Source organism: Pseudomonas sp. YH-1 (assembly GCF_051990045.1).
In the GTDB taxonomy this organism is placed as follows: domain Bacteria; phylum Pseudomonadota; class Gammaproteobacteria; order Pseudomonadales; family Pseudomonadaceae; genus Pseudomonas; species Pseudomonas nicosulfuronedens.
The window spans coordinates 2,652,912-2,705,757 of the sequence record NZ_CP178184.1; the positions used below are offsets into that span (position 1 = coordinate 2,652,912).

Genomic DNA, 52,846 nt, shown 5'->3' on the forward strand with positions numbered 1-52,846 from the left:
TCCCAGTCGGCGGCGGCAGGGCCGAACAACAGGTCCATGCCGGCCAGCAGGGTGCCATGGCCGAGCAGTTCGCGCAGGGTGCCTATGGTCAGCAGGACCAGGGCGAAGCCCAGCCCCATCATCAGTCCGTCGAAGGCCGAGCGCGCCACGTTGTTGGTCGAGGCGAAGGACTGGGCACGGCCGAGGATCACGCAGTTGATGGTGATCAGTGGCACGAAGATGCCCAGCACCTCGTACAGCTCATAGCGCCACGCCTGCATCAGCAGCTCGGCGCAGGTGGTCAGGGTGGCAATGACCAGCAGGAAGGCCGGCAGGCGCACGGCCTCGCTGAGTGTGCCGCGGATCAGCGACACGATGACGCTGGAGCAGACCAGCACGAAGACCGTCGCCAGCCCCAGGCCGAGGGCATTGACCATGGAGCTGCTGGTGCCCAGCAGCGGACAGAGGCCGAGCAACTGCACCAGGCCGGGGTTGTTCTTCCAAAGGCCTTGCAGGGCGATTTCGCGGTAGCCGGGATTATTCATGCTGGACTCCCGAAGCAGCAGGGGCGAGCAGCTCGGCCTTGTGTGCATCGAAGTACTGCAGTGCCAGATGCGTGGCCTTGACCACCGCGCGCGGGGTGACGGTGGCGCCGGCAAACTGGTCGAACTGGCCGCCGTCCTTCTTCACCTTCCAGCCGGCGTCGGCCGGGTTGTTCAGCGAGCGGCCGTCGAAGCCGTGCAGCCAGTCGCTCTTGCCCAGTTCGATACGGTCGCCCTGGCCGGGTGTCTCGTGGTGTGCCACGACTCGCACACCGAGCAGCCGGCCTTGCGCGGTCACGCCCACCAGCAGCTGGATCGAGCCGCCGTAACCATCCCGCGCGATGGGCTGGAGGATCACTGCCGTGGTCTGGCCCTGCAGTCGGGCAATGTAGGCAGGTGCTGGCTCGTCGCGGCCCAGCAGTTTGGGATCGAAAGCGCCGACTTCGGTTTCCAGCGGATGATTGTCATAGCTGGCCTTGGGCAGCAGCTCCAGCACTGAACGGCCTCGAAACTCGCGCTGTGCGGTGTCGATGCGCTGGGCGGTGAATTGGTGAACGGTCGCCACCACGCCAGTGGCGATCAGCGCGACCAGGCCTAGCGCCAGGATGCTCTTGAGCAGCTCGCGGTTCATCGATCACCCGCCTTGAAGCCTCGTTCTGGCTTCTTGTGCCCATAGGTTCGCGGTCGAGTGAAGTAGTCGAGGGTCGGCGCGGCGAGGTTCATCAGCAGCACGGCGAAGGCCACGCCGTCCGGGTAGCCGCCCCAGGCGCGGATCACATAGGTGAGCACGCCGACGCCGATGCCGAACAGTAGCCGGCCGCGGTTGCTGGTGGCGCCGGAAACCGGGTCGGTGACGATGAAGAAGGCGCCGAGCATGGTCGCCCCGCTGAACAGGTGCAGCAGGGGCGAGCCGTGGGAATCGGAGCCACTACCGTTCCAGAACAGCAGGCTCATGACGAACAGCCCGCCGAGCATGCCTACCGGCGCGTGCCAGGTGAACAGCTTGCGCCAGAGCAGGAACAGCCCGCCGGCGAGGAAGGCCAGGTTGACCAGCTCCACGCCGCGCCCGCCGACGCTGCCGAAGGCAGGCGACTGCGCCAGCAGTTCTTCCATGGTCAGGCTGTGGTTGTTGCGCACCACGTCCAGTGCCGTGGCGCCAACCCAGGCGTCCGGGCCCTGGCTGGCGAAACCGGCTATCTGCCGCAGGCCTTCGCCGAACCCCAGCGCACTGTCCGGTGCCGGCCACTGACTCATCAGCTGCGGGAAGGACACCAGCACCACCGCGTAGCCGACCATCGCCGGGTTGAACGGGTTCTGCCCGAGGCCGCCATACAGGTGCTTGCCGAAGATCAGCGCGAACACCGTGGCGACTGCGCTCAACCACCAGGGCGAGTAGGGCGGCAGGGCGAGGGCGAGCAGAACGGCGGTGACCAGTGCGCTTCCGTCCTTAAGGAAAAACGTCACCGGGCGGTCGCGCAGCTTGAGCATCAGCGCTTCGGTGGAGAGAGCGAGCAGGCTGCACCAGAACAGATTGAACAGCGTGCCGACGCCATACAGGCCGATCAGCACCAACGCGCCTGGAGCGCAAGCGGCCAGCAGGGTCAGCATGACTCTCTGCGTGCGGTTCGTGCCGGTGGCGTGGGGCGAGCTGATGCGTGGCAGCTTCATCAAGGGGCCTCCCCACTGGCATCGGCAACGGCACGTTCCGCCGCGTGCAGGCGCTCGCGGGCCGTGGCCAGGGCCTGATCGTCGGCGTCTTCGCGTTCGAGCTTCTTCAGGTCGGCTCGGGCGTAGGCCAGTTCGGTCTTGGCGGCGCGCAGGGCATCGGTGATCGGGCGCTTGTCGGTTCGCACGAGGTCTGGCGGCGCTTTGCCGCTGGCGTCCTCGGCAGCGTGCAGGGCAGCTTCTGCGGCGCTGAGCGTCTGGCGGATCGCTTCCAGCGCTTCGGCGGAGGCACCTTCGCGCTCAGCGGCGCGCAGGGCATCGCGCTGGGTGATGTAGGCCAGCTTGGCCTGGCGCAGGGCTAGAACACCGTCGACAGGCTGCTCGGTTTTCGGGTCGGTCGGCATGGCGTTCCCCTGCAACGGGTTGAGTTGGCGCTCGATGCGTTCGACGTCTGCGCGCAAGGAGGCAAGGGTCGCGCGCTGCTCGTCGTTGGGTGATTCGCCGAAGGCTTTCTCGGACTTCTTCAGCTGCGCCCGGGCCATCGCAGCCTCGATCCTGGCTTTTTTCAGCGCCGCTTCGCCCGTGGCGGAAGCGGCAGTGGGGGCCGGCTCCGTGCTGGCACTTTGCATTTCGGCAGTCGCCAGCGCGGCTTTTGCCTCTTCGGCGGCGATGCGCAGTTCGGCGACCTGGGTGCGCAGCTGTTCGGTGTCGTGGGCGGTCAGTTGCTTTTCGGCTTTCTTCAGCGCGACCTGGGCCATGCTCGCCTCGATCTTCAGGCGCTTGAGCTGGTCGGGCGCATTGCCCACGGATTTCTCGGCCTTGACCCGCTCGATCACCGACTGCGCGGCTGGCGCGGAGGGCGTTTCGGCTTCGGGCTGGTCTTCCTGCACGCGTGCCGCACGCTCCTGGCGGGCCAGGCGGTCTGCGGAGCGTTGTTCTTCTTCCCGGCGCAGACGCTCCTGGCGGTGCTCGAAGCGCAGGCGCCATTGTTCGGCTTTCAGCTGGCGTTGTTCCAGCTCCCGGATATCGGCCTTGGACGCACGGTAATACTGCACCAGCGAAATGCTCGACGGACAGACGTAGGCGCAGGCGCCGCACTCGATGCAGTCGAACAGGTTGTGCGCAATCAGCTGGTCGTGGTCTTCGGCAAAGAAGTACAGCTGCTGGGGCAACAGGCTGGCAGGGCAGACCCTCGCGCAATCGCCGCAGCGGATGCAGGGCAACGCCTGCTCTGGCGCCGGCAGCTCTTCGCTCGTGGCGGCCAGCAGGCAGTTGGCGGTCTTGATCAGCGGCACGTCCAGCGACGGCAGGCTGTCGCCCATCAGCGGGCCGCCGAGGAGCAGGCGGTCCAGCTTGGCACGGTCAAGGCCGGCGAAGTCCAGCAGCTCGCCGACGGGCGTACCGATCAGCGCTTCGACGTTGCACGGGCGCGCCAGTGCGGCGCCGGTCAGGGTGGTGATGCGGGAGATCAGCGGCCGCCCGCGCAGCACGGCGTCGGCCACGGCGACGGCGGTGCCGACGTTCACGCAAAGCATGCCGATGTCCGCCGGCAGCCCGCCGGAGGGTACTTCGCGGCCGGTGAGAACCTGGATCAGCTGGCGCTCGCCGCCGGACGGATAGCGGGTCGGGATCGGTTGCAGGCGGATCGCTCGTTCGCCGATGGCGGCCTGCACGGCAGCGATGGCCTCGGGCTTGTCGTCCTCGATGCCTAGCAGTACCTGCTGTGGCTGGAGGATGTGCATCAGCACCTCGATGCCTTCCACCAGTTCGGCGGCGCGCTCGCGCATCAGCAGATCGTCGGCGCTGATGTACGGCTCGCACTCGGCACCGTTGATGATCAGCGTGTGCAGATCGTCCTGCGCGCGGGAGGCCAGCTTGGCGGCAGTGGGGAAGCCGGCGCCGCCGAGGCCGGCAATACCCGCCCGGCGAATGCGCTCCAGCAGGTCGACTGCGGAGAGGGACGCATACTCGGGCTCAGCCAGGAGCTCGCCCCATTCCTCCGCGCCGTCGCTGTCGATGACAATCGCGGGCGCCGACAGGCCGGAGCTGTGCGGATAGGGTTGCTCACTCAGCTCGACCACGGTGCCGGAAGTCGGTGCGTGCAGCGTGCTGCCGATGGCGCCGCCGGTCTCGGCGATCAGTTGGCCCTTGAGAACGCGCTGGCCGACAACGACGCAGGGCACGGCAGGCGCGCCGATGTGCTGTTGCAACGGCAGCACCAGGCGGCGTGGCAGTGTCGGCTGCTGGATTGGCAGGGCAGTGGATTGCTGCTTGTTGGCCGGCAGGCTCAGGCCACCGGGAAAGCTCCCGACCTGCGCGTTCATGCCGCCTGCTCCCGGTCGGTCCGGATCAGACGATCCTGCGGCAGCGGCCATTTCCAATCGGTGACGCGCACCGGGAGGTCGCGCATCTCGATGCAGTCCACCGGGCAGGGTTCCAGGCACAGGTCGCAGCCGGTGCATTCGTCGACTATCACTGTGTGCATCAGCTTGGCCGCGCCGACGATGGCGTCCACCGGGCAGGCGCGGATGCACTTGGTGCAGCCGATGCACTCGGCCTCGCGGATGTAGGCCACGCGTAGCGGTGTCGCTTCGGCGGCGTCCAGCGGTAGGGGGTCGACGTCCAGCAGCTCGGCGAGGGCGGCGATGGTCGCGGTACCGCCGGGCGGGCATTTGTTGATCGCGTCGCCTTCGGCGATGGCCTGGGCGTAGGGCTTGCAGCCGGCGTAGCCGCACTGGCCGCATTGAGTCTGCGGCAGCAGGTCGTTGATCTGCCTGGCGATGGGTTCACCCGCGACTTTCACTCGCGCCGAAACCTGGCGTAGAGCCACGGTGCCGGCGAGGCAAACAAAAAGGATCAGCAGCGCCGCGATCATGGCTTGAGCAGTCCGCTGAAGCCCATGAACGCCAGGGACATCAGCCCGGCGGTGATCATGCCGATGGCCGCGCCGCGGAACGGCTTGGGCACGTCGGCGATGGCGATGCGTTCGCGCAGGGCGGCGAAAAGCACCAGCACCAGGGTGAAGCCCAGCCCGGCGCCGAAGCCCTGGAAGGTGGATTGCAGGAAGCCGAATTCGGCCTTGCGGGCGTTGAGCAGCGCCACGCCCAGCACGATGCAGTTGGTGGTGATCAGCGGCAGGAAGATGCCCAGTGTGCGGGCCAGTAGCGGGCTGGTCTGCCTTACCAGCAGTTCGGTGAATTGCACCACCAGGGCGATCACCAGGATGAAGCCGATGGTGCGCAGGAACTCCACGTCCAGTGGTTGCAGCACGTAGCGCTGCAGGATGTAGCTCAACGCCGAGGCGAGGGTGAGCACGAAGGTGGTCGCCAGGGCCAGCGCCAGCGCGGTCTCGATCTTGCGCGACACGGCCATGAACGGACAGATGCCGAGGAACTGCACCAGCACGAAGTTATTGACCAGGATGGCGCTGACCAGGATCACGGCGAGTTCGGTCATGGCCGGGTACTCGCAGCCGGGCGCGAGGAGCGGTGGATCATGCTCGGAGGCCGATGGTCAGCGGGGTGATGGCGGCGAAGGGGCATAGGTCTGATACAGGAGGCGAAGTAGGTAATTGTACCTCCCCGAAATCAGTTGCGGTGCCAGGGGCGGAGGGAGGAATATCGGCGGCTGCCGAACCTGATCGGTTCCCCTCACGGAAGTCGCGATGCGCAAAACCCTGCCCGGACGCTTCACTGCCCTTTGCCTGCTGTTCACCAGTGGCCTGGCTTCGGCCGCACCCATCACCACGGATGACCTGGTCAGTTGGCCGCGCATGAATGTCGCCGACTTTGCCTGCCTGCTGGAGCAACGCACGGGGCACGCCGATGCGCAGTTCAGCTGCGCCGCCAGCAGGAAGCTGAGCAACTGGGGTGACGCCTGCCATAACACCGACCTCAGCTATGCCGGCCCGCAGTTGCCCGAAGCATTGGTGCGCCAGCTTGATCCGCGCATCGCGGCGGTTGACCTGGACTGGGAGTACGGCCGTCTGCAATCGGTCAACGTCACCTTCAGCGGGATCATGACCGCGGAGGAGGTGGCCGACATCTTTCCCCAGGTGAGCCTGGAAGACCCCACCTCGCGGGATAACCTGAGCAACGCCTCGCTGCAGGATTGTGCGTCGGATGCTTCGTGTCTCTACCTGGAAGGCTTCGAGCACCTGGGCGGTGGCGACGTCGATTGCGAGGACGCTCAGTAGGTCATGCAGGCGGCGTTGAGCAGCCCCACGCACAGCGAGGCCCCGCCCAGGAAAACGCCGTGGGCCAGGGTGTTGCTTTCGATGCCGCCCTTGAGCTCCGGCACCAGGCGCGACAGGCCGAGGAACACCAGTACCTGCACCAGCATGGCGATCACGCCCCAGATCAGCATGTCGCCCAGGCTGACGCTGTGGGCGATGGCACTGGCCAGCGGCAGGGCGAAGCCCAGCAGGGTGCCGACCAGCGCCACGGCGGCGCTGAGGTTGCCCTGGCGGATCAGCTGGATTTCCGCGTAAGGCGTCAGGCGGATGTAGAGGCTGGTGAACAGGCCGAACAGGCCGATGGCCGAAGCGAAGTAGGCGAGGAAGTTGGGCAGGGTCTGCAGCAGGTTCATGGCGGATCCTTCAGACGAAATAGTGGGGGACGAAGCGGCTGCTGTCGCGGGTGATGGCGCTGGCGTCCTCGCGGATGCCCAGGCCGGCGGCCTGGCCGTCGATCACCCAGCAGCCGAGCACTGCGTAGTTGCCTTCGTGGTTGGCCAGCGGTGCGTAGCCCTGGTAGATGCAGGGGGCGTTGGCATGGGGGCCGTCGCTTTCCAGCCGCAGGTCGCCGGCGACGATGCGGATGTTCTCGCCCTCGCGGGAATACAGCGGCTTGCGCACGTACGCGCCGGGGATGTCCTGGTGGTAGCTGGCCGGCAACAGGTTGGGGTGGTCCGGGTTGAGCTTCCAGAGGATCGGCAGCATGGCTTTGCTCGACATCAGCAGCTTCCAGGCCGGCTCCAGGAAGCGGATGGCGCTGCGCTCCAGGTGCTCGGCGAAGCTGTCCTGCAACAGCCATTCCCAGGGGTAGAGCTTGAAGCAGTGGCGGATGTCCTGCTCGTACTGGTCGATGAAGGTGCCGCGCCCGGCGTGGTGGCCAATGAATTCCAGCGGCAGGTAGCGCGTGGGCAGCCCGGCCTGGTGCGCGGTATCGAGCAGGTAGAGGGCGTTACCGGTGTCTTCCTCATGGCCTTCGATGGCGGTGAAATGCAGCAGTCCGTCCGGGGCGATGGCTCTCCAGCGCGCGATCAGCTTCTCGTGCAGCGAGTTGAACTGGTCGGCAGCCGGGTTCACGTCGTTCAGCCACTGCCACTGCACCACGCTGGCCTCCAGCAGGCCGGTGGGGGTGTCGGCGTTGTACTCGAGCATCTTTGGCTGGCCCTCGCCGGTCCAGGCGAAGTCGAAGCGGCCGTAGAGACTCGGGTCCTCGCGGTTCCAGGAACGGATGATTTCTTCGCGGGCACCCGCTGGCAGCTGGAAGGGCTCGAAGTGGCCGGTGCGGATCACCCATTCCACGCAATCCAGGTAGCGCTGGTGCAGGTCTTCGCTGGCGGCCTCCAGCGTCTCGATCTGTTCGAGGCTGAATTCGTAGGCCACCGATTCGTCCCAGTACAGGCCGTCGATGCTGTGGAAGGTGAAACCGACCGCCTCGCAGCGTTCGCGCCAGTCGGCGCGCGGCGTCATGGCCAGGCGACGCATCAGCCGCCTCCGGAGAAACGCGCGCCGGAGTGGCCGAATCCGCCACGGGTGACCAGCTGGCGCGATTGCACCTGGTAGGTCTGCGCGGTCTTCGGTCGCGAACCGTCTTCGTAGCTCGGCCCGCGATAGCGCCCGGAGCTGCTGCCGATGTAGCTGCCGCCGCTGCTGCTGGTGGACTCCGGCTCGCAGGCATTGGGCGTGTTGCCCCAGTCCTTCAGGCAGTCTTCGCGGTTGGCGTAGAGGTCGCGGTACACCGGGTTGTGGTGCAGCACGCTGTAGAGCACCCCGCCGGTGAGCAGGGTGGTGAAGACGATATTGGATTTCTTCATGCGGGTTTCGCGGAGCGCCGGGTTCCGAGTTTGCGCCACAGCCAGCGCAGGATCAGGCCGGTGATGAGCAGCACGACCAGCAGCGGCAAGCCGAAGGCGGCCACCTGGATGGCGTTGACGGTGCCGTCGGTGAGTTCGTCGAGCGAGTTGCCAAAGGCCTTGCCGATGCGCGACCAGCGGCCGGTGGGCTGGTATTCGCTGGAGAAGTCCAGGGTCAGCAGGTTGGTGGAGATGCGCCGCTGTTGCTGGGCGGAATCCTGGCGAGCGGCCTGCAGTTGCTGCTCGACCTCGGCGGTGGCCTTGGCCAGGGCCAGCAGGTCGCTGACGCTCATGTCCTTGCGGCCCTGGAAACTCTGCAGGGTCTGGTACTCGCGCTCCAGCCGGTCGCGCAGCTGCTGGTTGTCGCTGACGGCCTGGGCGAGGTCTTCGGCCTGGGTGCGGCGGCTTTGCAGCTGCCCGCCAACGGCTGCGAGGGTGACGAGTTTCTCCACGCCTTCGGGGACGATGCGCACGACGAGGTGCGCATTGCGCATCTGACTGTCGCCGCTCTGCTCGATGGCGATCAGCTCGCAGGAGCCGAAGCGGTCCTGAGTGCAGGCATCGCGCGAGGCGGCCAGTTGAGCGTCGATGCGCTCGCTGGCCAGGCGGATGCCGACCTGGTGTTCATAGGCGAGGAAGGAACCGGCTTTCGCCGCCTCCCCCTGGAACGCGGCGCCGGAGCCGGCGACGTGCTCCGAGGGAGCGCCGCAGCCGGCGAGGGCGGCGCTCAGGACGAGCGCTGCCCAGTACTTCAGTTTCATCGATGGCCTCCTTGCCGTGACGGGGCGTCTTACTTGACGCGCTGACCCGGCTTGGCACCGCTGTCGGGGCTCAGCAGGTAGATTTCTTCACCGCCGGGGCCGGCAGCCAGGACCATGCCTTCGGAGACGCCGAACTTCATCTTGCGCGGGGCGAGGTTGGCCACGTAGAGGGTCAGGCGGCCTTCGAGCTTGCTCGGGTCCGGGTAGGCGCTCTTGATGCCGGAGAACACGTTGCGCTTCTCGTCGCCGATGTCCAGGGACAGGCGCAGCAGCTTGTCGGCACCCTCGACGAACTCGCACTTCTCGATCAGCGCGATGCGCAGGTCGACGGCGGCGAAGGCGTCGAAGTTGATTTCCGCGGCCAGCGGGTCCTTGGTCAGCTCACCGTTGCCAGTGGGTTTCGGGGCGCTGGCGAGGAGGTCTTCCTTGGAGGCTTCGATCATGGCTTCGATTTTCGCAGGCTCGATTCGGGTCATCAGCGGGTTGAACGGGTTCAGCTGGTGGTTGGCCAGCAGTTGCTCGTGGTCGGCCCACTTCAGCGGGGCGACGTTGAGGAAGGCTTCGGCGGCAACGGCCAGTTTGGGCAGCACGGGCTTGAGGAAGATCACCAGCTGGCGGAACAGGTTGACGCCCAGGGCGCAGATGGCCTGGACCTCGTCCTGCTTGCCTTCCTGCTTGTTCAGGGCCCACGGCGCCTTGTCGGCGATCCAGGCGTTGGCCTGGTCGGCCAGGGCCATGATCTCGCGCATGGCGCGGCCGAAGTCACGGGCTTCGTAGGCAGCGGCGATGCTCGGTGCGGCGGCCTGGAAGGCCTGAGCCAGTTCCGGCGCCGGGTTGGCGTCCACCAGCAGGCCGCTGTTGCCCTTGTGGATGAAGCCGGCGCAACGGCTGGCGATGTTGACCACCTTGCCGACCAGGTCGGAGTTGACCTTCTGTACGAAGTCCTCGAGGTTCAGGTCGAGGTCGTCCACGCCGCGGCCCAGTTTGGAGGCGTAGTAGTAGCGCAGGTATTCCGGGTCCAGGTGGTCCAGGTAGGTGCGCGCCTTGACGAAGGTCCCGCGCGACTTGGACATCTTCTGGCCGTTGACGGTCAGGTAGCCGTGCACGTTCAGCGCGGTCGGCTTGCGGTAGCCGGCGCCTTCGAGCATGGCCGGCCAGAACAGTGCGTGGAAGTTGACGATGTCCTTGCCGATGAAGTGGTACAGCTCGGCGTCGGAACCCTGCTTCCAGTAGGCGTCGAAGTCCAGCTCCGGACGGCGCGCGCAGAGGTTCTTGAAGCTGGCCATGTAGCCGATCGGCGCGTCCAGCCAGACGTAGAAGTACTTGCCCGGCGCGTCGGGAATCTCGAAGCCGAAGTAGGGGGCGTCGCGGGAGATGTCCCACTCCTGCAGGCCGGAATCCAGCCACTCGGCGAGCTTGTTGGCCACCGACTCCTGAAGGGCGCCGCTGCGGGTCCACTGCTGCAGCATGGCCTGGAAGTCAGGCAGCTTGAAGAAGTAGTGCAGCGACTCCTTGAGCACCGGGGTGGCGCCGGAGATCGCCGATTTCGGGTCCTTCAGCTCGGTCGGTGCGTAGGTCGCGCCGCAGGCTTCGCAGTTGTCGCCGTACTGGTCGGCGGTGCCGCACTTGGGGCAGGTACCCTTGATGAAGCGGTCGGCCAGGAACATCTGCTTTTCCGGGTCGAAGTACTGGGTCACCGGACGGGTGGCGATGTGGCCGGCGTCGCGCAGCTTCAGGTAGATGGCCGAGGACAGCTCGCGGTTCTCTTCCGAGTGGGTCGAATGATAGTTGTCGAACTCCACCAGGAAGTCGGCGAAATCGCCCATGTGTTCGGCGCGAACACCGTCGATCAGTTGCTCGGAGGTGATGCCTTCGCGTTCGGCGCGCAGCATGATGGCCGAGCCGTGGGCATCGTCCGCGCACACGTACACCGCCTGGTTGCCACGCATCTTCTGGAAGCGAACCCAGATGTCGGTCTGGATGTACTCCAGCATGTGACCGAGGTGGATCGAACCATTGGCGTAGGGCAGGGCGCTGGTGACGAGGATCTTGCGGGCTTCGGACATGATGATCGGCCGTTCCGGTTAAAACGAGGGAATCGGCAACTATATAGGGGCGGGGCGAAATTTTCATCCGTGGTCCGCTTGGCTGTAAGGGCTGATTCACCTTTGAGCATCAGGCGCTCGGGCTGTTCGCGAGCAAGCTCGCTCCTACGAAAAGCTGCCTCGCACGAGCCTGGGCTGTAGGAGCGAGCGTGCTCGCGAACCCCGCCTACCCCTGATGATCCCGAGCAAGGCGGCGGCGAGAGGCGTAAGATGCCCGCCTATTCTGCTCAGTCTTTCATCGGGAGTACCCATGAGCGCCGTTACCCGTGCCACGGTGGAGGCCGTCCTCCGCCAGATCAACGACCCCCACACCGGCCAGAACCTGCTGGAAGCCGGCTACCTGCGCGAGCTGGACATCCAGGGCGGGCGCATCTCGCTGACTCTGGAGCTGGGCTACGCCGCTGGCCTGTTCAAGAACGGCTTGGCGCAGACCGTGCAGATGGCCCTGGAAGCGCTGGACGGCGTCGACTCGGCCCAGGTCAAGGTGGAAACCCACATCGCCGCGCACAAGGCCCAGGCCCAGGTGCCGGGTATGAGCAACGTCAAGAACATCATCGCCGTAGCGTCCGGCAAGGGCGGCGTGGGCAAGTCCACTACCGCCGCCAACCTCGCGCTGGCGCTGGCCCGCGAGGGTGCCAAGGCCGGCATCCTGGACGCCGATATCTATGGCCCGAGCCAGGGCATCATGTTCGGTATCCCCGAAGGCACCCGGCCGAAGATCCGCGAGCAGAAGTGGTTCATCCCGCTGGAGGCCCACGGCGTGGAAGTCATGTCGATGGCCTTCCTCACCGACGACAACACCCCGGTGGTCTGGCGCGGCCCGATGGTTTCCGGCGCGCTGCTGCAGCTGATCACCCAGACCGCCTGGAACGACCTGGATTACCTGGTCATCGACATGCCGCCGGGCACCGGCGATATCCAGCTGACTCTGGCGCAGAAAGTCCCGGTGGCGGGCTCGGTGATCGTCACCACGCCGCAGGACCTGGCCCTGCTCGACGCCAAGAAAGGCGTGGAGATGTTCCGCAAGGTCAACATCCCGGTGCTGGGCGTGGTCGAGAACATGGCCGTGCACATCTGCTCCAACTGCGGCCACGCCGAACACCTGTTCGGTGAAGGCGGTGGCGAGAAGCTCGCCGCGCAGTACGGCGTCGAACTGCTGGCCTCGATGCCGCTGTCCATGGCCATCCGCATGCAGGCCGACGGGGGCAAGCCCACCGTGATCGCCGACCCGGAAAGCCAGCTGGCGATGATCTACCAGGAAATGGCCCGCTGCGTCGGCGCCCGCATCGCCCTGAGCGAGAAGGCCGCGCCGGACATGCCGAACATCTCCATCAGCGACGACTGATCCGCAGGGACTGCCATGCGCAAGGATGCGAAACGCGCCGTCGGCTGGCTGCTGGCGGCGTGCCTGGGCCTCACCGGCTCGGTGGCCTGGGGCGCCGACGAGGATTCCGCCAACTGGCAGGCGCAGTGCGTGATAGACGGACAGCCGGTGACCCTGGACTTCCGTTCTGCCTCGGGCGATGCCTTCGACGATGACATGGTTGTGCAGGCGCGCCGGGCCGACGGCTCCCGCCTGACCCTGCCACTGCCGCCAGCCCTCTACCACGCCACCGGCCTGCTCGGTCGTCCGATCAGTGCCTGCGACCCAGTGCCGCTACTGGACATGGGCAACGGCCTCGGCCTGCTGCTTGTGGTGCGCGACAACCGCCCCGGCCTGCCGGTGGTGGATGTACTGCTGCTGGACCTCGTCACCCTGCAGGTGGTGGACAAGCGCCTGGGCGACCCCGGTGCAGTGGAAGGCCTGCTGAAAACCGCCAGCCTGGTGCTGCGCCAGTCGCCGCAAGGCGTCGACCTGCGCCTGGTGCGCGAGGCCGTGCCGGGTGCCGAGTGCGATTGTGCCGACGGCTACGCCGAAGACTGGCTGCGTTTCTCGGTGGACCGGCGCAAGCTGCGCACGGACTGGTTGCCCTGAAGGTTCATGGAAACCATTCCGTCCCGGCACCGACAGGGAACTGACCGCTGCGTAATTCGTCCAGGGTGAGCTCGCGTCCTGTCCAGAGTCGGACCTTGCGCGCCCCGGCCCCGCGGCAGAGCTCGTACAGCCCCCGGACTTCCACTTGCGTCAGGCCACCTTCAAGTAGCTCCTGAGGGTGCAGGATCAACACCGGCGCGGCCTTGAGCAGAGACTTGGGCGCGAGTCGGCCGACCAGCAACTTCAGGGTCATCTCGGCGAAAGAGAAATTGGCCAGCAGGGAGCGGGGATGATCGAAGCCGTTGACGATCTCGATGCCCTCCTGGCCTCGCAGTTGCTGGGCGGCCTCGCCGGCCGCCAGGACTCTTGGCTTGCCATCCTCGTAGCGCAGGGCCAGCAGGGGTGGTTCGCCGAAGGCTTCGCCGGACGGCAGCGCCACGCCGCTGATCCACTGGCGGGAGAGTTTCAGGTACAGGGTGGACGAAAAATGATCAAGCATGTGCGGGCTCTTCCATGAGTCGATGCGCCGCAGGGTACGCAAATCCACGCTCGAGCGTCGACCATCCGGCCGCACCCTTTGCCGGAAATTGTGACGCCCGGTAAGATTCGCCTTCTTTTTTCAACCGCCGCACAGGACACCCGCCATGAGCATCAAATCGGACAAGTGGATTCGCCGCATGGCTCAGGAACACGGCATGATCGAGCCGTTCGTCGAGCGTCAGATTCGTGGTGCCGATGACAGCCGGGTGATTTCCTACGGTGTTTCCAGCTACGGCTACGACGTACGCTGCGCCGCCGAATTCAAGGTATTCACCAACATCCACTCGGCGGTGGTCGATCCGAAGAACTTCGACGAGAAGAGCTTCGTGGATATCAACAGCGACGTCTGCATCATCCCGCCGAACTCCTTCGCCCTGGCCCGCACCGTCGAGTACTTCCGCATCCCGCGCGACGTGCTGACCATCTGCCTGGGCAAGAGCACCTACGCGCGCTGCGGCATCATCGTCAACGTCACCCCGCTGGAACCGGAGTGGGAAGGCCACGTGACCCTGGAGTTCTCCAACACCACCAACCTGCCGGCGAAAATCTACGCCCACGAAGGCGTGGCGCAGATGCTGTTCCTGCAGTCGGACGAAGCCTGCGAAGTGTCCTACCGCGATCGCGGCGGCAAGTACCAGGGCCAGACCGGCGTTACCCTGCCCAAGGCCTGATCGAGCCTTAATCAAGAGAAAACGGACATGACCTCGCAAGGACTGCGGGGCCTGCTTTGCGCCCTGTGGCTGGGCGCCAGCGGCCAACTGGCGGCAGCCGAACTCAACGTCACCCCGGGTGGCGAAGTGCTTGGCCTGCCGTCGAACGCTCCCCTGAACCAATTCGTCGAACGTCTCGGCGAGCCCACGGCGCGCCTGCCGATGCGCGGTGGCGAGCAGGGCCTGCTCTACGGTAACTCCACCCTGCTGGTGTTCAAGGGCCAGCGTCTCACGCAGGTTCGCTGCTGGTTGCACAGCCAGTTCACACCCTCGCTGTTCCTTGGCTGGCTGGATCAGGTCGAGCCTGGCAAGGACCCGCTGACTTTCGCCGTCGACGGCCAACTGCATCTGGGCCAGGAGCGTGGTGCCACGGGGGAGTGGTTCAACACCCTGGATGGCGACGGTGACGAGCTTTCCGATGTCCGGGTGCGTAACGGCAGCGATATCTGGGTCGGCTATGGAAACTCCGACGACTACGGCATTCGCGGCGAGAGCCGTCAGGTCGTGGTGTCACTCAGCGTGAGCATTCCCGAGCCACAGGCCGCCGCGGCTTCAATGGGCGTGATGGGCCGTCCCTAGGACTTCCAGCACGAAGGCCGCTCGCTCCTCCAGACCTGCGAGCGGTAATTGCACGATGTGATACCCCAACCCCTCGTACACCTCGGCCATGGCTGCCGCCGTTAGCTGCGCTTCGCTGAAGTCCTGCCGGCGTTCGGCGTCGTTGCGGTAGATGGCCTCCCACGCCGGTGCCAGGAACACGGTCCGCCTGTAGCGCAGATCCTGGACAGCGGTTTCCAGGGGTTCGGGAATCGACAGGCCACAGAGCCGCGCGTAGCCCAGCACGTCCGGTAGGCCGCGATCGAACAGCCACAGCCCTCCTGCTTCGAGCGCTCGCTCGCGGGTCGTCCGCGCGTGGTCGAACATCGCCTGGCAGAAGGCCTCCCGGTTTGCCCAGGGCAGTGCATCGCCGGCACAGGCCAGTTGCTCGCGGATGATGGCGCGGCCGCCTTCCTCGACGACGTTCAGGCCGTGATGCCGGTGCAGATGGTCGAGCAAAGTGCTCTTGCCGGCGCCTGGGCCGCCAGTGATGACGATGAGGGATTCGGACATGGCGATGACTCCTGTAGGAAAGGATGCGAGGGAGTACCGGCCGGGGAAGGGGTGCGAAGGGAGGTGCGGCGGAATCGGAGCGGGGAAAAAAGAAAGGCACCCAGAGGGTGCCTGAATATGATCATGGAGTAAGTCGACAATTCTGATCCCGGGGCGGAAGTGAAGTTCCCGTCCCCCGGAAATATTTTTCAGATCATCACTTCTCCGGCACCAGCGTCAGGCGTTTCACGCCGTAGACCTTCTCCAGGTTCTGCGACTGGAAGGGGAAGCTCATGTAGTTGCCCTTCAGCCAGGCGTCGATGCCGTCGGCGTAGTGCGGGCTGGCCGGGTTGCCGGATTGGCCGCTGCTGTTGAGGCCGATCATCGGCTCGCTCTGGCCGAAGTCGACGACGATGCGCATGGCCGGGATCAGCCAGGTATTGAAGTCCTGGCCCCAATGGTAGGCCGAGACGTTCAGGGTGCTGTGGTCGCCGCCGGCCGGGTAGGGGCCGCGATCCAGGTAGCCCTTGATCGCTCCGAGGCTGGCTCGCTCGCTGGCGCTCAGGTTGGGCGCCATCTTGGTGCTGTCGCTGACCCACTCGTACGTGTGCAGCTTGCCCCACTGCCAGGCACGGCGGTCGCTGCCCAGCTTCTGCTCGCAGAAGGCAGTGGCGGCGGCCAGGCTGCGGGCGAGGATCGCCGGCTTGTCTTCCTTCTGCGGTGTGCGGGTGTCGTCCCAGAACGGGCTGTCGTCGCGCCCCAGCAGATGGTCGGCCTGGGCCGAGTAGGAGAGGTTGGCGGTCTCGACGAAGGCCTTCCAGGACGGGCTGTCCTCCGGGCCCAGTTCGTCGAGGAAGATCTGCTTGGTGCTTTCCTGCAGGAAAGCTTCGTACAGCGCAGCGTCGCCGGAGGTAGCCGAGAGCTTGCCGTCGAACGCCATGATCCGGTCCAGCGCTTCGCGGGCGCGGGCGCGTTGGTCGGCGGGCAGGGCGTCGATGGCTTTCTTCAGCGGCTGAGCCATGCCCGGCGCGTCCAGCATCGACTGCAGCTTGCCGGCGAAGGGCGTGGTCTGGTCGTACTGCATGGCGATCATGCTGCGGTAGTCGTGGCTCTTGCTGCCGCCAGCCAGCTGGGCGATGCGTTCGTAGCGCTCCGGGTAGTACCAGGAACTGGACAGCTGCGCGCCATAGCCCGGCTGTACGCTGCGGTGGTTGGCGGTGCCCAGCCAGCCTTGCTGCGGGTCCTGGTCGGACGGATGGAGGATCGGGTCGGCATAGCCGTCCCAGTCGTAGCGGCTGTCCCAGCCGGGAGAGGGCAGCAGGCCGCGGCCTTCCTTGCGGTTGGGGAAGCGCCCAGTGACCTGCCAGCCGATGTGCTTCTCGTCGGCGAACACGATGTTCAGCGCCATGGCGCGCACATCGCGGGTGGCGTCGAAGGCCTGCTCGACGTTCTTCGCTCGGGACAGGTCGAAGAAGGCGTCGAGGGTGCGGTCGGTCTCGTTCTGGATGCTCTGGTAGGCGATGCCGTAGCCGCTGGACAGCGGCAGCGGCTGCAGGTCGTGCTTGCGCTCGCCCAACGCGCTGTTGAGTAGCGGACCGTGGCGGGTTTCGTAGATGACCTCGCGGACCGGACTCTGGCCCTTGATGAAGAAGGTCTCGTTACGCTCGATGGCCGGCTTCCACTGGCCGTCGGCGAGGTAGTAGAGCTTGCTGCCCTGGCGCTTCACCTGTTCGAGGAAGAGGTCCTGGTTGTCGCCCATGACCATGGTCATGCCCCACGCCAGCTTGCCGTTGAAGCCGGCGACCACGCCCGGCACACCGGCGATGGAAACACCTGCGGCGTTGTACTTGGGCGAGCGGATCTGCACGTAGTTCCACACCGAGGGCATGGATAGCGGCAGGTGGGTGTCGTTGGCCAGGATGCTCTTGCCGCTGCGTGTACGCTGCGGGGCGATGGCCCAGTTGTTGGAAGCGGCGACGCCCATCATCTGCAGCGCGGCGATCTGGCCCGCGGCCTTGTCCAGTTGTTCCAGACCGGCAATCCTGCCGTCCAGGCGCAGGCCCTTGAGTTTCTCGGCTTCCTCGAAGGGCAGCGCTTCGTCCGGGTAGATCGGCGTCAGCCAGGGCAGCATGTCGGCGCCGACTTTCTGCGCCAGTACCAGGGAGGCGATCTCCTCCTGCAGGTTCACCGCCAGACCGAAGTTCAACAGGCTGAAGACCAGTGCGGAGTCTTCCGCTTTCCAGTACTCGGGACGGTAGCCGGATTCGGCCAGGTCCATCGGCAGGTTGTCGCGGTAGCGGTACAGGTAGGCGTTGACGCCGCGCGCGTAAGTCTCGAAGAAGCGCTTCAGGCGTGGCGAGGAGCCGGCATAGAGCGCATCGGCGGCTTTCTTCAGGTTCACCGTGCGCATGAAACGGTCGGTCTCCAGGGCGCCGGGGCCGACCATCTCGGACAGGCGACCCTGAGCCATCAGGCGCAGGCCGACCATCTGGCTGATGCGGTCGCTGGCATGCACGTAGCCCAGGGTGAACAGCGCGTCGTGGAAGGTGCTGGTCTCGATCAGCGGCATCCCCAGGCTGTTGCGGCGGATCGACACATTGTCCGCCAGGCCCTTGATCGGCTGCACGCCGTAGCTCGGCGGCAGGCTGCCCGAGTAGCGGTCGTTGAGCCAGCCCTGGCAGCCGGTGAGGCTGACAGCGGCAGTGACGGTGGCGGCAAGGCCGAAGCTGGGAAGCCGGCGGAAGGCTCGCGGGGCCATGGGGTGTGCTCCTGCACAAAAGAGGTCGCTTGAAATGGGATGCTTGAAGCGCGCTACGTTAGTGAGCCGAGGATAGCTGTGCAAGCCGCGCAGGGCGGGATTTTCAGCAGCCGACGAATAGTTGGGCCAGACAGCAGAAGGCCCGCGCTGGGCGGGCCTTCTTCGCAGTGCTCGGTACCTGGTTCAGGCGCCGTGGCACTTCTTGTACTTGCTGCCGCTGCCGCAGGGGCAAGGATCGTTGCGGCCCACGTCCTTGAGCGGGTTACGGACCGGCTCGTGGCTGTGGTTGCAGTGCGGGCCGTGCACGTGGCCGTGATCATGGTGGTGGTCATGATCGTGGTCATGGTTGCAGTTCGGACCGTGTACGTGGGGTTCCTGGCTCATGGTGACGCTCACTCGGGGATGAAATCGCCGGGAATTATCTCGCCATTGCGGGCGATGTGCACGCTCTGTCCGAAGAGCAGGCCGGTCTTCACTTCACCGTCGAGGCGATAGCGGATCGGCTTGTCCGGGTCTTCCAGCAGCTTGACGATGTACTTCATGTGCCGCCACAGGTTGGTGGTTACCGGTACTTCGAAGGTTTCGTGACCGTTGGCCGGCACTGTGAACCAGTTATTCGACTCGCCTTCGGCCAGGTCGATATCGTTCAGCTTGACCTTGTAGGCCAGGCCGCGGACCGGAAGGCTGAAGTCGTTCGGGTTGTCGATGCGGAAATGCAGGACGAATTCCTGCTCCAGCAAACGAGCTTTCACGACGTCGACTTTCTGCAGCTTCACGTCGGGTTGCTCGAAATCACCTGCCATCCAGCCGCAGCCCGAAACAAGGCCGAACAGCCAGCACAGGCTGAGAATTCTTATCATTTGCGCCTGATAATTCATGTCTACCCCTCAAGACGCCCCAGTGTACCAAGCACCTGCTCGGCCGCAAGTTGTTGTTACGTTAAAAGAAGCTGCACCATACTGGCCGAATGTAACCGGCGGGTTAACACAGGAGAGTGAAGATGAGCCGCTATGAAATTGCCTTCTCGGGACAGACCGTTCCCGGTGCTCAGCTCGACACGGTGAAAGCCAACCTGGCCAGGTTGTTCCAGGCCGATGCCCAGCGCATCGAACTGCTGTTCTCCGGTCGCCGCATGGTGATCAAGAACAACCTCGACGCGGAGGCCGCGGAAAAGTACCGCAGTGTGATCGAGCGTGCTGGCGCTGTCGTCGAAGTGGTCGACATGGACGCGCAGATTGAGGAGATCGAGCTGGCTCCGCCGCCGCCCGCCGAGCCTGTCAGTGCACCGGTACAGCCGGCAGCGTCTGCCGCTGGAGCGCAGGGGCGTATGAAGGTCGCGCCGCGTGACGAGTACATGGCCGCTTTCGCCGAGGTGGATGCACCGGATTTCGGCCTGGCTCCGGTGGGCACCGACCTGCAGGACGAGAAGCCCGAGGCCCAGGCGCCGCGCGTGGACCTCAGCCAGTTCAGCGTCGCCCCGGTGGGCAGCGACATGGGCCAGGCCAAGCCCGAACCTGCGGGGCCTGCGCCGGACACCAGCCACCTCAGGCTGCAGGACTGATCAGTCGCCCTGGTGCGGGTCGTCCTTGTAGACGAACTTGGGCATTTCCCAGCGGAAGCGGATCGCCAGCATGCGGAACAGGAAGCCGGCGAACAGGGTGATCAGCATGGCCTGCTCCTTGGGCAGGTCGATCTGCAGGCAGATCAGGTAGCACCAGGCGCTGGCGAAGGACACGCTGGCGTACAGCTCGCGGCGGAAGATCAGCGGAACGTCGTTGCAGAAGATATCCCGCAGGATGCCGCCGAACACCCCGGTGATCACGCCGCTCACGGCGGCGATCAGCAGGCTGTGGCCCATCTCCAGGCTGACCTGGCAACCGATCAGGGTGAAGGCCACCAGGCCCACGGCGTCCAGTGCGAGGAACATCGAGCGCAGGTGGCGCATCAGCGGGGCGATGAACACGGTGAACAGTGCGGCGCCGGCCGTCAGTGCCAGGTACTCCGGATGACGCACCCAGGTCAGCGGGTAGTGGCCCAGCAGCATGTCACGCACCGAACCGCCGCCCAGGGCGGTGACGCAGGCCACCAGCACCACGCCGAACAGGTCCATGCTCCGCCGACCGGCGGACAGCGCGCCGGTCATGGCTTCGGCGGTAATGGCGATGATGTAGAGAACGGTCAGCAGCATGGCGAGGTCCGGCAGGGGTAGCCGGTGCGGCGAAACACCACCGCTCCGGAAAAAAGCGCGGATTCTAGCCCAGACATCGAACGCCCCCAAGTGGGGCGAGTTCGCGCCTCACTCGATCCTGTCCTACTCAATCCAGGGACCGCAGCATTTCTTCAGCTTGCCGCCGGCGCCGCAGGGGCAAGGGTCGTTGCGTCCCAGCTTCATCGCCACGGTGGGGTCGAGGAAGTACCAGCGCCCGTCGCGCTGGACGAATCCCGAGCATTCGCGATGGCTGTGCTCGCCGCCGGCATCATGCCAGCGCGCAATGAAAGTCACCCGCGCGTGCTCCGGCTGGCCACCGAGTACCTCGTGGCTGACTACTTCCAGGCCCAGCCAGGTGCTGCCCAGGCTCCAGGTGCGAATGGCCTCCAGGTCCAGCCCTGGTTGCTGGGCCGGCAGCGTGGTGTCGCGCAGGTAGTCCACCAGGCCGAGGGCGTAGGCGCTGTAGCGCGAGCGCATCAGCGCCTCGGCGGTCGGAGCCGCCACGCCGGCGTGGAAGCGCCCGCAGCAGTCGGGCAATGGGCGGCCGCTGCCGCAGGGGCAGGTCGGTTCGGTCATGGTCACCACCAGTACTTGCCGAAGTTTTCCGGGTTGGCCCAGAACTTTGCGTTGAGCCAGTCCGGGACCTGTTTGTATTCGTGCAGATCGTAGGTGAACAGGGTGATCACCTGGGCGTCGCGCTGGAAGCGCTCGCTGGCCTGCATCGCGAGGGCGTAGAAATCCGCGTCTTGTGCCTGCGCCGCGTCGAGGTCGACGAGTGCCGCCACGCGGCTGCTGTTGAGGTTGCGGATGCCGCCCACCAGTTGCTGTGCTTCGCGGCGCGGCATGTGCTCAAGGCAATCGGCGAGCAGGGCGAGGTCGTAGCGTTGACCGGCCAGCTCCGACGGCAGCGCGCCGGCATCGGCGTGAAACAGTTCGCAATCCGGATGCGCCGCGAGAAAGGCCTCCACTGCCGGAATCTGGCTGGCGCCCACCAGTAGAAGACGCTGCGGTGCGTAGCGATCGAGCAGTGCGGCCAAGGCCTGTTGCGGTGTGCGTGTGGAAATCATGGGGCTCTTCGAAGACGGAAAAATAATGAACGAAGACTAGCGTGTGACACCCATATGGCCTAGTGCTGGCGCATTCTGTCAGTCACGTCTTTACTCGGTAATTGTCGGTCAAGACCCGATCATTAGAGGAGACTTAACTTTATGAGCATCAAAAGGACCGCTTTACCCCTGCTGCTGGTAAGCACGTTGCTCACCGGTTGCGCAGGGTTGCAGAAGTCCGACTGGCCGACTTGCGCCGTGGTTGGTGGTGTCGGTGGCGCAGGTTTGGGTTCCATTGAAAGCAGCGCCTGGGCGGGTTGGGGAGCCCTGATTGGTGGTGTGCTGGGGGCATCCTACTGCTGGGTGCATGGCGCCGAAGAGCAAGTGGCCGAGGTCCCGCCGCCTGCACCGGCTCCTGAACCTGCTCCGGCTCCGCTGCCCAAGGAAGAGACCATCGTGGTGCGTGACCTGCACTTCGCCTTCGACTCGTCGAAGATCGACGCGCAGGACAAGGACAAGCTCGACACCATCGCCACCCGCCTGAAAGGCGAGGCTGCGAGCACCGAGCTGAACATCGGCGGCCATACCGACAGCATCGGTACCGACGCCTACAACCAGAAACTGTCCGAGCGCCGCGCCAACGCCGTGTCCAACTATCTGGTCGATGCCGGCGTGCCTGCCAGCAGCATCAAGTCGGTGGTCGGTTATGGCGAGAGCCAGCCGGTCGCGGACAACAAGACCAAGGAAGGCCGCGCCGAGAACCGTCGCGTAGAAATCAAGATCACCCGCCAGTGACTTTGGCGTGATGTCCGCAAAGGGGGCCTTCTGGCCCCCTTTGTCATTCCCGGTTGCCACTGGCATCGCCGGGGGCAGAAGCGTATGTTCCCCGGCAAAGAAAAAACCGGGGGCCATTCATGAAAGCGTTGTTGGGGCTGGGCAAGCTGATTGCCCTGTTGTTCTGGCTGGCGGTGCTGGCGAACCTGATCCAACCCTTCGCACATCCCTTCGCGCTGCTGCTCAATGCGGCGGGCGCGCTGATCCTGCTGATCCATATCCTCGAAGTACTGGCGCTGCGCAAGCGTCTGCAGGGCCGCCCGCATCCGGGCATGGATCGCCTGCAGATCCTGCTGTTCGGCGTCTTCCATTTCGCTACCCTGCCGCAGCCGGCAGCGGAGCAACCGGCATCGGCAAAAGTAGAAGGAGATACTCATGCGTAAGTCGTTGCTGGGCCTGGTGCTGTTCGCCCCGCTGGCGTGTTCGGCCGCGGGCACTGTCTCGGTGGAGGCCAATACCGTGCTGCGCCTGCCGGTGAAAGGCGACAGCCTTAGCCTGGATCGCATCAGCGTCGGCCCGGAAGGCGCGCTGCTGATTCCGTCGCGGGTCAAGGAGCTGAAGATCGGTGAGCTGGACCTGGCGAAGAACGCACGGATCGGCGTGTTCCCCGGTAGCGATGCGCTGCAGATCGATGTCCAGCACGGCAGTCTCGCCGACGGCAGCGTCATCGCCGCGCAGGGCAGTTCCGGCAGCTTCGAGAAACCCGCCAGCAGCGGTCGAAACCTGGTGCTGCGGCTGCAGGACGTGCAGGTGGAAAACCTGCTGATCGACGTCCGCGGCGGTGTTGGTGCGCCGGGCTACGACGGCCTGGACGGCGGCAGCGCGCAGACTTCCGGTTGCCTGTGGGGTGGCGGTCAGTCTGCCGGCAACGGCCAGAATGGTGCCGATGGCCAGACGGGTGCGTCCGGCGGTGTGGTGCGCCTGGAAGTGCCGGAGCAGTTCGATGTCGCGAAGGTCAGGGTGCGCCTGGAAGGCGGTGCTGGCGGAGCGGGCGGCAAACCCGGCAAGGCCGGACCGCGCAGCAGCGAGAAGGGCTGCTGGTTCTATTCGGTGGCGGGCGAGAAGCCCGGCGCGGAAGGTCAGGGTGGTGCGGAAGGGGCGAAAGGCAGCGAAGGCCGCCTGGACGTGAAGCGCTTCTGAACCGGTGGCGCGTTTCAAGTGAAGGCCCGCCCGGCAACTGGGCGGGCCTTTTTGTTTACCAGTGCGGACGGGCGGCGACGAAAGCCACCAGCGCCATGCCGATCAGCAGGTTCAGGCCCACGGTCTTGCGGATCTTGCCCAGCGCGGCGCCGCCGGCCGGCCAGTCTTCGGCGCCTACCGCCGCGCGCAACTCCGGCAATTGCAGTGCCTGGATGCGCAGGAAGAGCGCGAGCATCGCCACATACAGTCCCATCATCACCTGCACATAGCGCGGTGCGCCGGCCATGCCGTTGAAGCTCAGGTGCAGCATGCCCACGCCGGTCACTGGCAGCAGGATCACCGCCGCCCACACCCAGCGGAAGAAGCGCGGGAATACCTCCAGCCACAGCTTCAGCCGGGCCGGTGCTTCCAGCGCGGCGACGGCGGCCGGGCGCAGCACCATCCAGGCGAAGAACATGCCGCCCACCCAGACCAGGGCGGCCAGGAGGTGCAGGGCATAGACGAAGGCAAAGGGTGTCATTCGGACGATCTCCGCTGGCGATTGAAGTCAAGCGCGCTATCATAGCCGCCGATTCGAACCACTGAAAATTTATCCAGCATCCGGATGTGTCTCCAAGGCACGCTCCGGGGCCCGGGAAGTCCATGCTCAGCACCGAACTCAAGGCCACGATCCAGGGCGCCTACTCGCGTTTCCTCGAGGCCAAGGAACTCAAGCCGCGCTACGGCCAGCGCCTGATGATTGCCGAAGTCGCCAAGGTCCTGGGGACCATCGCCAACGACGAGGAAGGCCATCGCCTGGGCGATGCCGCCGTGGTCGCCGTGGAAGCCGGCACCGGCACCGGCAAGACCGTTGCCTACAGCCTCGCCGCCATCGCCTGCGCCAAGGCGGCCGGCAAGCGCCTGGTGGTCGCCACCGCCACCGTCGCCCTGCAGGAGCAGATCGTCCACAAGGACCTGCCCGACCTGCTACGCAACTCCGGCCTGTCGTTCAGCTTCGCCCTGGCCAAGGGGCGCGGGCGCTACATGTGCCTGTCCAAGCTCGACCACCTGCTGCAGGAAGGCCAGGCGCAGAGCGCCACCGCCCAGCTGTTCGAGGAGGAAGGTTTCCGCATCGATGTGGACGAAACGTCTACCAAGCTGTTCAACCAGATGATCGAGCGCCTGGCGGGCAACCGCTGGGACGGCGACCGCGACTCCTGGCCCGAGGCCATCGAGGACGCGCAGTGGGCGCAGGTCACCACCGACCACAGCCAGTGCACCAACCGCCATTGCCCGAATTTCCAGCAGTGCGCCTTCTACAAGGCGCGCGAAGGCATGACCAAGGTCGACGTGATCGTCACCAACCATGACCTGGTGCTGGCCGACCTTGCCCTGGGCGGCGGCGCGATCCTGCCGGACCCGCGCGACACCCTCTACGTGTTCGACGAGGGCCATCACCTGCCGGACAAGGCCATCGGCCACTTCGCCCACTTCACCCGCCTGCGCGCCACCGCCGACTGGCTGGGCCAGGTGGAGAAGAACCTGACCAAGCTGCTGGCGCAGAACCCGCTACCGGGCGACCTCGGCCGCCTGATCGAGCAGGTGCCGGAGCTGGCCCGCGAGCTGCGCACGCACCAGCAGTTCATGTTCACCGCCTGCGAGGAAGTCGGCGACTTCCGCGCCGGCGAGGACATGGAAGGCCGCGAGCGGCCGCGCCATCGTTTCGAGGGTGGGGTGATCCCCGAGCACATCCGCGAGATGGGCATCGAACTGAAGAAGGGCTTCTCCAAGCTCACCGATCTCTTCACCCGCCTCACCGAACTGCTCAAGGAAGCCATGGACGGGGAGGGCAGTGTCGGTATCGCTAGCCACCAGGCCGAGGAATGGTACCCGCTGTTCGGCAGCCTGCTGTCCCGTGCCCAGGGCAACTGGGAGCTGTGGACCGCCTTCACCAGCGAGGACCCGGAAGACAGTCCGCCGATGGCGCGCTGGCTGACCCTCGCCGAGAGCGGCACCTTCTACGACATCGAGGCCAACGCCAGCCCGATCCTCGCCGCCGAGACCCTGCGCCGCAACCTGTGGAACGTGGCCTATGGCGTGCTGGTGACCTCCGCGACCCTCACCGCGCTAGGCACCTTCGACCGCTATCGCATGCGCGCCGGCCTGCCGCGTTCCGCCGTCACCGCGGTGGTGCCGAGCCCGTTCCACCATGCCGACGCCGGCGTGCTGCGCGTGCCCGACCTCAAGGCGGATCCACGCGATGCCGCCGCCCATACCGCGGCGATCATTCGCGAGCTGCCGGAAATAGTCGAAGGCTCGCGCGGTTCGCTGATCCTGTTCTCCTCGCGCAAGCAGATGCAGGAAGTCTTCGACGGCCTGGACCGCGACTGGCGCAAGCGTGTGCTGATCCAGGGCAACCTGTCCAAGCAGGAAACCCTGAACAAGCATCGCTCGCGGGTCGATGATGGCGAGCCGAGCGTGCTGTTCGGCCTGGCCAGTTTCTCCGAAGGCGTGGACCTGCCCGGCGCCTATTGCGAGCACGTGGTGATCGCCAAGATTCCCTTCGCCGTGCCGGATGACCCGGTGGAAGCGGCGCTGTCGGAATGGATCGAGGTGCGCGGTGGCAATCCCTTCATGGAGATTGCCGTGCCCGATGCTTCGCTGCGCCTGGTGCAGGCCTGCGGCCGCCTGCTGCGTACCGAGCAGGACCGAGGCACCATCACGCTGCTCGACCGACGCGTGGTGACGCAGCGCTACGGCAAGGCCATTCTTAACGCACTGCCGCCGTTCCGCCGTGAAATAGCTTGAGTGTGCGGGAGCAAGCTCCCGTGCTGGCTGTCAAACGAACGCCCGCCGCCCGGTGGGCGTGTTGAAGGACTCGAATCCATGACATCGAAGCGTTGGCATCTGCCTCTGCTGCTCAGCCTGGCCATCGCCAGTGCCCCGGCCTGGTCGGCCGGCGGCAATGAAACCCTGTTCAATTTCGTCAAGCCGATGGCCGTGGTCACCGTCACCACGCAGAACGCCGACCTGCCCAGTTCCACCGCCGAGGCCACGCCCGAAGGGGAAATCCTGCGCCGGGTGAACTTCAACCCCGCGCCGCAACCGACCCTGCGCCTCGCACCCTCCAGCGGTAGCTGGGACTGGTCCCAGGCCGACAGCGTCAGCCTGCGCATCCAGAACGCCATGGACTGGGCCATCACCCTCGAAGTGGAGGTCGAAGGTATCGCCGGCGCCCCCGGCCTGCGCGCGAGCATCGCCTTGCCGCCGGGTCCGGCGCAGACCCTGGTGATCCCGCTGCACGCCATCGCCCCGGAAGACTTCGGCATGCGTGCCGGCGTGCCCATGCCCATCACCCAGGACGGCCAGCGCCTGCTGCTGGCGAGCAAGGTCAGCGGCGAGCTGAACCGCAGCCAGGTCGGGGCGGTAAAGCTGTTCCTCACCTCGCCCAAGGCAGCGCAGGACATCCTCGTCGGCCGCTTCGGCACCCGCGCCGGCAACGACGAATACCACAAGGCCTACAGCGGGATAGTCGACGCTTTCGGCCAGTCCACCCGCAGCGACTGGCCGGAGAAGGTGAAGAGCCCCGAGCAGTTGGCCAATGCCTGGAAAGCCGAAGGCGAACAACTGAAGAAGTGGCAGCCTGCGCCTGGCCGTGATGCCTTCGGTGGCCTGCTGGACGGCCCGGCCTTCGAAGGCACGGGCTTCTTCCGCACCGAAAAGCGCAATGGCCGCTGGTGGCTGGTGACGCCGGAAGGGCACTCGTTCTGGTCCATGGGCGTCAACGCGGTGAACGCCGACAGCAGCCAGACCTACGTGGAAGGCCGCGAATACATGTTCGCCAGCCTGCCCAAGGAAGACGAGCCGCTGGCTGCCTTCTACGGCCAGCGCGATGACCGCAGTGGTGTCGGCGCCCAGCAGGGCCGCGCGTTCGGTAACGGTCGCTGGTTCGACTTCTACGCCGCCAACCGCTTCCGCGCCGACGGTGGCCTCAACGCGGATGCCGCTGCGGCCGCCTGGCGCGAGCGCACGGTGCAGCGCCTCGGTTCCTGGGGCTTCAACACCCTCGGTGACTGGAGCGATCCGGCCTTCGCCGACGACCCACGCCTGCCCTACAGCGTTCCGCTGTCCATCAGCGGCGACTACGCCACGGTCAGCACCGGCTACGACTGGTGGGGCGCCATGCCCGACCCGTTCGACCCGCGCTTCGCCATGGCCGCCGAGCGCGCCATCGCCATCGCCGCCCGCGACCACCGCGAAGACGCCTGGCTGCTGGGCTACTACGCCGACAACGAACTGGCCTGGGCCGGTCGTGGCGACGACGACCAGGCGCACTTCGCCCTGGCTTTCGGCACGCTCAAGCTGTCCACCGATAGCCCGGCCAAGCGCGCCTTCATCAAGCAGCTCAAGGACAAGTACGAGGATCACGAGCAGCTTGCCGAAGCCTGGGGTGTGCAACTGGGCTCCTGGGAAGACCTCGACGCGCCGGGCTACCAGGCGCCGGTCCCGAGCGAGGCGCACCCGGCCATCGCCCAGGACTACAGCGCCTTCCTGCGCCTGTACGCGGACCAGTACTTCAAGACCCTGAAGGACTCGCTGCAGTGGCACGCGCCCAACCACCTGCTGCTCGGCCCGCGCTTCGCCGTCAGCACGCCGGAAGCACTGGCCTCCTGTGCGCAGTACTGCGACATCCTCAGCTTCAACCTCTACGTGCCGTTGCCGCAGCAGGGCTTCGACGCCAACTACGTGCGCAGCCTGGACAAGCCGGTGCTGATCACCGAGTTCCACTTCGGTTCCCGCGACCGCGGGCCGTTCTGGGGGGGTGTCGCCGAGGTGTACAACGAGCAGCAGCGTGGCGAGGCGTATCAGCGCTTCCTCGCCGAGGCCGCGAAGGAGCCGAACATCGTCGGCGCGCACTGGTTCCAGTACCTCGACCAGCCGGTGACCGGCCGCCTGCTCGACGGCGAGAACGGCCACATCGGCCTGGTCGGCATCACCGACCTGCCGTTCACCGGCTTCGTCGATGCCGTGCGCAAGGCCAACCAGCAGACGCTGAAAGGTATCGACGAACTGGCCCGTGCTGCGGCCAAGGTGGCACCCGAGCCCGCGCCGAAACCGGCGCCCGCCAGCGATGACAGTGATGACGAGGAGCAGGCATCGCAGTGAAGGCGCGGCAATGATCCGACATTCGTGAGACCACACCCTGCCTTCGGCAGGGTTCCCAGGGGCGGAGCGCGCTGAAAGAATGGCGTCTTCCGCTCTTTGCGTCCCTGAGTATGCTCATTTCCGGAGTTTGAGATGACCCTGAACGGCCACTGCGATCCGCGCTTCACTCCCGTTGCCGATGCTTTCAGTGCGCTGTTCGAGGACCCGCAGGAGCGCGGCGCGGCGCTGTGCATCCAGATCGGCGGCGAAACCGTGGTCGATCTCTGGGCCGGCAGCGCGGGCAAGGAACCGGGCCAGGACTGGCAGGCCGATACGCTGCTCAACCTGTTCTCCTGCACTAAGACCTTCGCCGCCGTCGCGGCGCTACAGCTGGTGGGCGAGGGCCGGCTGGATCTGGACGCGCCGGTGGCGCGCTACTGGCCGGAGTTCGAGCAGGCCGGCAAGCAGAACATCACCGTGCGCCAGCTCCTGTGTCATCGCGCGGGGCTGCCGGCGATCCGCGAGCCGCTGGCGCCCGAGGCGCTGTATGACTGGTCGACCATGACCGCCGCGCTGGCCGGCGAAACGCCCTGGTGGACGCCCGGTACGGAACACGGCTATGCGCCCATCACCTATGGCTGGCTGATCGGCGAAGTGATCCGCCGTGTCGACGGTCGCGAGCCGGGAGCCGCCATCATCGCGCGCACCGCCGAGCCGCTGGGGCTGGATTTCCATATCGGCCTGGATGACGCCCAATTCCACCGCGTGGCGCATATCGCCCGGGGCAAGGGCAACCTGGGCGACGCGGCCGCGCAACGCCTGCTGCGGACCATGATGACCGACGCCGCCGCGCTCACTACCCGCGCCTTCACCAATCCGCCTTCGGTGCTTACCAGCACCAACAAGCCGGAATGGCGCCGCATGTCGCAGCCGGCAGCCAATGGCCACGGCAATGCGCGTTCGCTGGCCGGCTTCTACACCGGTCTGCTGCAGGGCAGGTTGCTGGACGAAGCGCTGCTGGCCGAACTCACCCGCGAGCACGCCGTTGGCGAGGATCGAACCTTGTTGACCTGTACGCGCTTCGGGCTGGGTTGCATGCTTGACCAGCCGAGCGTGGCCAACGCCACCTATGGCCTTGGCCCGCAAGCCTTCGGGCATCCGGGAGCTGGCGGCTCCATCGGTTTCGCCGATCCGGAGCGCGAGCTGGCCCTGGGTTTCGTCGTCAACACCCTCGGTCCCTACGTGCTGATGGACCCGCGCGCCCAGCGCCTGGCGCGCCTCGTCGGCGACTGCCTGTAACGACGAGCGGGAGGAACCTTCCTCCCGCTGTGCCTTCTTAATGGCGTCTGCTTGCCCCGGCATCTGGACAGGTTTCGTTCAGCTGCCGCTCGTCAGTTCGAGGTTAAAATCTCGTTCCAACTGAGTAAGTTATGCTCAACTCTTAAGCTGATTGCTGAAGTAAGGGTGTGGCTGCCTGCCTGTTGCACCCGGTCTTCCTTCATGTTCCGCCTTATGGAATCGCTCCCATGAACCTGCTGTTCTCGAATTCGCTGAAAGTCTCCACCCTTGCGCTGTGCGTCGGTCTTTCCGCCTGCAGCCAGTTCCAGTCCCAGGATCAGGCCAAGGCCCCGGACAGCGCGGCGGCGGTTGCCAAGCCCGGCACCGGCCACTGGTGGTGGCCCTTCGGCAGCGACGAGGAAGTGACTGCCGCAGCTCCCGCACCCGAGAAAAAGCCCGTCGAAGCGCCCAAGGTCGCCGATGCCGGCAGCCAGCAGCCCGGTGGCCACTGGTGGTGGCCGTTCGGCGTGAGCGAGAGCAAGCCGGGGGCCGACAAGGCCGCCAAGCCGCAGGACGTCAAGGTCACCAAGGAGTGGCTGGACCAGCACGAGAAGTCCCTGCGTGCGGCGGTAGCTGGCAGCAAGTTCACCGTCGAGCGCCGCGAGAATGCCCTGGTGCTGATTGCCCCGGTGGAAGGCTCCTTCAACCCCAAGCGTCCTGAGTTACTGCTGCCGATCACCCTGGCGCCGCTGGGCAACGTGGCGAAGATGCTGCAGAACGATCCGGAAAGCGGCGTGCTGGTGCTCGGTCACAGCGACAGCTCGGGCGACAAGGCACTCAACGACAAGGTCAGCCTGCAACGTGCCCAGGCGGTGTCCTCGATCTTCCGCCTGAGCGGCCTGGGCGCCGACCGGCTGCGCCTGAAGGGTGTCGGCTCGAGCCTGCCGCGCGCCGACAACGCCAGCGCCGAAGGCCGCGCGTTGAACCGTCGCGTCGAAGTGCTGGTCACCCAGCGCACCAGCCTGCTGGCGCTCGCCCAGGCCAACTGATCCTCTGCAGGCAAAGCGTCATTCCGGACGGAATGACGCTTGTCGTGGATCAAGCGCGAAGGCGCAACTCTGGATAAGCTTAGGAACTTCTTCTGCAGGAGATTTCCGATGGCCCAGACCCTGGCCGATATGCGCCGCGAATACACCCGTGACGGACTGACCGAGACCCAGGCCCCCGCCGAACCGTTCAGCCTGTTCAACCAGTGGTTCGAGGACGCGGTGAAGACCGAGCAACTGCCGGTCGAACCCAACGCGATGATGCTCGCCACCGCGGACGCCGACGGCCAGCCGCACTGCCGTGTGCTCCTGCTCAAGGGCCTGGACGAGCGCGGCTTCACCTTCTTCAGCAACTACGAAAGCGCCAAGGGCCAGCAGCTCGGGGAAAACCCGCGTGCGGCCATGACCTTCTTCTGGCCGGCGCTGGAGCGCCAGGTGCGCATCGAGGGGCGAGTCGAGAAAGTCTCCGTTGAGGAGTCCGCCGCCTACTACCGCGTGCGCCCGCTGGGCAGCCGCCTGGGTGCCTGGGCTTCGCCGCAGAGCCGGGTCATCGATGGCCGAGGGGAACTGGAACAGTTGCTGGCCGAGACCGAACAACGTTTCGCCGATACGGTGCCCACTTGCCCGGATTTCTGGGGTGGCTTCCGTCTGCTGCCTAGCCGGGTCGAGTTCTGGCAGGGGCGCCCGAGCCGCCTGCATGATCGCCTCAATTTCCGCTTCGAAAATGGCGTCTGGGTACGCGAGCGCCTCGCCCCCTGAATGACATTGGGCGGCCGCTTGTGCCGCCCGGTTTCCAGGCACCCGTTCAGCGGGGCCCCTTCCTATAGCCAACGGCCTCGCTGCGGCGGGTACGTTCCGGCAGAACCTCGGCATGGAATGCCATCTCCCAGACGCTCGGATGAGCACGTGCTTGCGGCAACCCCCGGCGATCCGGTCGTGTTCCGGATCGACAGTGGCACCTGGCCCCGCGCCAGGGCGCGCAACAGGCTCACCCGAGAGGTTCGACATGGGACTGGTTCTGATTCTTCTGGCGTTGATCGCCTTCATCGTCCTTGCCACCACGCGACTGAAGCTGCATCCCTTCCTCGCCCTGCTGGCGGCGGCGTTCATTGCCGGCTTCGCCTACCAGGTGCCGAGCCTGGAGATCGTCAAGACCATCACCAGCGGTTTCGGTGGGATCCTGGGCTACATCGGTATCGTGATCGTGCTGGGCACCATCATCGGGGTGATCCTTGAACGCAGCGGTGCCGCCATCAGCATGGCGGAGTGCGTGATCCGGCTATTGGGCGAACGCTTCCCGACCCTGACCATGTCGATCATCGGCTACCTGGTGTCCATCCCGGTGTTCTGCGACTCGGGGTTCGTCATCCTCAACTCGCTGAAGAATGCCCTGGCCACGCGCATGCGCATTTCCAGCATTGCCATGAGCGTCGCCCTGGCGACCGGGCTGTATGCCACCCATACCTTCGTGCCGCCGACGCCGGGACCGATTGCCGCAGCGGGGAACCTCGGCCTGGAGTCCAGTCTCGGGCTGGTGATCGCGGTCGGTCTGCTGGTGGCCTTCGTCACCGCCATGGCCGGCATGTGGTGGGCCAACCGCTTCGTCAACCGCGACGTGCCGCTGGAAAGCGACGGGCAGGAAGCAGAGGAAGTGGAGTTCGCCGAGCTGCGTGCGCGCTACGGCGAACTGCCCAGCGCCGGCAAGGCGTTCGCACCGATCCTGGTGCCCATCCTGCTGATCTGCCTCGGCTCGGTGGCTGTGTTCCCCAGCAAGCCGCTGGGCGAAGGGGCAGTGTTCGCCAGCCTGAGCTTCCTCGGCCAGCCGGTGGTGGCCCTGGCGGTGGGGCTGGTGCTGTCGTGCCTGCTGCTCAAGCCCGGCAGCCGCCGTGAAGACTTTCAGGAACGGGTATCCGAAGGGCTGCAGTCCGCCGCGCCGATCCTGCTGATTACCGGCGCCGGTGGCGCTTTCGGGGCGATGCTGAAGGTCACCCCGCTGGGCGATTACCTGGGCACCACGCTATCCAGCCTGGGCATCGGGCTATTCATGCCCTTCATCGTGGCCGCCGCGCTGAAGACCGCCCAGGGCTCGACCACCGTGGCGCTGGTCACCACCTCGGCGCTGGTGGCGCCGCTGCTGGCCGAGCTCGGCCTGGACAGTGAAATGGGGCGCGTCCTGGTGGTCATGGCCATCGGCGCCGGCAGCATGACAGTGTCCCATGCCAATGACAGCTTCTTCTGGGTGGTCACCCGTTTCAGCCGGATGAACGTTGCCACGGCCTATCGCGCGCAGACCGCCGCGACCCTGGTGCAGGGCATTGCCGGGATGCTGACGGTTTGGCTTTTGAGCCTGGTGCTGTTGTGAGGGCTGGGCCGATGCTGCAGGATCTGCTCGATGCCGTGGATAGCGAGGTCGTTCGATGAAAGTCGTGATTGCTCCTGATTCGTTCAAGGAAAGCCTGTCGGCCCCGGAGGTCGCCCAGGCCATCGCCGCTGGCTGGACCCGCGCCCGGGCGCAGGATGAACTGGTGCTGCGGCCGATGGCCGACGGTGGCGAGGGCACGGTGGATGCGGTGCTGGCTGCGCGGCCGGGCGTGCGTCGTGAACTGGCGGTCTGCGGCCCACTGGAGCAGCCGGTGAAGGCCCATTGGGGCTGGCTGGAAGACGCCACGGCGGTAATCGAGATGGCTGCCGCCAGTGGTTTGCACTGGGTGCCGGAAGGTCAGCGCGATGCCACCCGCACCACCAGTCGAGGTACCGGAGAGCTGATCCGCGAAGCGCTGGATGCGGGAGCGAAGAAAATCATCATCGGCCTGGGCGGCAGCGCCACCAATGACGGCGGCCTGGGTCTGCTGCAGGCGCTGGGGGTGAGTTTCCTCGATGGCCAGGGCCAGGAGTTGGGCGCCGGCGGCGCACGGCTCGCGGAACTGGAGCGCATCGACCTGTCGAACCTCGACCCGCGACTGGGCGAAGTCGAGGTCGAAGTGGCCGCCGATGTGAACAACCCCCTTTGCGGTCCCCATGGCGCTTCGGCTGTCTTCGGCCCGCAGAAGGGCGCGACCCCGGCACAGGTGCAGCAGCTGGATACTGCGCTCAAGCGTTTCGCCGAGGTCGCGGCGCTGGCCCTAGGGCAGGATCACAGCCTGTTCCCCGGCGTCGGTGCGGCGGGTGGCCTGGGCTTCGCCTGCCGGGCTTTCCTGAAGGCGCGCTTCCGTCCGGGCATCGAGCTGATCGCCGAGCTGTCCGAGCTGGAGCCGGCGCTGGCCGGCGCATCGCTGGTCATCACCGGGGAAGGGCGGCTGGATGGCCAGAGCCTGCACGGCAAGACGCCGGTGGGCGTGGCCCATGTCGCCCGTCGCGCGGGCGTACCGGTGATAGCCCTGGCGGGCAGCGTCGGCGAAGGGCTGGCCGAATTGCGTGAAGTGGGGATCGAAGCGGCGTTCAGCCTGGCGCCGGGGCCCATCACCCTGGCCGATGCCTGCGCACGGGCGGCGCAGGAGCTGGAAAACCGCGCCGAGGCGTTGGCGCGCTTCTGGTCGCTGGCTCAGGCCGCTCGGTAATCGTCGGCGGCGCGCTGCAGCCAGTCGGGCAGGTCGCGGCGCTTCACTTTCTCGCGCTTGGCGTCGGCCAGGCGCTGCAACAGATAGATACGTTTCTGCGGATCATCGCCGGCCAGTGACAGCGCCAGGTCGCGGTCCATCCAGCGACGGATGCGCCAGTAGATCCACCAGTGGAAGTACAGGCCGGCGGCCGTGGTGACGACGATGATGAAGTAGTCCATGTGGGTATCCGTGTGGGGCGCTTCTGCTGCGGGCGCCAGCCTAACCTATCCCCCGACAGGAAAAACTGAGCCACGGCAGGCGTTTTTGGCGGATATGGCACAAACTGTACGAAAGCTGAATCGAGATCAGCTGTTTCATGACCTGGCGTGACAGGCGGGCTGCCGTCGGAGTCTAATAGCCGTAGCCCTACTCGGAGGTTCCCTAATGCGTAAAACTGCCCTGATCGCCGTGACTTTCGCTGCCCTGGCCATGACCCTCGGTGGTTGCCAGTCCAGCCTGACCGGCGATACCTACACCCGTGAAGAAGCACGTACCGTACAGAACGTTCGCATGGGTACCATCCAGGCCCTGCGCCCGGTGAAGATCGAAGGCACCAAGACCCCCATCGGCTCCGTTGCCGGCGCCGCCGTTGGCGGTATCGGTGGCAGCGCCATCGGTGGCGGCAAGGGCAGCTATGTCACCGCCATCATCGGCGCCGTGGCCGGCGGCCTGCTCGGTGCGGCTACCGAAGAAGGCCTGACCCGCACCCAGGGCGTGGAAATCACCGTCCGCGAAGACGACGGCAGCACCCGCGCCTACGTCCAGCAGGTCGACGAAGGTGCCGTGTTCCGCGTCGGCGAGCGCGTGCGCATCCTGACCGTCAACGGTACCAGCCGCGTCGCCCACTGACCGGCCATTGGCTGCCCGTCCGTGGCAGCCCGCGAAACCCAGCGCGCGACAGTCGAATCGACTGTCGCGCGCTATCGTTTGAGGGATCGGAAATCCGGCGCAGCTCAATGCGGACGCGGCTCACACCTGTATTTTCGTAATACTTCAATCCATGACGTGTAATCGATAGATATGGATAATCGTCGCCGTTGCAAGCCGGCCGCCTGTGCGCGGTGTTGTTTGTCTGGACGCCGCCCGGCGGTGATAAGGAGTGGGTCATGACGTTGGCGCTGATCATCGCGCTGCCTTTCTTCGGGGTATTACTGCCGCTGCTGGCCGAGCGCTTCGGCCGTACTGCCTGCGCCGCCGCCACCGGGCTGGTGCCGCTGCTGGGCCTGATCCTGCTGATGAGCCAGCGCTCGGTATTGGGCTCCGATCCCCAGGTGCAACGCCTGGAGTGGTTGCCGGAACTGGGTCTGAATCTCAGCCTGCGCCTGGATGGCCTGGGCTTCCTGTTCGCCCTGCTGATCCTCGGCATCGGCCTGCTGGTGATCCTCTACGCCCGCTATTACCTGTCCGAGAGGGAGCCCGCCGGGCGCTTCTTCGCCTTCCTGCTGCTGTTCATGGGTGCCATGCTCGGCGTGGTACTGAGCGAAAACCTGCTGCTGATGCTGGTGTTCTGGGAGCTGACCAGCCTGTCGTCGTTCCTGCTGATCGGCTTCTGGGGCCATCGCTCGGACGCGCGCAAGGGCGCGCGCATGTCCCTGGCGGTCACCGGTGGTGGCGGCCTGGCGCTGCTGGCCGGCATCCTGCTGATCGGCCATGTGGTTGGCAGCTTCGAACTCTCCACCGTGCTCGGCGCCCGCGAGGTGCTGCAGGCCAGCCCGCTGTTCCCGCTGGCACTCTGCCTCGTGCTGCTGGGTGTGTTCACCAAGTCCGCACAGTTCCCGTTCCACTTCTGGTTGCCTCATGCCATGGCGGCGCCGACGCCGGTGTCGGCCTACCTGCACTCGGCGACCATGGTGAAAGCCGGCGTGTTCCTGTTGGCGCGCCTGTACCCGCTGCTCTCGGGCAACGACCTGTGGTTCTACCTGGTCAGCCTGACCGGTCTGGCGACCCTGCTGATGGGCGCCTTCATGGCGCTGTTCCAGAACGACCTCAAGGGCCTGCTGGCCTACTCGACCATCAGCCACCTGGGCCTGATCACCCTGCTGTTCGGCCTGGATTCGCCGATGGCCAACGTCGCGGCGATCTTCCACATCATCAACCACGCCACCTTCAAGGCCTCGTTGTTCATGGCAGCCGGGATCATCGACCACGAGACCGGCAGCCGCGACATGCGGCGTATCAACGGCATGTGGAAGTACATGCCGCACACCGCCGTGCTGGCGATGGTAGCGTCGGCGTCCATGGCCGGCGTGCCGCTGCTCAACGGCTTCCTCAGCAAGGAAATGTTCTTCGGCGAGACCCTGGCGCAGAACATGATGGGCAGCTTCAACTGGCTGATCCCGGCGCTGGCGACCGTGGGCGCGCTGTTCTCGGTGAGCTACTCGGTGCGTTTCATCCACGACGTGTTCTTCAACGGCGAGCCGATCAACCTGCCCAACCCGCACCCCCACGAGCCGCCGCGCTACATGAAGGTGCCGGTGGAAATCCTCGTGCTGATCTGCCTGCTGGTCGGCGTCATGCCGGGGATCATCGTCGGCCCGCTGCTGGCCGGTGCCGCCGCGTCGAGCCTGAACGGCGCGCTGCCCGAGTACAGCCTGGCGATCTGGCACGGCTTCAACGCGCCGCTGGCCATGAGCTTTGTCGCCACCGCTGGTGGTGTGCTGCTTTACGTGCTGCGCAAACCGCTGTTCGACTGGTACGCCGGGCTGCCGGCGGTGGACGCCAAGCTGGTGTTCGAGCAGCAGGTGCAGCGTGTGGTGCGCTTTGCCGCGCGGGCCACCGAGATGCTTGAGAACGGCTCGCTGCAACGCTATTCGATGCTGCTGGTGCTGGCCGCCGTGGTGGTCGTTTTTGCTGGCCTGGCGCCGCTGCCAGGCATCGAAGGCGACCGGGCGCAGACGCCGCTGGACGGCATCACCGCGCTGGGCCTGGTCCTGCTGGCCATCGCCGGGCCGCTCACCGTCTGGTTCCACCGCCAGCGCCTGACCGCGCTGGTCATTCTCAGCATCGCCGGCCTGCTGGTGGCGCTGGCCTTCGCCCGCTTCGCTGCGCCGGACCTGGCGCTGACCCAGCTGTCGGTGGAGGTGGTGACCATGGTCCTGCTGATGCTGGCGCTGTACTACCTGCCGGCGCGTACGCCGAAGAGCTCCAGCAGCCTGCGCCGCCTGCGCGATTTTATCATCGCCATCGGCGCCGGCCTGATGGTCACGCTGCTGACCTACGCCGTGCTCACGCGTCCCTACGACAGCATCGCTGGCTACTACCTGGAGAACAGCGTTTCCGGCGGCGGCGGACACAACGTGGTGAACGTGATCCTGGTGGACTTCCGGGGCTTCGATACCCTCGGCGAGATCACCGTGCTGGCGATCGCCGCGGTTGGCATCTTCGCGCTGCTCGACGGCCTGCGCCTGCTGCGCCGCGAGCAGGATGACGAGGGCCACGCCTGGGCGAAGGATCGCTTCCCGCCGATCCTTGCTGCCCTGTCGCGGCTGCTGTTGCCGCTGGCGTTGCTGGTCTCGGTCTTCATCTTCCTGCGCGGACACAACCTGCCGGGTGGCGGCTTCATCGCCGGGCTGATCACCGCGGTGGCGCTGATCCTCCAGTACATCGCCTGCGGCAGCCGCTGGGTGAGCACTCGCCTGCCGCTGGACTACAGCCGGCTGGCCGGCCTCGGCGTGCTGATTGCCGGGCTGACCGGGTTGGGCGCCTGGTTCTTCGGCTTCCCGTTCCTCACCTCGGCGTTTGGTCACTTCCACATTCCGCTGGTGGGTGAGATCGAACTGGCCACCGCCATGCTCTTCGACCTGGGCGTCTACTTCACCGTGGTCGGTGCGACGCTGCTGATCCTGTCAGGCCTTGGCTCGGTCACCGCACCACCGGACCCGCTGCTGTCCAAGGAGGCGCACTGATGGAAGCGCTGTTCGCCATCGCCCTCGGTCTGCTGACCGCCAGCGGCGTCTACCTGCTGTTGCGCGCGCGTACCTTCCCGGTCGTGCTGGGGCTGACCTTGCTGTCCTACGCGGTCAACCTTTTCCTCTTCGCCATGGGGCGGCTAGCCGGTGACCCGGCAGTGATCGGCAAGGTCGCCAACGCTGGCGACCCGATTCCCCAGGCGCTGGTACTGACCGCCATCGTCATCGGCTTCGCCATGACTGCCTTCGTCATCGTGCTGGCCCTGCGCGGGTTGGCGGATACCGGTGGTGACCATGTGGATGGCGGCGATGGCCATGAAGGAGGGCAGAGCCGATGAACCACTGGCTGATCCTGCCCGTCCTGCTGCCGCTGTTTGCAGGTTGCGTCTTGCTGCTGGTGGGCGAGCGCCTGCAACGCGGCCTGTCGCTGCTCGCCACGCTGGCGCTGCTGCCGCTTTCCGCGGTGCTGCTGCAACAGGCCGATAGCGGCGTGGTGCAGTTCTACGCGCTGGGTAACTGGCAGCCGCCGTTCGGCATCATCCTGGTGCTGGATCGCCTCAGTGCGCTGATGATTGCTGCCACCGCGCTGCTCGCCAGCCTGTCGCTGATCTACGCGGTGCGTGGGGATGACCGGCGCGGCAAGCGCTTCCACGCGCTGTTCCAGTTCCAGCTGCTGGGTTTGAACGGGGCGTTCCTCACCGGCGATCTGTTCAACCTCTTCGTGTTCTTCGAGATCCTGCTGATCGCCTCCTACGCGCTGCTGCTGCATGGCGGCGGGGCCGGGCGGGTGCGCGCGGGGGTGCATTACGTGGTGCTCAATCTCGTCGGCTCGGCGTTCTTCCTCATTGCGGTGGGTACGCTCTACGGCATCACTGGCACCCTGAACATGGCGCACATGGCCGAACGCGTGGCCCAGCTGAGCGCCGAGCAGGCGCCGCTGGTGCGTGCGGCGGCACTGTTGCTGCTGGTGGTATTCGGCCTGAAGGCGGCGCTGCTGCCGCTGTATTTCTGGCTGCCTAAAGCCTATGCCGAGGCCAGCGCGCCGGTGGCGGCGCTGTTTTCGATCATGACCAAGGTGGGCATCTATTCGATCCTGCGGGTCTACACGCTGATCTTCGGCGAGCAGGCCGGCGAGCTGGCGAACCTGGCACAAGCCTGGCTGTGGCCGCTGGCGCTGGCCGGGATCGTCGCCGGGGCGCTGGGCGCGCTGGCGGCGACCACGCTGCAAGGCCTGCTGTCTTACCTGGTCGTTGTCTCCGCCGGCACGCTGCTGGCGGCCATCGCCCTGGGAACGCCGGAAGCGCTGTCCGCCGCGCTCTACTACCTGCTGCACAGCATCTGGGTAGCCGGTGGCCTGTTCCTGCTGGCCGACCTCATTGCCCGCCAGCGTGGCGACAAGGGCGGCCGACTGGTACAAGGCCCGGCGCTGCTGCAACCGCATCTGCTGGGTGGTGCGTTCTTCTTTGGCGCCATCGCGGTCGCTGGCCTGCCGCCGCTGTCGGGCTTCCTCGGCAAGCTGATGCTGCTGCGTTCGGTGAGCGGCGGCAGCGAAGCCATCGCGCTGTGGAGCGTGGTACTGGTCAGTGGTCTGGTCACCATCGTCGCGCTGAGCCGCGCTGGCAGTACGCTGTTCTGGCGCACCGGACTGAGCGTGCTGGGTAGCGCCAATCGCGAACCGGTGAAGATGCTGGCGAGCTTCGGTCTGCTGGCCAGCGCGCCGCTGATGGTGATCGCTGCGCGGCCGCTGATCGCTTATGCGCAGGCCACGGCGGTGCAGTTGCTGGACGCCGGGCTCTACCGCCAGGCGATCCTGCTGGGAGGTGGCGCATGATCCGGCGCATCCTTCCGCACCCGTTGCTCAGCGGCGTGCTGCTGCTGAGCTGGCTGTTGCTGGTCAACGATTTCTCCCTTGGTCACTGGCTGCTCGGTGGGTTCCTTGGCCTGACGATCCCGCTGCTGTGCCGCAACCTGCTGCTGGCCGCGCCGCGCATCCAGCGGCCGGGCCTGCTGCTGCGCTTCATCGGCCTGGTGCTCTACGACATCGTGGTTGCCAACCTGCAGGTGGCAAAGCTGGTGCTCGGGCCGAAGGCAAACCTGCAGCCGGGCTTCGTCGAGATTCCCCTGGAGCTGACCGATGACCTGGCCATCAGCATCCTCGCCAGCGTCATCACCCTGACCCCGGGCACCTGTTCCGCCGACCTGTCCGCCGACCGTAGCACGCTGCTGGTCCATGGCATCGACGTACCGGACCCACAGGCGCTGGTGGCGGACATCAAGGCGCGCTACGAGGCGCCGCTGAAGGAGGTGTTCGCATGCTCGGCATCGTGATCCCAATCTGCCTGGCGCTGCTGGGTATCGCCGTGCTGCTCACCGTGGCGCGGCTGATTCGCGGGCCCTCGGTGGCGGACCGCATCCTCGCGCTGGACACCCTGTCCGTGGAAGCCATCGCGCTGATCGTGTTGTTCGGCATCTGGAAGGGCAGTGGCCTGTACTTCGAGGCGGCGCTACTGATCGCGGTAATGGGCTTCGTCAGCACCGTGGCCCTGTGCAAGTTCCTGCTGCGCGGAGACATCATCGAATGAGTGTTCTGATCGAAGCGCTGGTCTGCCTGCTGTTGCTGGCCGGCAGCCTGTTCGCCCTGCTCGGCGCCATCGGCCTGTACCGCCTGCCGGACTTCTACACGCGCCTGCACGCACCCACCAAAGCATCGACCCTGGGCGTGGGCGGGGTGGTACTGGCCTCGCTGCTTTACTTCAGCACGCGCGGCGAGGGCGTCAGCCTGCACGAGGTACTGATCACCGTGTTCCTCTTCATCACCGCGCCAGTCAGCGCGCACCTGCTGGCCAAGGCGGCGATGCAGCAGCGCGTGCCGGTGGAGCGTGGGACCCAGGGCAAGCCCTGGGAGTGATGTTCTTTGCGAGTCCGCTGCGGGGGCTTCCCTCTCCCTAACCCTCTCCCTGAAGGGAGAGGGGACTAATCGGTGCGGGGTTTTAACCTGGAGTGAGCAGGAGACTTTGCCAAGCACGCTGAAGCTTGCCGGCTGGCGATGAACTGCGCGAGCACTCGGACTGCCCCCTCTCCCTTCAGGGAGAGGGAAGCCGACCGCGTCGACGTCAATCTGGGGGCCATGTAACAGTAGGGGCGTCCTGCCCATACAGTTTCCCCTCCGTTCTGTACCTGTCGGCCGTCGGTGCCCGCCTCCTATACTCCGGGGACCTTTTGACTGGAGCGTCCCGTGCAGCAATCCCGGCCGTTCGCCCTCGCGTGCCTGGTGCTGGCCATGGCGCTCTGGGGCAGTTCCTTCATCGCACTGAAGTTCGCCTTCCAGGAAATGCCGGCCATGTGGGTGATCTTCGCCCGGATGGCGCTGGGCAGCCTGATCTTCCTCGCCGCGTGGCGCTGGCGCGGGCGCATCGACTACCGCCCCGGCGACTGGAAGTGGCTGCTGGCGCTGGCCGCCTGCGAGCCCTGCCTGTACTTCATCTTCGAGTCCCTGGCATTGCAACAGACCAGCGCCGCGCAGGCCGGAATGATCACCGCACTGCTGCCCCTGCTGGTGGCGGTCGGCGCCTTCTTCCTGCTGCAGGAGAAGATCGCCCGCAATACCTGGCTGGGCTTCGCCCTGGCGGTGCTCGGCTCGCTCTGGCTGACGCTGGCCAGCGAGCCGGACCGCCACGCGCCCAACCCGCTGTTGGGCAACTTCTACGAACTGGTGGCGATGCTCTGTGCCACCGGCTACACCCTGCTGCTCAAGCACCTGTCGGCGCGCTATTCGCCCTTCATCCTGACCGCCATGCAGGCGTTCATCGGCTCGCTGTTCTTCCTGCCGCTGGCGCTGGCAACCTCCGGATTGCCGGCAGCGCCCGGCCCGACCGGCTGGTTCGCCCTGGTCTACCTGGGCAGCGTGGTCACTGTCGGCGCCTACGGCCTGTACAACTTCGGCGTCAGCCGCCTGCCGGCGAGCCAGGCGACCGGTTTCATCAACCTGATCCCGGTCTTCACCCTGATCTTTGCCGCACTGCTGCTGGGCGAGGTGCTCAGCGGCCAGCAGGCGCTGGCCGCCGGCCTGGTGTTTGCCGGTGTCGCCCTCAGCCAGTGGCGCAGCGCGCCGCCCACATCGCCCGCCGGTGTGCTGGACTGACCCCATTGAACCGCTTGCCCTGCCAGGAGAACGACACGATGGCCACCCAGGAACGCAACTGGACCCGTGAGGCGATCCGCATCATCGAAGCGGATTTCCAGCGCAGCGCCGATACCCACCTGATCCCCCTGGACATGCCCGGCCTGCCGGGCGTGGACCTGTATTTCAAGGACGAGTCGAGCCACCCCACCGGCAGCCTCAAGCACCGACTGGCGCGCTCGCTGTTCCTCTACGCGCTGTGCAACGGCTGGCTGAAGCCGGGCGCACCGGTGATCGAGGCGTCCAGCGGCTCGACGGCGATCTCCGAGGCGTACTTCGCGCGGCTGCTCGGCGTGCCGTTCATTGCCGTGGTGCCGGCCAGTACCTCGAAGGAGAAGATCGCGCAGATCGCCTTCTACGGCGGCCAGGCGCATCTGGTCGACGACCCGACGCAGATCTACGCCGAGTCCGAGCGCCTGGCGAAGGAAACCGGCGGCCACTTCATGGATCAGTTCACCTATGCCGAGCGCGCCACCGACTGGCGGGCTAACAACAATATCGCCGAGTCGATCTTCCAGCAGATGCGCCACGAACGTTTCCCCGAACCGGCCTGGCTGGTTTCCAGCCCCGGTACCGGCGGCACCCTGGCGACCCTGGGGCGCTTCGCCCGCTACCGCCGACATGACACCCGCGTGCTCTGCGCCGACGCCGAGCGCTCGGTGTTCTTCGACTCTTATAAAACTGGTGACCGCGACCTGACCCTGAGCTACGGCTCGCGCATCGAAGGCATTGGCCGCCCCCGCGTGGAAGCTTCCTTCCTGCCCAACGTGCTCGATGCCTGCTGCAAGGTGCCGGACGACCTGTCGCTGGCGGCCATGCATTACCTGGCCCAGCGTCTGGGCCGGCACGTTGGCGGCTCCAGCGGCACCAACCTGATCGGCGCGCTGCTGGTCGCGCGGCAGATGGTGGCGCGGCGCGAGAGCGGCTCAGTGGTGGCGATTCTCTGCGACAGCGGCGAGCGCTACGAGACCACCTACTACAACCCGTTGTGGCTGATTTCCCAGGGCTTCGACCTCGATCCGCTGATCGAGGCCGTGCGCCAGTGCGCCGAGCACGGCGCGGCGCTGCCCGGTGATCTGCCCTGTATCGGACTGGACTGATCCCCAGGGAGGGAAGCATGAAAACCATCGGCCTGATCGGCGGCATGAGCTGGGAATCGACCATTCCCTACTACCGGCAGATCAACGAACGCATCAAGGAACGCCTGGGCGGCCTGCACTCGGCGAAGGTCGCGCTGTACAGCGTGGACTTCCACGAAATCGAGCGCCTGCAGCATGCCGGCGACTGGGACGCCGCCGGCCGTGTGCTGGCGGACGCGGCTCGCTCGCTGAAGGCGGCGGGTGCGGACTTCCTCGTGCTCTGTACCAACACCATGCACAAGGTGGCGCCGGCCATCGAGGCGGCGGTGGATATCCCGCTGCTGCACATCGCTGACCCGACCGCCGAGGCGATCCGCACGGCGGGTGTGTCCACGGTCGGCCTGCTGGGCACGCGCTTCACCATGGAGCAGGCGTTTTACAAGGATCGCCTGGTGGACAAGTTCGGACTGAAGGTGCTGACGCCGAGCGAGGCCGATCGCCAGGTCGTGCACCGGATCATCTATGAAGAGCTGTGCCTGGGACAGATTCGCGACGAGTCGCGGGAGGAGTACCGGCGCATCATCGCCGCGCTGGTGGAGCAGGGCGCCGAGGCGGTGATCCTCGGTTGCACGGAGATTTCCCTGCTGGTCGGCCCGGCGGACGCCTCGGTGCCGCTGTTCGACACCACGGCGCTGCACGCCCAGCATGCGGCCGACGCCGCCCTTTGACGAGGACGAACAGCATGAGCTTCATCAGCCTGAAGGTACGCGCCGCGTTCATCATGCACGGCTATGACGAGCAGAACCGCGAGGTGATCGAGCAGGTCTCGGACCCGGACTTCGTCGAGAAGCTGGTGCGTGTCGAGCGCATCCAGTCGATCAGCGAGAAGTACGTGCTGGTGACCGCCAGCGATGGCCGGCTGGCGTACTGGGAATACGACGGGGAATTCGCCGTGCTGAAGGCGCGGCTGATGGCGGCGGGGCTGCTGGTCTGAGCCCCGCCGGTGGCGATCAGTCGCCGCTGGAACCGCCCGGATAGGCGCAGCCGCGCATGACCTTGTTATCCAGCCGCAGCTCGGCGGAGAGGTTGCTCAGCGCGCCGCTCATGCTGTCCTGGCAGCGTGCCGGGGCGACCCACAGTTCGACCTTCTCGCCGTTGGCCTCGCTGGAATAACTGGTGCTGCCGTCTGGCACTCCCTCTGCGATGTAGGGCAGCGCCAGCGATTCCTTGCCCGGTTGCTCGATCAGCATGCCCTGGCTGTTCACCAGCACGCTCCAGCCCGGCTCGTTGCCGTGGGCGCGGACCACCGCACGCTTGAAGTTCGGGTCGTCGCAACCAGAGCCTTCATTTTGCAGGCGATACACCTTCGCCACTTCCAGCTTGCCGTCGGTGCCCTGGGCGCTGCTGCCGCTGAAGCTGCCGCGCAGGTCGGCGTACAGCGAGGCGGCGCCGTCGTTGAACATCTCCAGCGCGTCGCGGGGCAGGCCGGTGTTGCCGGTGTCCTCGATGCTGAAGCGGCGCTGCTCGGTGCAACTGCGGAACACCAGCTTGCCGTCCTGACGAGTCAGTTCGCCCTGCAGGCGGGTGGAGGCGTTAAGATCGGTCTTGTTCGGCGTCCACACCTGGCAGGCGGCGAACAGGGGCAGCAGGCTGAACAGAATGAAACGGCTGGATCGCATGGAACGGGCTCCCTCGAAAGTGCGCCCACGTTACCCAGCGAAGCCGGCTACCTCAAGCTGACGAGGAGGATTTCGGATGATTCGTTGCAAGCGCGCCTATGAACCGGCGACGAAGGAAGATGGCCAGCGGGTGCTGGTCGACCGCTTGTGGCCACGGGGAATTCGCAAGGAGGACCTGCACATGGAGCTGTGGGCCAAGGAGGCGTCTCCGTCCAACGAGCTGCGCCAGCGTTTCCACCACGACCCAAGCCTGTTCGAGGACTTCCGCAAGGCCTACCACGGCGAGCTGAATGCCCACCCGGAGCACTGGATGGGCCTGCTGGACCTGGCGCGCAAGGGCACGTTGACGCTGCTTTATGCGGCCAAGGACGAGGAGCACAACAACGCCCAGGTACTGGCGGAGTTCCTCGAGGACGAGTTGGAGAAGCAGGGTGAGGGGAGTTCTCCGGTGTGCTACGCCGGCAAGGCCGAGTAGGGGCTGTTCGCGAGCAAGCTCGCTCCTACAAGTCCCGTTGTGGCACGGTGCTTTTCTGTAGGAGCGAATTTGCTCGCGAACCCTGGCGAATGACAGACGCCAAGGCATCAGTCCGACAGCCAGGACCGTAGGATGGGTGGAGCTTGCGATACCCATCGGCGATGTCTGCCGGTTCATTGACGGGTATCGCTTCGCTCCACACCATCCTGCGCAAAGCCTCCAAGCACACAGCATGCGAGGCGGTCACCAGATCTTGTACACCTGCCCGCTCTGCTTGCCTTCCACGCTGCGGGCGAAGCCCAGCGCGGCATCGGCGGCCGGCACCGGCTTGAAGCCGCGGAAGAACGGCGCGTAGCCTTCCATCGATTCCACCAGCACGTTCGGGCTCACCGCGTTGATCCGCTGGCCGCGCGGCAGTTCCAGGGCGGCACTGCGCACGAAGCCTTCCACTGCGCCGTTCACCAGGCTGGCCGAGCTGCCCAGGACGATGGGCTGTTCGCTGAGGATGCCGGTGGTCAGGGTGAAGGAGGCGCCATCATTGGCGTACTGGCTGCCGATCAGCACCAGGTTGACCTGGCCCATCAGCTTGTCCTTCAGACCGACTGCCATTTCCGCCTCGCCCATTTCCGAGAGTGCACCGAAATGCACCTTGCCGGCGGTACTGATCAACGCGTCGAAACCGCCGACCTGCTCGAACAGCTTGCGGATCGAGGTGCTGTCGGTGATGTCCACGCGATAGTCGCCGCTGCTGCGGCCGACGCGGATGATGTCGTGGCGCTGGCCCAGTTCGTTGGCGACCGCCTGGCCGAGGGTGCCGCTGGCGCCGATCAGGATGATTTTCATGAGGCTCTCCACTGAGGGGTGTGGCTGAAGGTGAATTCAGTCTAGAGTGGCTTCCTGTTGTGATAATCCAGCTAATCGATAACCTTTGGTTTTCATATGGAAACAATAACCAGCGACCTGGAAGACCTTTCCGCCTTCGCCGTGCTGCTGGAGTGCGGCAGCTTCACCCGTGCCGCAGAGAGGCTCGGCTGCAGCAAGGGGCAACTGTCCAAGCGAATTTCCGCGTTGGAGCGTGCTTTGGGGGCGACGCTGCTGCACCGTACGACGCGGCGTCTGTCGCTGACCGCCGCAGGCGCTGCGCTGTTGCCCGAGGCCCAGGCGCTTAACGCCCAGGCCGCAAGGGCGCGGCAGGCGGTGCTGGCTTTGCAGGAGGAGGCGCAGGGCAAGGTGCGGCTGAGCGTGCCGGTGTCCCTGGGCGAGACCTTCTTCGATGCCTGGCTGATGGAGTTTTCCCGCCAGTACCCGGATATCCGCCTGGAGCTGGACCTGTCCAACGAGCGCCGGGATCTGATGGCCGACGGCTTCGACCTCGCCATCCGCTCCGGCAGCCTGGCAGTGGACGAGCGCCTGGTGGCGCGGCCGCTGTTCGCCCTTCAGGAACTGACCTGCGCGACACCGGCCTATCTCGCCGAGCACGGCGTGCCGCAGGTTCCCGCGGAGCTGGCCGGACATTCCTGCCTGCAGAACACTCACTACCAGGACAGCGACGTCTGGCTCTATCAGCGGCACCACGAACTGTTCCGCGTGACGGTGAATGGCCTGCTGGCGAGCAACCACTACACCTTGCTGAAGAAGGCAGCGCTGGCCGGGGCGGGGATCAGCCGGTTGCCGTCCTACATGATTCAGCAGGAATTGGCTGAAGGCAGCCTGGTCTGGCTGCTGCGCGACTACCAGACCCGGACCCAGCCGGTGTTCCTCATCCATCCGTACCAGAGCCGCCTGCCGCGTCGTACGCAGCTGCTGGCGGACTATCTGCTGCGCTGGTTCGAGCGCAGTCGGATGCAGCTGGTTGCCCTGGAAGGCTGAAAGAAAGTTCGTTCAGCTTCGTTCAGCGTTGGTTCAGAGAGGGTTCAGGGGGAGTTCAGGGAGCGATCGTTAGGCTTTCACCATCACTTTTGAGAGCCTTCCGAGGTAACCACCATGAACCGTTCCACTCTGCTGCTGACCGCCCTGTTCACCAGCGCCGCTCTGCTGAGCGGCTGCGCTTCCAACCTGTCGGGTTCTTCCTACTCCCGCGCCGACGCTCGCTCGGTACAGAACGTCCGCATGGGCACCATCGAATCCCTGCGCCCGGTGCAGATCGAAGGCACCAAGACGCCCATCGGCACCCTGGCCGGCACGGCCATCGGCGGCATCGCCGGCAACTCCATCGGTGGCGGCCGCGGCAAGGCCATCACCACTATTCTCGGCGGCGTCGCTGGCGGCGCAGCGGGCTCGGCGGTGGAAGAGGGAATCACCCGCACCCAGGGCGTCGAGATCGTCGTTCGCGAAGACGACGGCGCTACCCGCGCCTATGTCCAGGCGGTCGACTCCCAGCAGTTCCGGGTCGGTGATCGCGTTCGCATCATGTCCGTCAACGGCGCCAGCCGCGTGACCCTTTGAGCTGACGCGGAGATCCCACCATGCGCCGCCTGTTGATCGCTCTGTTGCTGACCGTCGGCTATGGCACCGCCATGGCCGATGACGACGGGGGATTCTGGTACTTGCAGACCAGCGTCTACACCACCCACTGGACCAACGATCCGGAGCACAACAACCACCAGGAACTGATCGGCCTCGAGCGTAACCGCGCCGATGGCATCGTCTGGGGCGGCGCGACCTTCAAGAACTCCTTCAGCCAGCGCTCCAACTACGTCTACGCCGGCAAGCGCTTCGACTGGGACGGCACGCCGTTCTACGCCAAGGTCACCGGCGGCGCGCTGCAGGGCTATCGCGGCGATTATCGCGACAAGATTCCGCTGAACCGCTTCGGCGTGGCCCCGGCGATCATTCCTTCGGTCGGGGCGCATCTGGGGCCGGTCGGTGCTGAATTCGTGGTGCTGGGGGGCTCGGCGGCGATGGTCAACGTCGGTGTGCGCTTCTGATCTTTCTGTCAGTCGAAATGAAACGGGCCGCGATGAATGCTCATCGCGGCCCGCATTATTTCTGAAGGAGGACAACGTCAGGCGGTGACGTCCTTCAGCGTCTTGTCCAGGCAATCGATGAACATCTCGGCATGCTCCTGCTCGAAAGCCAGCAGCGGACGGATCTTCAGGATGTTCTCCAGCGGTCCCGCCGCGCTGATCAGCACGCCACGCTCGCGCATGCCGTTGACCACCTGGCGGGTCTGGTCGGCAGCGGGTGATTTCGACGCACGGTCGGTGACCAGTTCGACACCGAGGAACAGCCCCGCGCCGCGCACGTCGCCAATCAGTTCATGGCGCTCGGCCAACTGGCGGATGCCGTCGGCGAGGAAGGCCCCGATGTGCTGGGAGCGTTCCTGCAGCTGCTCGTCGCGGATCACGTCGAGCACCGCCTGGGCGGCTGCGCAGGACACCGGGTTTCCGCCGAAAGTGTTGAAGTAGCGCACTTCGCGACCGAAGCTTTCGAGGATTTCCGGACGTACTACGACGCCGGCGATGGGCTGGCCGTTGCCCATGGGCTTGCCGAGGGTGACCAGGTCCGGCTGCACGCCGTGGCGCTGGAAGCCCCACATGGCGTCGCCGGTGCGGGCGAAGCCGCTCTGTACCTCGTCGGCGATGTAGAGCAGGCCTTCGTCCTGGGCGAGCTTCACCGCTTCGGCGAGGAACCCGGCCGGACCAGCCAGCACCCCGTCGCTGGCGAAGATGCCATCGAGCAGCAGCGCGGCAGGCTTGATGCCGTGGGCGCGCAGGTCAGCGATGGCGGCACGCACGTCGTCGGCGAACAGCTTGCCGACATTCTCCGCGCCCAGCCGATAGGCATCCGGCGCACGGACGGTGAGTGCATGGGCGGGAAGGGTGATGCCGGACCCAAGGGATGGCGACAGCTCCGAAATGGTGCCGGTGACGCCGTGGTAGGCGAAGCGGGTGATGATCACTCCGGTGCCGCCGGTGTACTGGCGAGCGATGCGCAGGGCGAGGTCGTTCGCCTCACTACCGGTGCAGGTGAACATCACCTGGTCGAGGCCGTCGGGGAAGGTGGAGAGCAGGTCCTCGGCGTAGTCGAGGATGCCTTCCTGCAGGTAGCGGGTGTGCGTGTTCAGCACCGCCGCCTGGCTGGCGATGGCCTGCACCACCCGCGGGTGGCAGTGGCCGATGGAGGCAACGTTGTTGTAGGCGTCGAGGTAGCGGTTGCCCTGGTTGTCGTAGAGCCACACGCCCTCGCCGCGCACGGTGTGCAGCGGACGTTCGTAGAACAGCCGGTAGGCTGGGCCGAGCAGGCGCGCGCGGCGTTCGATCAGGCGGCGCTCCTGTTCGCTCAGGCGCTCGGCGTCGGCGGCGCTGAATCCGTTGGGCATGGTCATGGGCGGGGCTCCTCTTCTTTCCTGGTGGCTTGGCAGGCCGCAATGATCTGCTCCTGCGCCTGTTCCCGGCTCAGGCCGGCCAGGCCCTGCAGGCTCTGCCAGGCGTGGCGGGTGTTGCGCAGGATGTAGTCGCGGTTCTCGGGGTGCAGGCTGGCGCGCCAGGCGGTGATGCTCAGGGTCATGATCAGGCGGGTGGCGATCAGGTCGGCGAGGATTTCCTGTTCCTCGGCCAGCAGCGGGCAGCGGCGGTGGTAGGCGGCGATCATCTCGCAGGCGGTGGCCAGCGGCGCGTCCGGTTCGCCCACCTGGTAGGCGGCGGCGACGCCGAGGTCGTTGATCAGCGGCGCGTGAACCATGTCGCCGAAGTCGAGGATGTTGCGCACCTGGTCCGGATGCCGCGCATCGACGATGACGTTGTGCGGGTTCAGGTCGTTGTGGATGACCTGGGCGCGCAGCTTGGCCTGGCGGGGCAGGGCGTGGCGCTCGAAGTTGTCGAGGAAGCGTTCGACCAGAGCACGTTGCTCTTGATCCTGGATGTAGATCAGCAGGTTGCGCAGGCGCGAGGCGTGCTTGAGGTCCCAGAGCAGTTCATGGCCGGCGGTGGCCGGGTGCTCGAAGCCCTTGAGCGCCAGGCCCAGGCGGGCCAGGTCGTCGCCCAGGTTCTCGCGCAGGGCGCGACTGCGTTGCGGGACCCGGTGCAGCGGGACGCCGTCGACGAAGGAGAACAGCCGGGCAATCATCGGCTGACCATCGACGGTGATGGGAATCTGGTGCTCGCCGTTGAGCGAAGGGTAGACGCGCTGGACCGCCAGGGTCGGGTCTTGTGCCTCGACGCGGAGCAGGGCGCGGGTCTGGAAGTCCACGACCTGCGGGTCTTCCAGCGGGTGCGAAAGTTTCAGCAGGCGGTCGTCGCCATGGCCGTGGGCGATGTGGAAGTTCAGGTCGCGCTCGCCGGCGAGGCGATGCAGGGTGCCGCGCTGGCCGAAGTATTGCTCGGCGATGGCAGCGGCCTGGGCGTCGTTCACCTGGGCGGGGGCCGCTTCCAGCAGGTGGTCGTGGACGGGAGCGGTATTGAGGGGCACGGGTACATCTCCAGCAAGGTTCAGCGGGTCTAGCAGGTTCAGCGGGTGCAACAGGGTCAGTGGTACTTTGGTGGAGCGGTGTCTGGGCGTTGCCGCCGTCTGGCGCGGGGCCGGACGGCGGCGCTGGGGGTTACTTGCTCGCCCAGGCGTTGAAGCGTTGTTCCAGTTCCTCGCCGTGGTCGATCCAGAACTCGGTGTCCATGGCGCGCGCGTTCTCCAGGTTCTGCGGCGCGGTGGGGAGTTTCGGCGCGATGGCGGCGTCGATCAGCGGAATGGTGTTCTTGTTGGTCGGGCCGTAGGGGATGTTCTCGGCGAAGACCTTCTGGTGCTCGGGCTTGTTGGCCAGGGCGATGAACTGCTCGGCCAGGTCCTTCTTCGGACTGCCCTTGACGATGGCCCAGTGGTCCAGGTCGTAGATGCTGCCGTTCCACTGGATGGCGAAGTCGCGGCCTTCCTTCTGGGCGGTGGCGACGCGGCCGTTGTAGGCCGAAGTCATCACCACGTCACCGGCGGCCAGCCATTGCAGCGGTTGCGCGCCGGCTTCCCACCACTGGATGTAGGGCTTGATCTCGTCGAGCTTCTTGAACGCACGATCCACGCCTTCCTTGGTGCCGAGCACCTTGTACAGGTCGGCCTGTTTCACGCCGTCGGCTTCCAGGGCGAATTCCAGGGTGAACTTGGCGCCACGGCGCAGGCCGCGCTTACCCGGATACTTCTTCACGTCCCAGAAGTCGGCCCAGCCGGTGGGGGCGCTGGCGAGCTTCTTGGCGTCGTAGGTAAGCACCGTGGACCAGATGAAGATGCCTACACCGCAATCGCTCACGGCGGCGTCGAGGAAGTCGGCCTGCTTGCCGAGCTTGGACCAGTCGAGCTGTTCGAACAGGCCTTCGCTGCAACCGCGCATCAGTTCCGGGGACTCCACCTCGACCACGTCCCAGCTGGTCTTGCCGGTGTCGGCCATGACCTTGATCTTGGCCATCTCGCCGTTGTACTCGGCGCCCTGGACGGTGACCTTGGCCTGCTGCTCGAAGGGTTTGTAGAAGGCCTTTTCCTGGGCCACCTTGTTGTCTCCACCGAAGGACACCACGGTGAGTGTTTCGGCATGCAGCTGGGCGGCGCCGCCGGCCAGCATCATCAGTGCTATGGCTTTCTTGAACATGCGATGACTCCTGAGCGGGCCAATCCGGCCCATGAAAAAGAGGGCAGCTTCAAGAGTGGGGCGCTGCGCCGGACCAAGCTGGAAGACCGGCTGATACGCCCTCGGACATCAGGGAGAGGAACGGGCGGAACGGGTGTGGTCGATCATGGGAAGGTGCTCCGTTTCTTGTTGTTGTTCGGATAGCTCGTTGTAGGACCAAGCTGAGCCGATTAAAACACCTTCCAAAACATGATGCATCATGTTTTTATTGGCGCCATTGGTCCACGGACGCAAACGAACAGCGCGCACTCAATAAAGGGAATGCATCTATGAACCAGACCCGTACCTTGCTTCTCACCGGTGCCAGCCGCGGCATCGGCCACGCTACGGTGAAGCACTTCAACGCCGCCGGCTGGCGTGTTTTCACTGCCTCGCGCCAGGACTGGAGCGCCGAATGCCCCTGGGCCGAAGGGCTGATCAACCACATCCACCTGGAC

58 protein-coding genes (2 of these 58 only partly in view) are annotated in these 52,846 nt (G+C 66.0%); 32 read left to right on the forward strand and 26 right to left on the reverse strand.

The features are described from left to right. The 6 genes in view from ACKI1H_RS12370 to rsxA are tightly spaced (each overlapping or abutting the next) and all read right to left on the reverse strand, a layout consistent with a single transcriptional unit that may run on beyond the window. A protein-coding gene (locus ACKI1H_RS12370) for an electron transport complex subunit E (protein ID WP_440468482.1) crosses the window boundary here: on the reverse strand, positions 1-524 show its 5' portion. The gene continues 190 nt to the left of window position 1, outside the view; 524 of the gene's 714 nt are visible here — the first part of the coding sequence; its start codon is at positions 522-524; its stop codon lies off the left edge, out of view. Further along, positions 517-1,152, reverse strand: coding sequence for an electron transport complex subunit RsxG (rsxG, locus tag ACKI1H_RS12375; RefSeq protein WP_440468483.1), 636 nt, complete (start codon positions 1,150-1,152; stop codon positions 517-519). Before rsxG ends, ACKI1H_RS12370 begins: the two co-directional genes overlap by 8 nt. Next, positions 1,149-2,189, reverse strand: coding sequence for an RnfABCDGE type electron transport complex subunit D (locus tag ACKI1H_RS12380; RefSeq protein ID WP_440468484.1), 1,041 nt, complete (start codon positions 2,187-2,189; stop codon positions 1,149-1,151). The genes rsxG and ACKI1H_RS12380 overlap by 4 nt, the downstream gene beginning before the upstream one ends. Then, positions 2,189-4,510 (reverse strand): electron transport complex subunit RsxC, encoded by a 2,322-nt coding sequence (rsxC, locus tag ACKI1H_RS12385; RefSeq protein WP_440468485.1) that lies wholly within the window; start codon positions 4,508-4,510, stop codon positions 2,189-2,191. The genes ACKI1H_RS12380 and rsxC overlap by 1 nt, the downstream gene beginning before the upstream one ends. Beyond that, the gene (gene rsxB / locus ACKI1H_RS12390; protein WP_440468486.1) at positions 4,507-5,061 is read right to left on the reverse strand and encodes an electron transport complex subunit RsxB; all 555 of its coding nucleotides are present in this window, start codon (positions 5,059-5,061) and stop codon (positions 4,507-4,509) included. The genes rsxC and rsxB overlap by 4 nt, the downstream gene beginning before the upstream one ends. Next, positions 5,058-5,642: an electron transport complex subunit RsxA gene (rsxA, locus tag ACKI1H_RS12395; RefSeq protein ID WP_138520735.1), complete on the reverse strand. Its 585-nt coding sequence runs from the start codon at positions 5,640-5,642 to the stop codon at positions 5,058-5,060. Before rsxA ends, rsxB begins: the two co-directional genes overlap by 4 nt. Before the next feature lie 208 nt (positions 5,643-5,850). Between rsxA and ACKI1H_RS12400 the strand changes: the two genes are divergently transcribed. Continuing rightward, positions 5,851-6,381, forward strand: coding sequence for a hypothetical protein (locus ACKI1H_RS12400; RefSeq protein ID WP_440468487.1), 531 nt, complete (start codon positions 5,851-5,853; stop codon positions 6,379-6,381). On the opposite strand, the gene ACKI1H_RS12405 is transcribed toward ACKI1H_RS12400, so the two are convergent. Genes ACKI1H_RS12405 through metG form a run of 5 tightly spaced genes read right to left on the reverse strand, consistent with a single transcriptional unit; the run spans position 6,375 to position 11,094 of the window. Continuing rightward, positions 6,375-6,773 (reverse strand): DUF350 domain-containing protein, encoded by a 399-nt coding sequence (locus ACKI1H_RS12405; RefSeq protein ID WP_138520737.1) that lies wholly within the window; start codon positions 6,771-6,773, stop codon positions 6,375-6,377. The two genes, ACKI1H_RS12400 and ACKI1H_RS12405, sit on opposite strands and share 7 nt — an antisense overlap. Before the next feature lie 10 nt (positions 6,774-6,783). Beyond that, entirely contained in the window at positions 6,784-7,899 is a 1,116-nt protein-coding gene (locus tag ACKI1H_RS12410; protein WP_440468488.1) for a glutathionylspermidine synthase family protein, read from the reverse strand. Further along, positions 7,899-8,228: a hypothetical protein gene (locus ACKI1H_RS12415; RefSeq protein ID WP_440468489.1), complete on the reverse strand. Its 330-nt coding sequence runs from the start codon at positions 8,226-8,228 to the stop codon at positions 7,899-7,901. The genes ACKI1H_RS12410 and ACKI1H_RS12415 overlap by 1 nt, the downstream gene beginning before the upstream one ends. Further along, positions 8,225-9,022, reverse strand: coding sequence for a DUF4349 domain-containing protein (locus ACKI1H_RS12420; RefSeq protein ID WP_440468857.1), 798 nt, complete (start codon positions 9,020-9,022; stop codon positions 8,225-8,227). The genes ACKI1H_RS12415 and ACKI1H_RS12420 overlap by 4 nt, the downstream gene beginning before the upstream one ends. 35 nt (positions 9,023-9,057) lie before the next feature. Beyond that, positions 9,058-11,094, reverse strand: coding sequence for a methionine--tRNA ligase (gene metG / locus ACKI1H_RS12425; protein WP_440468490.1), 2,037 nt, complete (start codon positions 11,092-11,094; stop codon positions 9,058-9,060). A 289-nt stretch (positions 11,095-11,383) separates the two neighbouring features. On the opposite strand from metG, the gene apbC reads away from it, so the two are divergent. Both apbC and ACKI1H_RS12435 read left to right on the forward strand, forming a co-directional pair. Next, positions 11,384-12,478: an iron-sulfur cluster carrier protein ApbC gene (gene apbC / locus ACKI1H_RS12430; RefSeq protein WP_440468491.1), complete on the forward strand. Its 1,095-nt coding sequence runs from the start codon at positions 11,384-11,386 to the stop codon at positions 12,476-12,478. Between the two features lie 15 nt (positions 12,479-12,493). Further along, entirely contained in the window at positions 12,494-13,108 is a 615-nt protein-coding gene (locus ACKI1H_RS12435) for a hypothetical protein (RefSeq protein WP_440468492.1), read from the forward strand. Positions 13,109-13,112: 4 nt separating this feature from the next. Here ACKI1H_RS12435 and ACKI1H_RS12440 read toward each other — a convergent pair whose 3' ends face one another. Then, the gene (locus ACKI1H_RS12440) at positions 13,113-13,607 is read right to left on the reverse strand and encodes a rod shape-determining protein (RefSeq protein ID WP_138520744.1); all 495 of its coding nucleotides are present in this window, start codon (positions 13,605-13,607) and stop codon (positions 13,113-13,115) included. A 145-nt stretch (positions 13,608-13,752) separates the two neighbouring features. Here ACKI1H_RS12440 and dcd point away from each other — a divergent pair, with 145 nt between their 5' ends. Together dcd and ACKI1H_RS12450 are read left to right on the forward strand one after the other, a co-directional pair. Further along, complete coding sequence (gene dcd, locus ACKI1H_RS12445) at positions 13,753-14,319, forward strand: dCTP deaminase (RefSeq protein ID WP_017521037.1); 567 nt, start codon at positions 13,753-13,755, stop codon at positions 14,317-14,319. 27 nt (positions 14,320-14,346) lie between these two features. Next, complete coding sequence (locus ACKI1H_RS12450; protein WP_440468493.1) at positions 14,347-14,937, forward strand: hypothetical protein; 591 nt, start codon at positions 14,347-14,349, stop codon at positions 14,935-14,937. On the opposite strand, the gene ACKI1H_RS12455 is transcribed toward ACKI1H_RS12450, so the two are convergent. The 4 genes from ACKI1H_RS12455 to ACKI1H_RS12470 form a co-directional block, all read right to left on the reverse strand. Next, entirely contained in the window at positions 14,911-15,468 is a 558-nt protein-coding gene (locus ACKI1H_RS12455) for an AAA family ATPase (RefSeq protein WP_440468494.1), read from the reverse strand. The two genes, ACKI1H_RS12450 and ACKI1H_RS12455, sit on opposite strands and share 27 nt — an antisense overlap. Before the next feature lie 196 nt (positions 15,469-15,664). Continuing rightward, complete coding sequence (locus ACKI1H_RS12460) at positions 15,665-18,205, reverse strand: penicillin acylase family protein (RefSeq protein ID WP_440468495.1); 2,541 nt, start codon at positions 18,203-18,205, stop codon at positions 15,665-15,667. A gap of 183 nt (positions 18,206-18,388) precedes the next feature. Next, complete coding sequence (locus ACKI1H_RS12465) at positions 18,389-18,589, reverse strand: SEC-C metal-binding domain-containing protein (RefSeq protein WP_017521040.1); 201 nt, start codon at positions 18,587-18,589, stop codon at positions 18,389-18,391. Between the two features lie 8 nt (positions 18,590-18,597). Beyond that, complete coding sequence (locus tag ACKI1H_RS12470; RefSeq protein ID WP_138520748.1) at positions 18,598-19,083, reverse strand: LEA type 2 family protein; 486 nt, start codon at positions 19,081-19,083, stop codon at positions 18,598-18,600. Between the two features lie 122 nt (positions 19,084-19,205). On the opposite strand from ACKI1H_RS12470, the gene ACKI1H_RS12475 reads away from it, so the two are divergent. After that, a complete protein-coding gene (locus ACKI1H_RS12475) occupies positions 19,206-19,766 on the forward strand; it encodes a hypothetical protein (RefSeq protein ID WP_440468496.1) in 561 nt (186 codons plus the stop codon). Here ACKI1H_RS12475 and ACKI1H_RS12480 read toward each other — a convergent pair whose 3' ends face one another. From ACKI1H_RS12480 to ACKI1H_RS12490, 3 genes are all read right to left on the reverse strand, one after another. After that, entirely contained in the window at positions 19,767-20,393 is a 627-nt protein-coding gene (locus tag ACKI1H_RS12480) for a trimeric intracellular cation channel family protein (protein ID WP_017521043.1), read from the reverse strand. It abuts the gene before it with no gap. A gap of 123 nt (positions 20,394-20,516) precedes the next feature. Further along, a complete protein-coding gene (locus tag ACKI1H_RS12485) occupies positions 20,517-20,990 on the reverse strand; it encodes a YchJ family protein (RefSeq protein WP_440468497.1) in 474 nt (157 codons plus the stop codon). Between the two features lie 2 nt (positions 20,991-20,992). Continuing rightward, positions 20,993-21,481: a DUF6231 family protein gene (locus ACKI1H_RS12490; protein ID WP_440468498.1), complete on the reverse strand. Its 489-nt coding sequence runs from the start codon at positions 21,479-21,481 to the stop codon at positions 20,993-20,995. A gap of 141 nt (positions 21,482-21,622) precedes the next feature. On the opposite strand from ACKI1H_RS12490, the gene ACKI1H_RS12495 reads away from it, so the two are divergent. The 3 genes from ACKI1H_RS12495 to ACKI1H_RS12505 all read left to right on the forward strand — a co-directional run bounded on the left by ACKI1H_RS12495 (position 21,623) and on the right by ACKI1H_RS12505 (position 23,434). After that, complete coding sequence (locus ACKI1H_RS12495) at positions 21,623-22,255, forward strand: OmpA family protein (RefSeq protein ID WP_138520753.1); 633 nt, start codon at positions 21,623-21,625, stop codon at positions 22,253-22,255. A 119-nt stretch (positions 22,256-22,374) separates the two neighbouring features. Then, entirely contained in the window at positions 22,375-22,677 is a 303-nt protein-coding gene (locus ACKI1H_RS12500) for a DUF1145 domain-containing protein (protein WP_045209864.1), read from the forward strand. After that, positions 22,670-23,434: a collagen-like protein gene (locus tag ACKI1H_RS12505; protein ID WP_138520754.1), complete on the forward strand. Its 765-nt coding sequence runs from the start codon at positions 22,670-22,672 to the stop codon at positions 23,432-23,434. The genes ACKI1H_RS12500 and ACKI1H_RS12505 overlap by 8 nt, the downstream gene beginning before the upstream one ends. 55 nt (positions 23,435-23,489) lie before the next feature. On the opposite strand, the gene ACKI1H_RS12510 is transcribed toward ACKI1H_RS12505, so the two are convergent. After that, positions 23,490-23,954, reverse strand: a complete 465-nt coding sequence (locus ACKI1H_RS12510) for a CopD family protein (protein ID WP_138520755.1) — start codon at positions 23,952-23,954, stop codon at positions 23,490-23,492. Between the two features lie 122 nt (positions 23,955-24,076). On the opposite strand from ACKI1H_RS12510, the gene dinG reads away from it, so the two are divergent. From dinG to ACKI1H_RS12545, 7 genes are all read left to right on the forward strand, one after another. Then, a complete protein-coding gene (gene dinG / locus ACKI1H_RS12515; RefSeq protein WP_440468499.1) occupies positions 24,077-26,221 on the forward strand; it encodes an ATP-dependent DNA helicase DinG in 2,145 nt (714 codons plus the stop codon). A 78-nt stretch (positions 26,222-26,299) separates the two neighbouring features. Further along, a complete protein-coding gene (locus ACKI1H_RS12520; RefSeq protein WP_440468500.1) occupies positions 26,300-28,579 on the forward strand; it encodes a beta-galactosidase in 2,280 nt (759 codons plus the stop codon). Between the two features lie 132 nt (positions 28,580-28,711). Further along, positions 28,712-29,857: a serine hydrolase domain-containing protein gene (locus ACKI1H_RS12525; RefSeq protein WP_138520758.1), complete on the forward strand. Its 1,146-nt coding sequence runs from the start codon at positions 28,712-28,714 to the stop codon at positions 29,855-29,857. Positions 29,858-30,084: 227 nt separating this feature from the next. Continuing rightward, the gene (locus ACKI1H_RS12530; protein ID WP_138520759.1) at positions 30,085-30,885 is read left to right on the forward strand and encodes an OmpA family protein; all 801 of its coding nucleotides are present in this window, start codon (positions 30,085-30,087) and stop codon (positions 30,883-30,885) included. A 108-nt stretch (positions 30,886-30,993) separates the two neighbouring features. Then, positions 30,994-31,641, forward strand: a complete 648-nt coding sequence (gene pdxH / locus ACKI1H_RS12535) for a pyridoxamine 5'-phosphate oxidase (RefSeq protein WP_440468501.1) — start codon at positions 30,994-30,996, stop codon at positions 31,639-31,641. 247 nt (positions 31,642-31,888) lie between these two features. Beyond that, positions 31,889-33,244: a GntP family permease gene (locus tag ACKI1H_RS12540; protein WP_440468502.1), complete on the forward strand. Its 1,356-nt coding sequence runs from the start codon at positions 31,889-31,891 to the stop codon at positions 33,242-33,244. Positions 33,245-33,299: 55 nt separating this feature from the next. Then, positions 33,300-34,439 (forward strand): glycerate kinase, encoded by a 1,140-nt coding sequence (locus ACKI1H_RS12545; protein WP_138520762.1) that lies wholly within the window; start codon positions 33,300-33,302, stop codon positions 34,437-34,439. Here the strand turns inward: ACKI1H_RS12545 and ACKI1H_RS12550 are convergent. Continuing rightward, positions 34,424-34,660 (reverse strand): hypothetical protein, encoded by a 237-nt coding sequence (locus ACKI1H_RS12550; protein WP_045209874.1) that lies wholly within the window; start codon positions 34,658-34,660, stop codon positions 34,424-34,426. The genes ACKI1H_RS12545 and ACKI1H_RS12550 overlap by 16 nt on opposite strands. 205 nt (positions 34,661-34,865) lie before the next feature. Here ACKI1H_RS12550 and ACKI1H_RS12555 point away from each other — a divergent pair, with 205 nt between their 5' ends. From ACKI1H_RS12555 to ACKI1H_RS12605, 11 genes are all read left to right on the forward strand, one after another. Further along, entirely contained in the window at positions 34,866-35,330 is a 465-nt protein-coding gene (locus ACKI1H_RS12555) for a glycine zipper 2TM domain-containing protein (protein WP_045209875.1), read from the forward strand. Positions 35,331-35,587: 257 nt separating this feature from the next. Further along, positions 35,588-38,386, forward strand: coding sequence for a monovalent cation/H+ antiporter subunit A (locus tag ACKI1H_RS12560; protein WP_440468503.1), 2,799 nt, complete (start codon positions 35,588-35,590; stop codon positions 38,384-38,386). Then, positions 38,386-38,727: a Na+/H+ antiporter subunit C gene (locus ACKI1H_RS12565; protein ID WP_440468504.1), complete on the forward strand. Its 342-nt coding sequence runs from the start codon at positions 38,386-38,388 to the stop codon at positions 38,725-38,727. The genes ACKI1H_RS12560 and ACKI1H_RS12565 overlap by 1 nt, the downstream gene beginning before the upstream one ends. After that, complete coding sequence (locus ACKI1H_RS12570) at positions 38,724-40,220, forward strand: monovalent cation/H+ antiporter subunit D (RefSeq protein ID WP_440468505.1); 1,497 nt, start codon at positions 38,724-38,726, stop codon at positions 40,218-40,220. Before ACKI1H_RS12565 ends, ACKI1H_RS12570 begins: the two co-directional genes overlap by 4 nt. After that, complete coding sequence (locus ACKI1H_RS12575; RefSeq protein ID WP_440468506.1) at positions 40,217-40,717, forward strand: Na+/H+ antiporter subunit E; 501 nt, start codon at positions 40,217-40,219, stop codon at positions 40,715-40,717. The genes ACKI1H_RS12570 and ACKI1H_RS12575 overlap by 4 nt, the downstream gene beginning before the upstream one ends. Then, positions 40,702-40,971 (forward strand): K+/H+ antiporter subunit F, encoded by a 270-nt coding sequence (locus ACKI1H_RS12580; protein ID WP_138520768.1) that lies wholly within the window; start codon positions 40,702-40,704, stop codon positions 40,969-40,971. The genes ACKI1H_RS12575 and ACKI1H_RS12580 overlap by 16 nt, the downstream gene beginning before the upstream one ends. Next, a complete protein-coding gene (locus ACKI1H_RS12585) occupies positions 40,968-41,297 on the forward strand; it encodes a Na+/H+ antiporter subunit G (RefSeq protein ID WP_138520769.1) in 330 nt (109 codons plus the stop codon). Before ACKI1H_RS12580 ends, ACKI1H_RS12585 begins: the two co-directional genes overlap by 4 nt. 327 nt (positions 41,298-41,624) lie before the next feature. After that, complete coding sequence (locus ACKI1H_RS12590) at positions 41,625-42,530, forward strand: DMT family transporter (RefSeq protein WP_440468507.1); 906 nt, start codon at positions 41,625-41,627, stop codon at positions 42,528-42,530. Positions 42,531-42,568: 38 nt separating this feature from the next. Beyond that, the gene (locus tag ACKI1H_RS12595) at positions 42,569-43,669 is read left to right on the forward strand and encodes a PLP-dependent cysteine synthase family protein (RefSeq protein ID WP_138520771.1); all 1,101 of its coding nucleotides are present in this window, start codon (positions 42,569-42,571) and stop codon (positions 43,667-43,669) included. Positions 43,670-43,686: 17 nt separating this feature from the next. Further along, on the forward strand, positions 43,687-44,376 hold the full coding sequence (locus ACKI1H_RS12600) for an aspartate/glutamate racemase family protein (protein ID WP_440468508.1): 690 nt from the start codon (positions 43,687-43,689) through the stop codon (positions 44,374-44,376). Between the two features lie 14 nt (positions 44,377-44,390). Then, positions 44,391-44,642 (forward strand): hypothetical protein, encoded by a 252-nt coding sequence (locus tag ACKI1H_RS12605; RefSeq protein ID WP_440468509.1) that lies wholly within the window; start codon positions 44,391-44,393, stop codon positions 44,640-44,642. Between the two features lie 16 nt (positions 44,643-44,658). Here the strand turns inward: ACKI1H_RS12605 and ACKI1H_RS12610 are convergent, their stop codons facing one another. Continuing rightward, positions 44,659-45,327 carry a COG3650 family protein gene (locus tag ACKI1H_RS12610; RefSeq protein WP_440468510.1) on the reverse strand — a complete coding sequence of 223 codons (669 nt, stop codon included), beginning with the start codon at positions 45,325-45,327 and terminating at the stop codon, positions 44,659-44,661. 76 nt (positions 45,328-45,403) lie between these two features. Here ACKI1H_RS12610 and ACKI1H_RS12615 point away from each other — a divergent pair, with 76 nt between their 5' ends. Further along, positions 45,404-45,802, forward strand: coding sequence for a DUF488 domain-containing protein (locus tag ACKI1H_RS12615; protein ID WP_440468511.1), 399 nt, complete (start codon positions 45,404-45,406; stop codon positions 45,800-45,802). A 243-nt stretch (positions 45,803-46,045) separates the two neighbouring features. Here ACKI1H_RS12615 and ACKI1H_RS12620 read toward each other — a convergent pair whose 3' ends face one another. Further along, positions 46,046-46,645, reverse strand: coding sequence for a short chain dehydrogenase (locus ACKI1H_RS12620; protein ID WP_440468512.1), 600 nt, complete (start codon positions 46,643-46,645; stop codon positions 46,046-46,048). 96 nt (positions 46,646-46,741) lie between these two features. Between ACKI1H_RS12620 and ACKI1H_RS12625 the strand changes: the two genes are divergently transcribed. From ACKI1H_RS12625 to ACKI1H_RS12635, 3 genes are all read left to right on the forward strand, one after another. Then, positions 46,742-47,671: a LysR family transcriptional regulator gene (locus tag ACKI1H_RS12625; RefSeq protein ID WP_440468513.1), complete on the forward strand. Its 930-nt coding sequence runs from the start codon at positions 46,742-46,744 to the stop codon at positions 47,669-47,671. A 114-nt stretch (positions 47,672-47,785) separates the two neighbouring features. After that, a complete protein-coding gene (locus ACKI1H_RS12630) occupies positions 47,786-48,247 on the forward strand; it encodes a glycine zipper 2TM domain-containing protein (RefSeq protein ID WP_440468514.1) in 462 nt (153 codons plus the stop codon). A 20-nt stretch (positions 48,248-48,267) separates the two neighbouring features. Further along, positions 48,268-48,729 carry a sn-glycerol-3-phosphate transporter gene (locus ACKI1H_RS12635; RefSeq protein ID WP_138520779.1) on the forward strand — a complete coding sequence of 154 codons (462 nt, stop codon included), beginning with the start codon at positions 48,268-48,270 and terminating at the stop codon, positions 48,727-48,729. 77 nt (positions 48,730-48,806) lie between these two features. Here the strand turns inward: ACKI1H_RS12635 and ACKI1H_RS12640 are convergent, their stop codons facing one another. The 3 genes from ACKI1H_RS12640 to ACKI1H_RS12650 form a co-directional block, all read right to left on the reverse strand. Then, positions 48,807-50,129, reverse strand: coding sequence for an aspartate aminotransferase family protein (locus ACKI1H_RS12640; RefSeq protein ID WP_440468515.1), 1,323 nt, complete (start codon positions 50,127-50,129; stop codon positions 48,807-48,809). Next, positions 50,126-51,211 carry a phosphotransferase gene (locus ACKI1H_RS12645; protein ID WP_440468516.1) on the reverse strand — a complete coding sequence of 362 codons (1,086 nt, stop codon included), beginning with the start codon at positions 51,209-51,211 and terminating at the stop codon, positions 50,126-50,128. Before ACKI1H_RS12645 ends, ACKI1H_RS12640 begins: the two co-directional genes overlap by 4 nt. 130 nt (positions 51,212-51,341) lie before the next feature. Then, on the reverse strand, positions 51,342-52,370 hold the full coding sequence (locus ACKI1H_RS12650) for an ABC transporter substrate-binding protein (RefSeq protein ID WP_440468517.1): 1,029 nt from the start codon (positions 52,368-52,370) through the stop codon (positions 51,342-51,344). A 308-nt stretch (positions 52,371-52,678) separates the two neighbouring features. Between ACKI1H_RS12650 and ACKI1H_RS12655 the strand changes: the two genes are divergently transcribed. Next, on the forward strand, positions 52,679-52,846 hold the start of the coding sequence (locus tag ACKI1H_RS12655; RefSeq protein ID WP_440468518.1) for an SDR family NAD(P)-dependent oxidoreductase. Its footprint extends 567 nt past the window's final position; 168 of the gene's 735 nt are visible here — the first part of the coding sequence; the start codon lies at positions 52,679-52,681; its stop codon lies off the right edge, out of view.

What these genes read in the sequence shown, in the direction of transcription:
- rsxG (WP_440468483.1), bottom strand. Translation starts at nt 1,152, where the DNA reads ATGAACCGCGAGCTGCTCAAGAGCATCCTGGCGCTAGGCCTGGTCGCG.
- ACKI1H_RS12380 (WP_440468484.1), bottom strand. Translation starts at nt 2,189, where the DNA reads ATGAAGCTGCCACGCATCAGCTCGCCCCACGCCACCGGCACGAACCGC.
- rsxC (WP_440468485.1), bottom strand. Translation starts at nt 4,510, where the DNA reads ATGAACGCGCAGGTCGGGAGCTTTCCCGGTGGCCTGAGCCTGCCGGCC.
- rsxB (WP_440468486.1), bottom strand. Translation starts at nt 5,061, where the DNA reads ATGATCGCGGCGCTGCTGATCCTTTTTGTTTGCCTCGCCGGCACCGTG.
- rsxA (WP_138520735.1), bottom strand. Translation starts at nt 5,642, where the DNA reads ATGACCGAACTCGCCGTGATCCTGGTCAGCGCCATCCTGGTCAATAAC.
- ACKI1H_RS12400 (WP_440468487.1), top strand. Translation starts at nt 5,851, where the DNA reads ATGCGCAAAACCCTGCCCGGACGCTTCACTGCCCTTTGCCTGCTGTTC.
- ACKI1H_RS12405 (WP_138520737.1), bottom strand. Translation starts at nt 6,773, where the DNA reads ATGAACCTGCTGCAGACCCTGCCCAACTTCCTCGCCTACTTCGCTTCG.
- ACKI1H_RS12410 (WP_440468488.1), bottom strand. Translation starts at nt 7,899, where the DNA reads ATGCGTCGCCTGGCCATGACGCCGCGCGCCGACTGGCGCGAACGCTGC.
- ACKI1H_RS12415 (WP_440468489.1), bottom strand. Translation starts at nt 8,228, where the DNA reads ATGAAGAAATCCAATATCGTCTTCACCACCCTGCTCACCGGCGGGGTG.
- metG (WP_440468490.1), bottom strand. Translation starts at nt 11,094, where the DNA reads ATGTCCGAAGCCCGCAAGATCCTCGTCACCAGCGCCCTGCCCTACGCC.
- apbC (WP_440468491.1), top strand. Translation starts at nt 11,384, where the DNA reads ATGAGCGCCGTTACCCGTGCCACGGTGGAGGCCGTCCTCCGCCAGATC.
- ACKI1H_RS12435 (WP_440468492.1), top strand. Translation starts at nt 12,494, where the DNA reads ATGCGCAAGGATGCGAAACGCGCCGTCGGCTGGCTGCTGGCGGCGTGC.
- ACKI1H_RS12440 (WP_138520744.1), bottom strand. Translation starts at nt 13,607, where the DNA reads ATGCTTGATCATTTTTCGTCCACCCTGTACCTGAAACTCTCCCGCCAG.
- dcd (WP_017521037.1), top strand. Translation starts at nt 13,753, where the DNA reads ATGAGCATCAAATCGGACAAGTGGATTCGCCGCATGGCTCAGGAACAC.
- ACKI1H_RS12450 (WP_440468493.1), top strand. Translation starts at nt 14,347, where the DNA reads ATGACCTCGCAAGGACTGCGGGGCCTGCTTTGCGCCCTGTGGCTGGGC.
- ACKI1H_RS12455 (WP_440468494.1), bottom strand. Translation starts at nt 15,468, where the DNA reads ATGTCCGAATCCCTCATCGTCATCACTGGCGGCCCAGGCGCCGGCAAG.
- ACKI1H_RS12460 (WP_440468495.1), bottom strand. Translation starts at nt 18,205, where the DNA reads ATGGCCCCGCGAGCCTTCCGCCGGCTTCCCAGCTTCGGCCTTGCCGCC.
- ACKI1H_RS12465 (WP_017521040.1), bottom strand. Translation starts at nt 18,589, where the DNA reads ATGAGCCAGGAACCCCACGTACACGGTCCGAACTGCAACCATGACCAC.
- ACKI1H_RS12470 (WP_138520748.1), bottom strand. Translation starts at nt 19,083, where the DNA reads ATGAATTATCAGGCGCAAATGATAAGAATTCTCAGCCTGTGCTGGCTG.
- ACKI1H_RS12475 (WP_440468496.1), top strand. Translation starts at nt 19,206, where the DNA reads ATGAGCCGCTATGAAATTGCCTTCTCGGGACAGACCGTTCCCGGTGCT.
- ACKI1H_RS12480 (WP_017521043.1), bottom strand. Translation starts at nt 20,393, where the DNA reads ATGCTGCTGACCGTTCTCTACATCATCGCCATTACCGCCGAAGCCATG.
- ACKI1H_RS12485 (WP_440468497.1), bottom strand. Translation starts at nt 20,990, where the DNA reads ATGACCGAACCGACCTGCCCCTGCGGCAGCGGCCGCCCATTGCCCGAC.
- ACKI1H_RS12490 (WP_440468498.1), bottom strand. Translation starts at nt 21,481, where the DNA reads ATGATTTCCACACGCACACCGCAACAGGCCTTGGCCGCACTGCTCGAT.
- ACKI1H_RS12495 (WP_138520753.1), top strand. Translation starts at nt 21,623, where the DNA reads ATGAGCATCAAAAGGACCGCTTTACCCCTGCTGCTGGTAAGCACGTTG.
- ACKI1H_RS12500 (WP_045209864.1), top strand. Translation starts at nt 22,375, where the DNA reads ATGAAAGCGTTGTTGGGGCTGGGCAAGCTGATTGCCCTGTTGTTCTGG.
- ACKI1H_RS12505 (WP_138520754.1), top strand. Translation starts at nt 22,670, where the DNA reads ATGCGTAAGTCGTTGCTGGGCCTGGTGCTGTTCGCCCCGCTGGCGTGT.
- ACKI1H_RS12510 (WP_138520755.1), bottom strand. Translation starts at nt 23,954, where the DNA reads ATGACACCCTTTGCCTTCGTCTATGCCCTGCACCTCCTGGCCGCCCTG.
- dinG (WP_440468499.1), top strand. Translation starts at nt 24,077, where the DNA reads ATGCTCAGCACCGAACTCAAGGCCACGATCCAGGGCGCCTACTCGCGT.
- ACKI1H_RS12520 (WP_440468500.1), top strand. Translation starts at nt 26,300, where the DNA reads ATGACATCGAAGCGTTGGCATCTGCCTCTGCTGCTCAGCCTGGCCATC.
- ACKI1H_RS12525 (WP_138520758.1), top strand. Translation starts at nt 28,712, where the DNA reads ATGACCCTGAACGGCCACTGCGATCCGCGCTTCACTCCCGTTGCCGAT.
- ACKI1H_RS12530 (WP_138520759.1), top strand. Translation starts at nt 30,085, where the DNA reads ATGAACCTGCTGTTCTCGAATTCGCTGAAAGTCTCCACCCTTGCGCTG.
- pdxH (WP_440468501.1), top strand. Translation starts at nt 30,994, where the DNA reads ATGGCCCAGACCCTGGCCGATATGCGCCGCGAATACACCCGTGACGGA.
- ACKI1H_RS12540 (WP_440468502.1), top strand. Translation starts at nt 31,889, where the DNA reads ATGGGACTGGTTCTGATTCTTCTGGCGTTGATCGCCTTCATCGTCCTT.
- ACKI1H_RS12545 (WP_138520762.1), top strand. Translation starts at nt 33,300, where the DNA reads ATGAAAGTCGTGATTGCTCCTGATTCGTTCAAGGAAAGCCTGTCGGCC.
- ACKI1H_RS12550 (WP_045209874.1), bottom strand. Translation starts at nt 34,660, where the DNA reads ATGGACTACTTCATCATCGTCGTCACCACGGCCGCCGGCCTGTACTTC.
- ACKI1H_RS12555 (WP_045209875.1), top strand. Translation starts at nt 34,866, where the DNA reads ATGCGTAAAACTGCCCTGATCGCCGTGACTTTCGCTGCCCTGGCCATG.
- ACKI1H_RS12560 (WP_440468503.1), top strand. Translation starts at nt 35,588, where the DNA reads ATGACGTTGGCGCTGATCATCGCGCTGCCTTTCTTCGGGGTATTACTG.
- ACKI1H_RS12565 (WP_440468504.1), top strand. Translation starts at nt 38,386, where the DNA reads ATGGAAGCGCTGTTCGCCATCGCCCTCGGTCTGCTGACCGCCAGCGGC.
- ACKI1H_RS12570 (WP_440468505.1), top strand. Translation starts at nt 38,724, where the DNA reads ATGAACCACTGGCTGATCCTGCCCGTCCTGCTGCCGCTGTTTGCAGGT.
- ACKI1H_RS12575 (WP_440468506.1), top strand. Translation starts at nt 40,217, where the DNA reads ATGATCCGGCGCATCCTTCCGCACCCGTTGCTCAGCGGCGTGCTGCTG.
- ACKI1H_RS12580 (WP_138520768.1), top strand. Translation starts at nt 40,702, where the DNA reads ATGCTCGGCATCGTGATCCCAATCTGCCTGGCGCTGCTGGGTATCGCC.
- ACKI1H_RS12585 (WP_138520769.1), top strand. Translation starts at nt 40,968, where the DNA reads ATGAGTGTTCTGATCGAAGCGCTGGTCTGCCTGCTGTTGCTGGCCGGC.
- ACKI1H_RS12595 (WP_138520771.1), top strand. Translation starts at nt 42,569, where the DNA reads ATGGCCACCCAGGAACGCAACTGGACCCGTGAGGCGATCCGCATCATC.
- ACKI1H_RS12600 (WP_440468508.1), top strand. Translation starts at nt 43,687, where the DNA reads ATGAAAACCATCGGCCTGATCGGCGGCATGAGCTGGGAATCGACCATT.
- ACKI1H_RS12605 (WP_440468509.1), top strand. Translation starts at nt 44,391, where the DNA reads ATGAGCTTCATCAGCCTGAAGGTACGCGCCGCGTTCATCATGCACGGC.
- ACKI1H_RS12610 (WP_440468510.1), bottom strand. Translation starts at nt 45,327, where the DNA reads ATGCGATCCAGCCGTTTCATTCTGTTCAGCCTGCTGCCCCTGTTCGCC.
- ACKI1H_RS12615 (WP_440468511.1), top strand. Translation starts at nt 45,404, where the DNA reads ATGATTCGTTGCAAGCGCGCCTATGAACCGGCGACGAAGGAAGATGGC.
- ACKI1H_RS12620 (WP_440468512.1), bottom strand. Translation starts at nt 46,645, where the DNA reads ATGAAAATCATCCTGATCGGCGCCAGCGGCACCCTCGGCCAGGCGGTC.
- ACKI1H_RS12625 (WP_440468513.1), top strand. Translation starts at nt 46,742, where the DNA reads ATGGAAACAATAACCAGCGACCTGGAAGACCTTTCCGCCTTCGCCGTG.
- ACKI1H_RS12630 (WP_440468514.1), top strand. Translation starts at nt 47,786, where the DNA reads ATGAACCGTTCCACTCTGCTGCTGACCGCCCTGTTCACCAGCGCCGCT.
- ACKI1H_RS12635 (WP_138520779.1), top strand. Translation starts at nt 48,268, where the DNA reads ATGCGCCGCCTGTTGATCGCTCTGTTGCTGACCGTCGGCTATGGCACC.
- ACKI1H_RS12640 (WP_440468515.1), bottom strand. Translation starts at nt 50,129, where the DNA reads ATGACCATGCCCAACGGATTCAGCGCCGCCGACGCCGAGCGCCTGAGC.
- ACKI1H_RS12650 (WP_440468517.1), bottom strand. Translation starts at nt 52,370, where the DNA reads ATGTTCAAGAAAGCCATAGCACTGATGATGCTGGCCGGCGGCGCCGCC.